This is a genomic window from Rhizobium sp. N621 (genome assembly GCF_001664325.1).
In the GTDB taxonomy this organism is placed as follows: Bacteria; Pseudomonadota; Alphaproteobacteria; order Rhizobiales; family Rhizobiaceae; genus Rhizobium; species Rhizobium esperanzae.
This window is the reverse complement of sequence record NZ_CP013495.1, coordinates 571,601-627,549: the sequence shown is the minus strand read 5'-3', so window position 1 is coordinate 627,549 and position 55,949 is coordinate 571,601. Positions and strand designations below refer to the sequence as shown.

The 55,949-nt window shown below is 62.9% G+C and carries 54 protein-coding genes and 1 tRNA gene (2 of these 55 running past the window's edge); 25 read left to right on the top strand and 30 right to left on the bottom strand.

Going from position 1 to position 55,949, the window contains the following annotated elements; all coding sequences use genetic code 11:
* A tRNA-Thr gene (locus tag AMK00_RS03065) sits at positions 1–41 on the top strand (it extends 34 nt beyond the left edge of the window).
* Between the two features lie 152 nt (positions 42–193).
* On the opposite strand, the gene AMK00_RS03060 is transcribed toward AMK00_RS03065, so the two are convergent.
* Positions 194–634: a hypothetical protein gene (locus AMK00_RS03060; RefSeq protein WP_064809565.1), complete on the bottom strand. Its 441-nt coding sequence runs from the start codon at positions 632–634 to the stop codon at positions 194–196.
* 262 nt (positions 635–896) lie between these two features.
* Between AMK00_RS03060 and AMK00_RS03055 the strand changes: the two genes are divergently transcribed.
* Positions 897–1,142 carry a DUF982 domain-containing protein gene (locus tag AMK00_RS03055; RefSeq protein ID WP_004673498.1) on the top strand — a complete coding sequence of 82 codons (246 nt, stop codon included), beginning with the start codon at positions 897–899 and terminating at the stop codon, positions 1,140–1,142.
* Between the two features lie 227 nt (positions 1,143–1,369).
* On the opposite strand, the gene AMK00_RS03050 is transcribed toward AMK00_RS03055, so the two are convergent.
* Together AMK00_RS03050 and AMK00_RS03045 are read right to left on the bottom strand one after the other, a co-directional pair.
* Positions 1,370–1,633, bottom strand: a complete 264-nt coding sequence (locus AMK00_RS03050; protein WP_010023976.1) for a hypothetical protein — start codon at positions 1,631–1,633, stop codon at positions 1,370–1,372.
* 58 nt (positions 1,634–1,691) lie between these two features.
* Positions 1,692–1,952, bottom strand: a complete 261-nt coding sequence (locus AMK00_RS03045) for a BON domain-containing protein (protein ID WP_064809564.1) — start codon at positions 1,950–1,952, stop codon at positions 1,692–1,694.
* A 177-nt stretch (positions 1,953–2,129) separates the two neighbouring features.
* Here AMK00_RS03045 and AMK00_RS03040 point away from each other — a divergent pair, with 177 nt between their 5' ends.
* Complete coding sequence (locus AMK00_RS03040) at positions 2,130–2,396, top strand: hypothetical protein (protein WP_012482607.1); 267 nt, start codon at positions 2,130–2,132, stop codon at positions 2,394–2,396.
* Positions 2,397–2,498: 102 nt separating this feature from the next.
* Positions 2,499–4,559, top strand: coding sequence for an ATP-dependent helicase (locus AMK00_RS03035; protein WP_064809563.1), 2,061 nt, complete (start codon positions 2,499–2,501; stop codon positions 4,557–4,559).
* A gap of 125 nt (positions 4,560–4,684) precedes the next feature.
* On the opposite strand, the gene AMK00_RS03030 is transcribed toward AMK00_RS03035, so the two are convergent.
* The 6 genes from AMK00_RS03030 to mscL form a co-directional block, all read right to left on the bottom strand.
* Positions 4,685–5,623: an MBL fold metallo-hydrolase gene (locus AMK00_RS03030; protein ID WP_064809562.1), complete on the bottom strand. Its 939-nt coding sequence runs from the start codon at positions 5,621–5,623 to the stop codon at positions 4,685–4,687.
* 245 nt (positions 5,624–5,868) lie between these two features.
* Positions 5,869–6,921, bottom strand: coding sequence for an enoyl-CoA hydratase/isomerase family protein (locus AMK00_RS03025; RefSeq protein ID WP_064809561.1), 1,053 nt, complete (start codon positions 6,919–6,921; stop codon positions 5,869–5,871).
* Between the two features lie 82 nt (positions 6,922–7,003).
* Entirely contained in the window at positions 7,004–8,965 is a 1,962-nt protein-coding gene (locus AMK00_RS03020; protein ID WP_064809559.1) for a putative bifunctional diguanylate cyclase/phosphodiesterase, read from the bottom strand.
* Positions 8,966–9,081: 116 nt separating this feature from the next.
* Complete coding sequence (galE, locus tag AMK00_RS03015; RefSeq protein ID WP_064809557.1) at positions 9,082–10,116, bottom strand: UDP-glucose 4-epimerase GalE; 1,035 nt, start codon at positions 10,114–10,116, stop codon at positions 9,082–9,084.
* Positions 10,117–10,319: 203 nt separating this feature from the next.
* Positions 10,320–11,486, bottom strand: coding sequence for a pyridoxal phosphate-dependent aminotransferase (locus tag AMK00_RS03010; RefSeq protein ID WP_064809555.1), 1,167 nt, complete (start codon positions 11,484–11,486; stop codon positions 10,320–10,322).
* Positions 11,487–11,606: 120 nt separating this feature from the next.
* Positions 11,607–12,044 carry a large conductance mechanosensitive channel protein MscL gene (gene mscL / locus AMK00_RS03005; RefSeq protein ID WP_011423936.1) on the bottom strand — a complete coding sequence of 146 codons (438 nt, stop codon included), beginning with the start codon at positions 12,042–12,044 and terminating at the stop codon, positions 11,607–11,609.
* A gap of 219 nt (positions 12,045–12,263) precedes the next feature.
* On the opposite strand from mscL, the gene AMK00_RS03000 reads away from it, so the two are divergent.
* Complete coding sequence (locus tag AMK00_RS03000; protein WP_064809554.1) at positions 12,264–15,767, top strand: PAS domain-containing hybrid sensor histidine kinase/response regulator; 3,504 nt, start codon at positions 12,264–12,266, stop codon at positions 15,765–15,767.
* 7 nt (positions 15,768–15,774) lie between these two features.
* On the opposite strand, the gene AMK00_RS02995 is transcribed toward AMK00_RS03000, so the two are convergent.
* On the bottom strand, positions 15,775–16,332 hold the full coding sequence (locus tag AMK00_RS02995; protein ID WP_064805890.1) for a TetR/AcrR family transcriptional regulator: 558 nt from the start codon (positions 16,330–16,332) through the stop codon (positions 15,775–15,777).
* 136 nt (positions 16,333–16,468) lie between these two features.
* Here AMK00_RS02995 and AMK00_RS02990 point away from each other — a divergent pair, with 136 nt between their 5' ends.
* Positions 16,469–17,671: an MFS transporter gene (locus tag AMK00_RS02990; protein WP_064809552.1), complete on the top strand. Its 1,203-nt coding sequence runs from the start codon at positions 16,469–16,471 to the stop codon at positions 17,669–17,671.
* A gap of 15 nt (positions 17,672–17,686) precedes the next feature.
* Here AMK00_RS02990 and AMK00_RS02985 read toward each other — a convergent pair whose 3' ends face one another.
* Complete coding sequence (locus AMK00_RS02985; protein ID WP_064809550.1) at positions 17,687–18,127, bottom strand: YybH family protein; 441 nt, start codon at positions 18,125–18,127, stop codon at positions 17,687–17,689.
* A gap of 102 nt (positions 18,128–18,229) precedes the next feature.
* On the bottom strand, positions 18,230–18,634 hold the full coding sequence (locus tag AMK00_RS02980; RefSeq protein WP_064809549.1) for a GFA family protein: 405 nt from the start codon (positions 18,632–18,634) through the stop codon (positions 18,230–18,232).
* Positions 18,635–18,692: 58 nt separating this feature from the next.
* On the opposite strand from AMK00_RS02980, the gene AMK00_RS02975 reads away from it, so the two are divergent.
* Positions 18,693–19,193, top strand: a complete 501-nt coding sequence (locus tag AMK00_RS02975) for a MarR family winged helix-turn-helix transcriptional regulator (protein WP_064809548.1) — start codon at positions 18,693–18,695, stop codon at positions 19,191–19,193.
* Positions 19,194–19,337: 144 nt separating this feature from the next.
* On the opposite strand, the gene AMK00_RS02970 is transcribed toward AMK00_RS02975, so the two are convergent.
* The 4 genes from AMK00_RS02970 to AMK00_RS02955 form a co-directional block, all read right to left on the bottom strand.
* Entirely contained in the window at positions 19,338–19,547 is a 210-nt protein-coding gene (locus AMK00_RS02970) for a cold-shock protein (RefSeq protein ID WP_011423929.1), read from the bottom strand.
* Positions 19,548–20,014: 467 nt separating this feature from the next.
* Entirely contained in the window at positions 20,015–22,231 is a 2,217-nt protein-coding gene (locus AMK00_RS02965) for a 3-hydroxyacyl-CoA dehydrogenase NAD-binding domain-containing protein (RefSeq protein WP_064809546.1), read from the bottom strand.
* Positions 22,232–22,296: 65 nt separating this feature from the next.
* Positions 22,297–23,505, bottom strand: a complete 1,209-nt coding sequence (locus tag AMK00_RS02960; RefSeq protein WP_064809545.1) for an acetyl-CoA C-acetyltransferase — start codon at positions 23,503–23,505, stop codon at positions 22,297–22,299.
* An 81-nt stretch (positions 23,506–23,586) separates the two neighbouring features.
* Complete coding sequence (locus tag AMK00_RS02955) at positions 23,587–25,383, bottom strand: acyl-CoA dehydrogenase C-terminal domain-containing protein (RefSeq protein WP_064809544.1); 1,797 nt, start codon at positions 25,381–25,383, stop codon at positions 23,587–23,589.
* Positions 25,384–25,612: 229 nt separating this feature from the next.
* Between AMK00_RS02955 and AMK00_RS02950 the strand changes: the two genes are divergently transcribed.
* The 4 genes from AMK00_RS02950 to AMK00_RS02935 all read left to right on the top strand — a co-directional run bounded on the left by AMK00_RS02950 (position 25,613) and on the right by AMK00_RS02935 (position 32,417).
* Entirely contained in the window at positions 25,613–26,296 is a 684-nt protein-coding gene (locus tag AMK00_RS02950; RefSeq protein WP_064811627.1) for a DNA-3-methyladenine glycosylase I, read from the top strand.
* A gap of 339 nt (positions 26,297–26,635) precedes the next feature.
* Positions 26,636–30,400, top strand: coding sequence for a peptidoglycan-binding protein (locus AMK00_RS02945; RefSeq protein ID WP_064811626.1), 3,765 nt, complete (start codon positions 26,636–26,638; stop codon positions 30,398–30,400).
* A gap of 293 nt (positions 30,401–30,693) precedes the next feature.
* Positions 30,694–31,617 (top strand): sulfite exporter TauE/SafE family protein, encoded by a 924-nt coding sequence (locus tag AMK00_RS02940; RefSeq protein ID WP_064800591.1) that lies wholly within the window; start codon positions 30,694–30,696, stop codon positions 31,615–31,617.
* Complete coding sequence (locus tag AMK00_RS02935; protein ID WP_064800590.1) at positions 31,617–32,417, top strand: TIGR02186 family protein; 801 nt, start codon at positions 31,617–31,619, stop codon at positions 32,415–32,417. Before AMK00_RS02940 ends, AMK00_RS02935 begins: the two co-directional genes overlap by 1 nt.
* A 35-nt stretch (positions 32,418–32,452) precedes the next feature.
* Here the strand turns inward: AMK00_RS02935 and AMK00_RS02930 are convergent, their stop codons facing one another.
* Both AMK00_RS02930 and AMK00_RS02925 read right to left on the bottom strand, forming a co-directional pair.
* A complete protein-coding gene (locus AMK00_RS02930; protein WP_064800589.1) occupies positions 32,453–32,740 on the bottom strand; it encodes a YciI family protein in 288 nt (95 codons plus the stop codon).
* 12 nt (positions 32,741–32,752) lie between these two features.
* Positions 32,753–33,361: a TetR/AcrR family transcriptional regulator gene (locus AMK00_RS02925; RefSeq protein WP_064800588.1), complete on the bottom strand. Its 609-nt coding sequence runs from the start codon at positions 33,359–33,361 to the stop codon at positions 32,753–32,755.
* Positions 33,362–33,562: 201 nt separating this feature from the next.
* Here AMK00_RS02925 and AMK00_RS02920 point away from each other — a divergent pair, with 201 nt between their 5' ends.
* The gene (locus AMK00_RS02920; RefSeq protein ID WP_064809542.1) at positions 33,563–34,120 is read left to right on the top strand and encodes a dihydrofolate reductase family protein; all 558 of its coding nucleotides are present in this window, start codon (positions 33,563–33,565) and stop codon (positions 34,118–34,120) included.
* A gap of 266 nt (positions 34,121–34,386) precedes the next feature.
* Positions 34,387–34,968, top strand: coding sequence for a transglycosylase SLT domain-containing protein (locus AMK00_RS02915; RefSeq protein WP_064800586.1), 582 nt, complete (start codon positions 34,387–34,389; stop codon positions 34,966–34,968).
* Positions 34,969–35,010: 42 nt separating this feature from the next.
* Here AMK00_RS02915 and pdeM read toward each other — a convergent pair whose 3' ends face one another.
* Genes pdeM through AMK00_RS02900 form a run of 3 tightly spaced genes read right to left on the bottom strand, consistent with a single transcriptional unit; the run spans position 35,011 to position 38,954 of the window.
* On the bottom strand, positions 35,011–35,736 hold the full coding sequence (pdeM, locus tag AMK00_RS02910) for a ligase-associated DNA damage response endonuclease PdeM (RefSeq protein ID WP_064809541.1): 726 nt from the start codon (positions 35,734–35,736) through the stop codon (positions 35,011–35,013).
* Positions 35,737–35,762: 26 nt separating this feature from the next.
* Positions 35,763–38,273, bottom strand: coding sequence for a ligase-associated DNA damage response DEXH box helicase (locus tag AMK00_RS02905; protein ID WP_064809540.1), 2,511 nt, complete (start codon positions 38,271–38,273; stop codon positions 35,763–35,765).
* 48 nt (positions 38,274–38,321) lie between these two features.
* Positions 38,322–38,954, bottom strand: a complete 633-nt coding sequence (locus AMK00_RS02900; RefSeq protein WP_064809539.1) for a YitT family protein — start codon at positions 38,952–38,954, stop codon at positions 38,322–38,324.
* A gap of 128 nt (positions 38,955–39,082) precedes the next feature.
* On the opposite strand from AMK00_RS02900, the gene AMK00_RS02895 reads away from it, so the two are divergent.
* A complete protein-coding gene (locus tag AMK00_RS02895) occupies positions 39,083–39,583 on the top strand; it encodes an RrF2 family transcriptional regulator (protein ID WP_064809538.1) in 501 nt (166 codons plus the stop codon).
* Between the two features lie 21 nt (positions 39,584–39,604).
* Complete coding sequence (locus AMK00_RS02890) at positions 39,605–40,066, top strand: carboxymuconolactone decarboxylase family protein (protein ID WP_064800581.1); 462 nt, start codon at positions 39,605–39,607, stop codon at positions 40,064–40,066.
* Positions 40,067–40,115: 49 nt separating this feature from the next.
* Here AMK00_RS02890 and AMK00_RS32375 read toward each other — a convergent pair whose 3' ends face one another.
* The 3 genes from AMK00_RS32375 to AMK00_RS02880 all read right to left on the bottom strand — a co-directional run bounded on the left by AMK00_RS32375 (position 40,116) and on the right by AMK00_RS02880 (position 42,370).
* Positions 40,116–40,283, bottom strand: a complete 168-nt coding sequence (locus tag AMK00_RS32375; RefSeq protein ID WP_164517741.1) for a hypothetical protein — start codon at positions 40,281–40,283, stop codon at positions 40,116–40,118.
* 309 nt (positions 40,284–40,592) lie between these two features.
* Entirely contained in the window at positions 40,593–41,228 is a 636-nt protein-coding gene (locus tag AMK00_RS02885; protein ID WP_064809537.1) for a YitT family protein, read from the bottom strand.
* A gap of 209 nt (positions 41,229–41,437) precedes the next feature.
* Complete coding sequence (locus tag AMK00_RS02880) at positions 41,438–42,370, bottom strand: class I SAM-dependent DNA methyltransferase (protein WP_064809536.1); 933 nt, start codon at positions 42,368–42,370, stop codon at positions 41,438–41,440.
* Between the two features lie 142 nt (positions 42,371–42,512).
* Here AMK00_RS02880 and AMK00_RS02875 point away from each other — a divergent pair, with 142 nt between their 5' ends.
* From AMK00_RS02875 to AMK00_RS02865, 3 genes are read left to right on the top strand one after another with little or no spacing between them, the layout of a single operon-like run.
* Positions 42,513–42,779 (top strand): DUF6460 domain-containing protein, encoded by a 267-nt coding sequence (locus AMK00_RS02875; protein WP_064800579.1) that lies wholly within the window; start codon positions 42,513–42,515, stop codon positions 42,777–42,779.
* Position 42,780: 1 nt separating this feature from the next.
* Entirely contained in the window at positions 42,781–43,299 is a 519-nt protein-coding gene (locus AMK00_RS02870; protein ID WP_064800578.1) for a CAP domain-containing protein, read from the top strand.
* A gap of 8 nt (positions 43,300–43,307) precedes the next feature.
* The gene (locus tag AMK00_RS02865; RefSeq protein WP_064805881.1) at positions 43,308–44,651 is read left to right on the top strand and encodes an MATE family efflux transporter; all 1,344 of its coding nucleotides are present in this window, start codon (positions 43,308–43,310) and stop codon (positions 44,649–44,651) included.
* Here the strand turns inward: AMK00_RS02865 and AMK00_RS02860 are convergent.
* Both AMK00_RS02860 and AMK00_RS02855 read right to left on the bottom strand, forming a co-directional pair.
* Positions 44,627–45,715 (bottom strand): quinone-dependent dihydroorotate dehydrogenase, encoded by a 1,089-nt coding sequence (locus AMK00_RS02860; protein WP_064809535.1) that lies wholly within the window; start codon positions 45,713–45,715, stop codon positions 44,627–44,629. The genes AMK00_RS02865 and AMK00_RS02860 overlap by 25 nt on opposite strands.
* Entirely contained in the window at positions 45,712–46,065 is a 354-nt protein-coding gene (locus AMK00_RS02855; RefSeq protein ID WP_064811625.1) for a DUF952 domain-containing protein, read from the bottom strand. The genes AMK00_RS02860 and AMK00_RS02855 overlap by 4 nt, the downstream gene beginning before the upstream one ends.
* A 119-nt stretch (positions 46,066–46,184) precedes the next feature.
* Here AMK00_RS02855 and AMK00_RS02850 point away from each other — a divergent pair, with 119 nt between their 5' ends.
* The 5 genes from AMK00_RS02850 (at position 46,185) to AMK00_RS02830 (ending at position 49,542) form a co-directional block, all read left to right on the top strand.
* Positions 46,185–46,583, top strand: coding sequence for a hypothetical protein (locus AMK00_RS02850; protein WP_064800576.1), 399 nt, complete (start codon positions 46,185–46,187; stop codon positions 46,581–46,583).
* A gap of 89 nt (positions 46,584–46,672) precedes the next feature.
* Positions 46,673–47,320 carry a response regulator gene (locus AMK00_RS02845; RefSeq protein WP_064800575.1) on the top strand — a complete coding sequence of 216 codons (648 nt, stop codon included), beginning with the start codon at positions 46,673–46,675 and terminating at the stop codon, positions 47,318–47,320.
* Between the two features lie 326 nt (positions 47,321–47,646).
* Entirely contained in the window at positions 47,647–48,318 is a 672-nt protein-coding gene (locus tag AMK00_RS02840) for a S24 family peptidase (protein ID WP_064809534.1), read from the top strand.
* Positions 48,319–48,329: 11 nt separating this feature from the next.
* Positions 48,330–49,040 (top strand): thermonuclease family protein, encoded by a 711-nt coding sequence (locus AMK00_RS02835; protein WP_064809533.1) that lies wholly within the window; start codon positions 48,330–48,332, stop codon positions 49,038–49,040.
* Positions 49,041–49,128: 88 nt separating this feature from the next.
* Positions 49,129–49,542 (top strand): tellurite resistance TerB family protein, encoded by a 414-nt coding sequence (locus tag AMK00_RS02830; RefSeq protein WP_064800572.1) that lies wholly within the window; start codon positions 49,129–49,131, stop codon positions 49,540–49,542.
* 60 nt (positions 49,543–49,602) lie between these two features.
* Here the strand turns inward: AMK00_RS02830 and AMK00_RS02825 are convergent, their stop codons facing one another.
* Together AMK00_RS02825 and AMK00_RS02820 are read right to left on the bottom strand one after the other, a co-directional pair.
* On the bottom strand, positions 49,603–50,478 hold the full coding sequence (locus AMK00_RS02825) for a transporter substrate-binding domain-containing protein (protein ID WP_064809532.1): 876 nt from the start codon (positions 50,476–50,478) through the stop codon (positions 49,603–49,605).
* A gap of 271 nt (positions 50,479–50,749) precedes the next feature.
* A complete protein-coding gene (locus tag AMK00_RS02820) occupies positions 50,750–51,697 on the bottom strand; it encodes an IS110 family transposase (protein ID WP_064809531.1) in 948 nt (315 codons plus the stop codon).
* Between the two features lie 411 nt (positions 51,698–52,108).
* Here AMK00_RS02820 and AMK00_RS02815 point away from each other — a divergent pair, with 411 nt between their 5' ends.
* The gene (locus AMK00_RS02815; protein WP_064809530.1) at positions 52,109–54,118 is read left to right on the top strand and encodes a methyl-accepting chemotaxis protein; all 2,010 of its coding nucleotides are present in this window, start codon (positions 52,109–52,111) and stop codon (positions 54,116–54,118) included.
* Positions 54,119–54,274: 156 nt separating this feature from the next.
* On the opposite strand, the gene AMK00_RS02810 is transcribed toward AMK00_RS02815, so the two are convergent.
* Positions 54,275–54,655: a VOC family protein gene (locus tag AMK00_RS02810; protein ID WP_064800569.1), complete on the bottom strand. Its 381-nt coding sequence runs from the start codon at positions 54,653–54,655 to the stop codon at positions 54,275–54,277.
* 353 nt (positions 54,656–55,008) lie between these two features.
* Here AMK00_RS02810 and AMK00_RS02805 point away from each other — a divergent pair, with 353 nt between their 5' ends.
* Positions 55,009–55,290, top strand: a complete 282-nt coding sequence (locus tag AMK00_RS02805) for a hypothetical protein (RefSeq protein WP_064805879.1) — start codon at positions 55,009–55,011, stop codon at positions 55,288–55,290.
* An 84-nt stretch (positions 55,291–55,374) separates the two neighbouring features.
* Here the strand turns inward: AMK00_RS02805 and AMK00_RS02800 are convergent, their stop codons facing one another.
* Positions 55,375–55,949, bottom strand: partial view of an oxidoreductase gene (locus AMK00_RS02800; protein WP_064809529.1) — the 3' portion only. It continues 247 nt past the right edge of the window; only the last 575 of its 822 coding nucleotides appear in the window; the start codon falls outside the window, past its right edge — the gene reads right to left on this strand; its stop codon occupies positions 55,375–55,377.

Genomic DNA, 55,949 nt, shown 5'->3' with positions numbered 1-55,949 from the left:
TAAGGGTGAGGTCGGTGGTTCAATCCCACTCGGCAGCACCAGTTTTCTTTTCCGACATCATTTCTCGCGTATCCGCCTGGCCAGCCCCTCATCCGCCTGCCGGCACCTTCTCCCCGCGCGCGGGGCGAAGGGACCATGCCGCAACCTCTCCGTCCCCCGCAAGCCTCGTGTAGGGCACGTCCCCTCGCCCCGTTTACGGGGAGAGGGTTAAGGTGAGGGGCAGCCATCCGCACGAAGCGGACTGCATGTCAGTACAATCGGGAATGTCGGATGCTTCGAGATAATAAGGCAGGAACGGGGATAACTGCCACCGTTCGATCAGTTCACCGGTTACCACCACCTCTTCACCGGGAACTGGCGCATGGGGCAGCGCATTAACCCCATCAAAAATGCCCTCGACATACCATCGATCACGGCTCTCTGATATGACATAGGAGGCGATATCTATCACCCCGCCTTCACCGTAGCCACGCAGGGCAGCCCGCAGATATTCCCGCTGTATTTTTGGGACGAGCTCAGCGGAAATACGCGCCAGCAAAGCGTCTTCAGCGGATATCTCTGCACTGTGAGCAAGGGCCGGTATTGCCGCCACACAAAGAAAAGCAGCCTGGATCAATTTTCGATCGAAATCCATGTCGAGCCCTCAGCTTTCCCGGCATGGTAGCGGTAGCAGCGCGCAAGCGCCATACAACTTATCTGCGACTACCCAAAATATCTCTGAGGCTGCGCGCGACGCGACCCATCTTACGCAGGCTGGCATTTCGCCTTATCGGCAACAAACGATTCACCATTGTTGACCGCAAAAATCTCGCTAGAATGGCTATCAGGGCGGCGTCTCGCCTGAGGATAGGTGGGCGCAGCACACTTGGTTCTGTCGAAACCCTGGAGGAGCATCGATGGCAACTGAAAAATGGCACGACCCGGTCAAGGTCGGTTTCGAAGGCGCTGACCTCAAAACCGTCAACGGGCCGTTCGATGCGCTCAAATGTCTGGCGGATCTCTGGCCGAGCGCACGCGGACTGCATTATATCAAGGCGCGCAGTACCTGTCGGGCAGCACTCGACGGGCGCAAGAGCGTGGAAGAGGCAAGGGCCGAGTTCCTGGCGGCGGCCGAAGAGGCGAAGCTGAAGCTGCTGCATTAACACGGCAGGGAACGTCCGGCTGTTTTTCGATTTGTTCGGCAAAGCGTGCCGGAACGAGACATTGTGTAATTTTCACTTAACCCTGGATCGAGCAGATGCCGGATTTTGGCGCAAAGGGCGTTGCGCCCGGGACAGCTGTTTCGATAGAAAACACGCAGCCATCATGATGATGGTCAGAGGCTCGTCACCGGAAACGCCGGCGAGCCTCGTTCGGACAACCCCGTTTGTCAGCAGCCCGCGTCGCCGGCATTCTCCACCTCGACATAACCGACACCGATGATCGTGCCGTCAGCCGCGCGGATGAAGGACGGCAGATAATGCGGCTCGGCCGGCTGGCAGGCGACGGTGGCGGTGGCGGTATAGTCGTTGAGCGCGATCTGATCCTTCGGAAGCGCGGAATAGTTCGCGCCGGTTTCGAGCGAGGCATAGGCCGAGCCGGCAAAAATGCCGATGATCAGGGTGGACGCCCAGAGGCGAAGAAGCGTTTGCATGAGGCTCTCCAGCGTTTCAGATCCGGCATTTCAACACCCGGCAGCGCACTTGGTTCCCTCAGCGCCGCAACAGGCGGTTATGCACATGGCCGCGGCCGACGATGCTTTCGGCGATCTCGGCCGACCGCTCGACATCGCCATGCCGACGCACGAAACCTTCGAGGACGATATCGGCGCCGAGCGTGCTGACGATGATTTCGCGCGCGTCGAGATCGCCGGCGGCATGAAGGGCGCTCTCGACCGAAGCGCGTGTGGCCGCCTCGCCATGGCCCTGCCGGCCGGGTTCGTCATGGTCGGGGAATACAGGAAACCCGATCACTTAAGCGTCTCCTGAGGTGGGTATATAAGGGTTAACGCCGCAACAGGGCTTTCGTTGCGGTCCGCCGATCTCGACGGGATGGTCGCGCAGGATTTCTGCGGGCCAGGCTTGGCCGACCCTTGGCGGAAGCTGCTGCGGCTTCCATATCTGGCTGCAGTCGAAAGAGGGATGACGACGATGAAAGTGCTTCTGCCCGTTTTGTTTGCCGGAATATTGCTCGCCGGCTGCTCCTCGGCCGATAGCCCCGCGCTGGATCCCATTCCGGGCAGCATCACCTATGGCGGCCAGCCGCGCACGAAGCTCACCAAATCGCCGGTCGGCAGCGCCGTCCACCACCAGTTCTACAACGGGACGGGCCAGCGCGTGGAAGAGACCTATATTCTTCAGCCGGATCGCAGCCTGAAGCTGGTGCGGCGCGTGGTGGGGCCGGATTTCCCCGATTGAGACTTGCGCCGTTCCAGGCTTGACAGCGGCTGAAATCGCGAACATTCAAGGAACATCTAATCTTTCCGCAGTGATTCTGCGGGAGCCCGACCGGACGGCTGGATGTATCTCGAAAAGCTCAATCCCCAGCAGCGCATGGCCGTCGAGCACGGCACGCTCACCGACGGCAGCCACATTGCCGGGCCGCTGCTGGTCATTGCCGGCGCCGGCTCGGGCAAGACGAATACGCTGGCGCATCGGGTCGCCCATCTGATCGTCAAGGGCGCCGATCCGCGCCGCATCCTGCTGATGACCTTTTCACGCCGGGCCGCCGCCGAAATGGCGCGCCGCGTCGAGCGCATCTGCCGCAACGTGCTCGGTTCGAATGCCGGCGTAATGGCCGATGCGCTTGCCTGGTCCGGCACCTTCCACGGCATCGGCGCGCGGCTCTTACGCGACTATGCCCAGCAGATCGGCCTCGATGCCGATTTCACCATCCATGACCGCGAAGACAGCGCCGATCTGATCAACCTGATCCGCCACGATCTCGGCTTCTCCAAGACGGAAAGCCGGTTTCCGGCCAAGGGCACCTGCCTTGCCATCTATTCGAGGGCGGTGAATTCGGAAACCGCCCTCGACCAAGTGCTGCGCGACGCCTTTCCCTGGTGCGCGGCGTGGGAAAAACAGCTGCGCGAGCTTTTCGCCTGCTATGTCGAGGCCAAACAGAGCCAGAATGTGCTCGATTACGACGACCTTCTGCTCTACTGGGCGCAGATGGTCGGCGAGAGCGTGATTGCAGAGGATATCGGCAGCCGCTTCGACCATGTGCTGGTCGACGAATATCAGGACACCAACCGGCTGCAGGCCTCGATCCTGATGGCGCTGAAGCCCCAAGGCCAGGGCCTGACCGTCGTCGGCGACGATGCGCAGTCGATCTATTCCTTCCGCGCAGCGACAGTGCGCAACATCCTCGATTTTCCCGCAGCCTTCAGCCCGCCCGCCAATATAGTCACGCTCGACCGCAACTATCGCTCGACGCAGCCGATTCTGACAGCCGCCAATGCCGTCATCGATCTCGCCTCGGAGCGCTTCACCAAAAATCTCTGGACCGAGCGGCAATCCTCCGAGCGGCCGCGCCTCGTGACGGTGCGCGACGAGGCCGAGCAGGCGCGTTACGTCGCCGACAAGGTGCTCGACAATCGCGAGGAGGGCCTCAAGCTCAAGCAGCAGGCGGTGCTGTTCCGCGCATCGCATCACAGCGGTCCGCTGGAGGTCGAGCTGACCCGGCGCAATATTCCCTTCGTCAAGTTCGGCGGGCTGAAGTTTCTCGACAGCGCCCATGTCAAGGACATGCTGGCGGCGCTTCGCTTTGCGCAAAATCCGCGCGACCGAGTGGCGGGCTTCCGGCTGATGCAGATCCTGCCGGGCGTCGGCCCCTCGACGGCCCAGAAGGCGCTCGACCTGATGTCCGAGGATGCGAGCCCGCTGTCGGCGCTGGCCGCCATGCCGGCGCCGCCGCGCTCCGGCGAAGACTGGACTGATTTCGTTTCGATGCTGCAGGAGATGAAATCCGGCAAGGCCGGCTGGCCGGCGGAAATCGAGCTGGCGCGGCAATGGTACGCGCCGCATCTGGAACGGCTGCATGAGGATGCGGCGACGCGGCAGGCCGATTTGTTGCAGCTCGAGCAGATTGCCGGCGGTTATGCCTCGCGCGAGCGTTTCCTCACCGAACTCACCCTCGATCCGCCGGATGCGACGAGCGATCAGGCCGGCGTGCCGCTGCTCGACGAGGATTATCTCATCCTCTCGACCATCCACTCGGCCAAGGGCCAGGAATGGACGCGGGTCTTCATGCTGAATGTCGTCGACGGCTGCATTCCGAGCGATCTTGCCGTCGGCGCCACCGCCGAAATCGAGGAAGAGCGCCGGCTGCTCTATGTGGCGATGACGCGCGCCCGCGACGGTCTCGACCTCGTCGTGCCGCAGCGCTTCTTCACCTACGGGCAGAATGCGCAGGGCGACCGGCACGTCTATGCCTCGCGCAGCCGCTTCATTCCGGCGACCCTGCTGCAATTCTTCGAGGCCTGCAGCTGGCCGCAGGTGAAATCGGATGCCGCCGCGCAAGCCCAGGCGCGGCAGGTGCGCATCGATGTCGGCGCCCGTATGCGCGGCATGTGGCGGTAATGCATGTCGCCCGGAAGTGTGCAGCGGTTCCGGGACAACGACATGCATAAAACCAAAGACTAAAGCGCGCCGCAGGCAATCCGATCCTGCAGCGCGCTTTGGTTCGTCCCTGACCTGGCAGGTGCTCAGTAGTCCCAGAACACCGGCACCCAACGGAAGACGTCGCCGTCGAGCGCCACCCGGCCGACCGACGGGAACGGCAGGTGGGTGGCCACCAGCTGTTCGCCGTTCGCCGCCAGCTCCCTGAGAAGATCGATGCGCACGCGAGCGGCCTCCTCGGGATCGTGTTCGAAACCATTGTACCAATCGGGGTGCTCGAACCCGACCGCAAACACGGCATCGCCGGCGAATGTCAGGCGGTCGCCGCCGGATGCCAGGCGGACCACGCTATGTCCGGGGGTATGGCCGCCGGTGCGCTGGACGACGACACCCGGCGCCACCTCGGACCGATCGTCGAACAGCTTGAGATGGCTGCCGTACTCGCTGAGGAACCGCTTTGCCGTTGCCCGAAGCGCATCCGGAAAGCCGGGCGGCATGGACACGTGGCTGAAATCGGGCGCCTCCCAGAACTTGGTCTCGGCGGCCGCCACATGGATCCTCAGGTCGGAACGCAGCTGGTCCTTCACGCCATCGACGAGCAGCCCGCCGATGTGATCCATGTGCAGGTGGGTGAGCACCACGTCGGTCACCGATGCCAGATCGATGCCGGCACCCTCCAGTCGCTTGATCAACTGCCCGGCGCGCGGCAAGTTCAAGTCCGGATCCAGGCCCAGTCCGGCGTCGATGAGGATGGTCTGCCCGCCGCTGCGCACGAGGACCACGTTCAACGCCCAGTCGAAAGCGTCTCGCGGCAGGAACATATCGTCCAGCCAGACTGCCCGGTCAGCCGCGTCGGCGTTGTGTCCCAGCATCGTCGTCGGGAGCGGCAGCACGCCATCGCTGATGATCAGCACTTCGATTTCGCCGATCCGCACCGCATAGCGCGACGGAACCAATTCTTCGGGCTTCGGCCTGCCAGGCTCCTGCCGACCAGTCGTACGGGGTTTTGCTTCTGCCTGCGACATGATGCGCTCCTGTTTGTTCGTGATCGAGAGATGTCGAGTAGGGTCACGTCGCGGACCCTATGCCGAAGCGTGGTTGGCGGTCGATCAGTTCAAAGGAGAGGGAAAGCTAGGCTTTAGCACAGGCCGGCCTACGGTTTCGGCGCGTCACGCCGAAGACTTGGTGTTGAAGAGGCTGGCATCAGGACGCAGAGGCTTTCGCCCGTCGCACGGTGCCGCGCGCATCCAGCATTCCGAGGATGAGAGCGTCAGAGAAAAAGCGGCGGCTCGGCCGGTTTCAGGAATTTCGCGATCGTTTCCGCCTTCACGGCCTCGACAGAGGCCGGCGACCATTTCGGATTGCGGTCCTTATCGATGACGGCGGCGCGGATGCCCTCGAAGAAGTCGGGATTATCCAGCATCTCCAGGCAGGCGCCGAGTTCGCGGCCGAGGCATTCGGCGAGCGAGCCGCTGCTCCGGCCGGCCCTCAAGAGCTGCAAAGCAAGCTTCAGGCTGGTCGGCGAGCGCGCCAGCAGCACACGGCGCGTCTCAGCGGCAAATTCGCCGTCCTCCACGTCGAGCGCCGCCAGAATCTCCTCGACGCTGTCGAAACGGAAAGCGCGATCGATCATTGTCGCGTTCTGTCGCAGCCGGCTCTCGCCCGGAGGTTCTGCGTACACCTGCAAGACGCTGTCGACATCGCCCGACGAACTGCCGCGCGGCAGGCCCGATAACCTCTCGATCACTTCGCCGAGCCGCGACGAGGCGATCTGAAGATCGGCAAGGCGGGCATAGATCGCATCCGCGGCGCCGATATCGAGCCCGGTCAGGCCGAGCCATGTTCCGGCCTCGCCGGGTGCCTTCGGCAGCAACCAGGTGGCGCCGACATCGGGGACGTAGCCGATGCCGGTTTCCGGCATGGCAAGACGCGTGCGCTCGGTGACGATGCGGTGGCGGCCGTGTGAGGACAGGCCGACACCGCCGCCCATGGTGATGCCGTCCATCAGCGCGACATAGGGTTTGGGGTAGACGGCGATCATATGGTTGAGACGGAATTCTTCCCGCCAGAAGGTTCCGGCGAGGCCGTCGCCGGCTCGGGCGCTCTCATGCAGGGCGCGGATATCGCCGCCGGCGCAGAAACCGCGTTCGCCCTCCCCTGTTGCCACGACAGTCGTCACCTCGGCGTCGCGGGCAAAGCCATCCAACGCCTCGGTGATCGTCCGGATCATCGCCAGCGTCAGGCTGTTCAGCGCCCGCGGCCGGTTGAGCCGGATGATGCCGGCAGTGCCTCGCCGCTCGATGATGACTTCGCTGTCCTGCATGGTTCACCTCCGCTGTCGAACCATGCATAGACGACGATGCAAGATCGCTCCAGAGCATTTCAGGCCAGCCGGCATCGATGGGTCAAGCCGACCGCGAATCCCGGGCGGCCGCTTTTGCCTCGCAGCGGGCGGCATAGTCCATGGCGAGTTCCAGCGGCAGCGGCCGCGAGAAATAATAGCCCTGCGCCAGGCGAACCCCGATCGCCTTCAGCCCCTCGGCGATCGCCTCGCTTTCGACGCCTTCAGCGACGGAGGCGATGCCGAGGTTCTGGCAGAGGTTGGCGACCGAACGGGTGATGTTCATGCACCGGGCGTCACGGTCGAAATTCATCACGAACCCCTTGTCGATCTTCAGCTTGTCGAAGGCGAGGCGATGAATGTGGCTGAGGCTCGAAAATCCGGTGCCGAAATCGTCGAGTGCGATCGAGATGCCGGCGGCGCGCAGCATCGTGATCACCCGGTCGGCGGTGTCGAAATCGGAGAGCAGCGCGGTCTCGGTGATTTCGAATTCGATGCGCCGGGGATCGAGGCCGGAGCGGGTGATCATGGCCAGCAGCGCCATCGAGGTCTCGTGGTCGCAGATATCGCGGGCCGAGAGATTGAAGGACAGCCGCAGATGGCGCGGCATGATCGCCAGCGCTTCGAGCGCTTGGGCAAAGAGAATGCGTGTCACGCGGCCGATCACGGCGGTGCGCTCGGCGGCAGGGATGAAGGCAGAGGGACTGATGCGGCCGAAGCGGGCGCTGTCCCAGCGGGCGAGCGCCTCATAGGCGACGACGCGGCCGCTCTGCAATTCGACGATCGGCTGATAATCGAGCTTCATTTCGCTGGCGAAGTCATTTGCCTGCAGCTCGAGTTCGATCAGGTGGCGCTGGGTCAGGATCTTCTCATGATCGGCCGAGAAGAACTCGACGCCGCTGCTGCGCTTGCTCTTGACCTGATAGAGGGCAAAATCCGCCTTCTCGTAAAGATCTTCGGCCGTGTAACTGCCGGCTTCGGGATAGACGATGCCGCAGGAGCCGAAAACGCGGACCGAGCCGTCGGGGATTTCGTACGGGTTGCGGACGGTGGCGCAAAGCGCCTGACCGAGATCGGCGATTGCCTGGCGCGTCATCGAACAGGGAAAGATGATGCCGAATTCATCGCCGCCGAGACGCGAGACGATGCCCTCCTCGCCGACCAGCACCATGAAGCGCCGCGCCGTCTCCTTGAGCACGAGATCGCCGGCGGCATGACCGAAGACGTCGTTGACCGGCTTGAAGCCGTCGAGATCGATGATGCCGATGACGGGCGGGGTCGACGGATTTTTCTGCAGCCGTTCTTCCAGTGAGAGGAAGAAGCTGCGGCGATTGGCAAGGCCGGTCAGCTGGTCTTGCAGCGCGTTGCGGCTGTTGACGAGGTTCAGCTCCTCGGCTTCCTCCTGCTTGTGCTTCAGTTCCTCGGTCAGTTGCACCAGGCCGACGAAATTCTGGAAATAGCTGTTGATCACCCTGAGGAAGGGCAGGATCAGGAAAAGGCCGCTGACGGCGGTGGCGACGAATACCGGGTTGCCGGAGAACATGAAGGTCGCGATCATGGCCGAGAAGGTGATGACCGTGGTCATCGCCGCCGCCATCGGCAGGTGCATCAGGCAGAAGATGCAGGAAATGCCTGTGACAACGAGGAAATAGGCGATCTGGCCCTGCTGCGAAGCATCGCCATATTGGTAAAGCGCGATCGACCAGCTGCCGAAAGCGACAGTCAGGATGCCGGCGCCCGAGATGGTCACCTTCATCAGCCTATAGGCCCGCTCGGCGGTGATGTTTTCCTTGCCTCTGATCTCCCACCAGCAGAGACGGAAGACACAGACGGCGCTCAAGGCCACCGGAATATAGAGCGACAGCCACAGCGGTGCGGATTTCAGATGGGTAATCGCCACCGCAAGCGCATTGATGACCAGCAGGATATAGAGAATGGGGATCTGCGACGACAGGGCCCGAAACTGCGCCATCAGAAGCGTCGGATTGTCTTTTCGCAGCTGCAATGAGGCCAGAAAGTTCTTCATCTTCTCTTATCCGTCGGCCGGAGCCAGCCAGCGAAAGCTTGATGTTTCCTTATTCACGTCATGTCATTCGAAGCCCGCGGGCGCGGAGTTAAACGGCAGTCGCCGCCGGACACCGCTCAGAAGGATGCGGCGGCAAGTGCCCGGTGGATGCTGTGCAGATCATCGACGTTTCTGTTCGACAGGAAGAGTTCCCAATCCAGCGAGCTCTGGACGATGGTCTCAAGCGAATCGTAGCGGGGCTTCCAGTCCAGCACCTGCCGGGCGAGCGAAGGATCGGCGACGACGCTGGCCGAATCGCCGGCGCGCCGCGGCGCCATGTGAATCTTGAAGGAATGCCCGTGCAGGCGGGCGACCATGTTCAAGACGTCAAGCACGGAATAGCCGCTGCCATAACCGCAATTGGCGACGAGCGGGCCCTTGTCCCTGCGCAGGTGCTGCAGCCCTTTCAGATGCGCATCAGCGAGGTCGGTGACATGGATGTAGTCGCGCACGCCGGTGCCGTCATGGGTGGGATAGTCGATGCCGTAGACATGGACGCTGTCGCGCTTGCCAAGCGCTGCCTCGCAGGCGACCTTGATGAGGTGCGTGGCGCCCGAAGTCGACTGGCCGGTGCGGTGGTGCGGGTCCGCGCCGGCGACGTTGAAGTAGCGAAGCGCGACATAGTTGAAATCATAGGCCGCGGCAGCATCGCGCAGCATGAATTCGGTCATCAGCTTCGACTGACCATAAGGGTTTTCCGGATTGAGGGGAGCCGTCTCCTTTACCGGCAGGTCCGTCTGCTGCTGGCCGTAAACGGCGGCCGTCGAGGAGAAGACGAAATTGCGGATGCCGGCCTTGATCGCGGCGGAGAGAAGCGCCCGGGTCTTGCCGGAATTGTTGTCGTAATAGGAAAGCGGATCGGCGACCGAGACCGGGACGACGGCGGAGCCGGCGAAATGGATGATCGCCTCGATGTCGTTTTCGATGAAGATCTTCTTCAAGATGTCGGGATCGGCAATGTCGCCAAGGTAGAAACGCGCCGCCGGCGCCACGGCCCAGCGGAAGCCGGTGGAGAGGCGGTCGAGCACGACCACATCCTCGCCCGCATCGATGAGCGCCCAAACCATGTGACTGCCGATATAACCGGCCCCGCCCGTCACCAAAACCGCCATGTCCCACACCCCGCTTCAATTCATGAGCAGGGGCATCAGGCGCCGGTTTTCTTTCCGATTTTCTTATCACGGCGCCGTTGGAAGGCTTTTGAACGGGTATGTTTGGAGTCGTGGTTAGAGGCCGATTTCGGTCTTTGCTACAGTTTTATCGATCTGGCGATTCCGGCACGAAATCGTCCCGGCAGGGCGCGCGCCGCGCCCTCTCAGCGCTTGAGGATATAGTCGCAGAGCCGCTCGGCCGCGATCGCCACCTGGGCGGGATCACGCAGGAAACAGGCGCGCAGGAAGCGCTCGCCGCCGGCGCCGAAGGCAGCCCCGGGAGCAAGACCGACGCCTGTCTTGTCGACGATGTCGATCGCGGCGCTGCGGCTATCGGCAACGCCGTCGATCTTGAGGAACGCATAGATCGCGCCGTCCGGCTTCAGCGTCTCGACCCGATTGGTGGCAATCAGCGCGTCGCAGAGGATATCGCGCGACCGGGCCGCCTTGGCGATATTGGCGGCGACGAAATCATCGCCTTGATCAAGGGCTGCGACGGCGCCCTTCTGCATGAACTGCGCCACGCCCGATGTCGAATACTGGATGAGATTTTCGAGCACCTGGCCCATCTCGGGAGGTGCCACGATCCAGCCGACGCGCCAGCCCGTCATCGACCAGTTTTTCGAGAAGGAATTGACAAAGACGATCTTGTCGTCCGGCTCCATCACGTCGAGGAACGAGGCCGCGCGGCCGCCGGCGAAGTGATAGCGCGCGTAGATCTCGTCGGCCATGATCCAGAGATCATGTTTGCGGGCGAGCGCCAGGATATCGCCGAGGTCCTTTCTGGTTGCGGTCCAGCCGGTCGGGTTCGAGGGCGTATTGATGAACAGCCCCCGGGTCTTTGGCGTGATCGCGGCTTCGACGCGCTCGAGATCGACCGTCCATTTGCCGCCTTCGAACTGCAGTGTGACGCCGACAGAGCGCGCACCTGCTATTTCGAGGGCTGCGGCAATATTCGGCCAGGCGGGGGTGAGGTAAACGAATTCGTCGCCAGGCGAGGTCAGCGCCTGCACGCAGATCTGGATCGCCTGCATGCCGGAGCCGGTGACGTAGAAATGCTCGGCCGGAAGGCGGAGGGAAAAATGCCTGACATAATAATCCGACAGCGCCCGGCGAAGTTCCGGAATGCCGCGCTGCCAGGTATAGAAGGTCTCACCTGATGCAAGCGCATCCATCGCCGCCCTGCTGATGAAGTCGGGCGTCGGCAGGTCACCTTCACCGACCCAGAGCGGCAACAGGCCTTCACGGCCGCGGGCATAATTGACGACTTGGACGATTCCGCTTTCGGGCGCCGCTATGGCGCGCGGGCTGAGGCTTTCCACGATCGACATGCATATCTCCGGTTTCCGCCTTCATAGCGGATTTGCGCCGGCAAATCCCATGATAACAAGTGATGGCATATCGATTTTCGTGATGAATGGCGGCCCGCCCGACAGCGGGCCGACGACCGATCAGACGGCGGGGCGTTTGGCCAGCAGATCGCGGATCTCGGTCAGCAGCTGGACGTCGGCCGGCGGCGGCGGCAATTGTTCCGGCTCCTGCTTTTCCTGACGCTCGACCTGCTGGCGCAGATAGTTCACCGCCTTGACCATCAGGAAGATAATCCAGGCAAGGATCAAGAAATTGATGAGGACGGTGAGGAAGCTGCCATAGGCGAAGACCGCCCCTTGGGCGCGGGCGGCGGCGAGTGTCGGCGCATTGACGGCCGACGAGAGCGGCAGGAAATAATTGGAAAAATCGAAGCCGCCGAAAATGGCGCCGACGATCGGCATGATAAGGTCGTCGACCAGCGATTTGACGATGCCACCGAAGGCACCGCCGATGATGACGCCGACTGCAAGATCCATGACATTGCCGCGGGCGATAAAGGCCTTGAACTCATTGAGCATCGGATCCGTCTCCCTTCGATCCCATTTCAGAGATATGCCGTTGTTTCGATTAGCTACATTTTCGTTGCAATTAATCAATCGGCAATCGCAATTATCTGGCGAAGTCGCCACCGGCCTTTGACTTAAGGTGTAGATGGACGGGAATTTTCAAGGCAGCTGAAATGCCTTAAGCTGACCTCGTTGGGAGGTGCCGGCGACCTTTTCGCCGGCGGAGGATCAATGCTTCCAGGCTGGGTCATATTCGCGTCTGCCTTCGGCTATCTGCTCCTGCTTTTCGCCGTGGCAAGCTACGGCGACCGCAAGAACCGCGGCCCGGGAGCGCTCGAAGGCGGATGGCCCGTCGTCTATGCGCTGAGCCTTGCGATCTATTGCACCTCCTGGACCTATTTCGGCAGTGTCGGGCTTGCCGCGCAACGCGGCCTGGAATTTGCCGGCATCTATATCGGCCCCGTCCTGGTCTTCACGCTCGGCATGCCGCTGCTTCGCCGCATCATCGAGCTCGCCAAGGCGGAGAAGCTCACCTCGGTCGCTGATTTCGTCGCCGCGCGCTACGGCAAGAACCCGACGGTCGCAACGATCGTGGCGCTGATCTCGCTGATCGGCACCGTTCCCTATATCGCGCTGCAACTGAAGGCGATCTCGAGCACCGTCGGCGCCATGGTCAACCCGTCCGATTACGGCATCGGCAGCGGCAATCTCTATTTCCTCGACCTGCCGCTCGTCGCCACCCTGGTGCTCGCCTGTTTCGCTATCATGTTCGGCACGCGGCATACGGATGCGACGGAACACCAGGACGGCCTTATCCTCGCCGTCTCGATGGAATCGGTGGTCAAGCTCGTCGCCTTCCTCACGGCCGGCATCTGCGTCATCTGGTTTCTCTTCGATGGCCCCACCGATCTCTGGCAGAAGACCGTCGAAAACGACCTGGTCATGTCGGCGCTCGCTTACCATACGCCAATCAGCCGCTGGATCACGCTGATCATTCTGTCGGCCTTCGCGATCATCATGCTGCCGCGGCAATTCCATGTGACGGTGGTCGAAAACCGGACGGCGAAGCAGCTGAAACTCGCAGGCTTTCTGTTTCCCGCTTATCTCATATCAATCAATCTCTTCGTGCTGCCGGTGGCGATCGGCGGGCTCCTGACCTTCGGCGGCGCCGGCAATGCCGACTTCTACATGCTGTCGCTGCCGCTTGCCGGCGAGATGCCGGTGGTTTCGCTGATCACCTTCATCGGCGGCTTCTCCGCCGCAACGGCGATGGTCATCGTCGATTCCGTGGCGCTGTCAATCATGGTATCGAACGACATCATCATGCCGATCTTCCTCCGGCGCAAACTCGCCGGCCGCGCCGGCCAGCGCGACGATTTCGCCAAGACGCTGCTCAACATTCGCCGCAGCGCCATCTTCGCCGTGCTGCTCTTCGGCTATGCCTATTACCGCTCGACCGACAGCACCGCCGGGCTTGCCTCGATCGGCCTGCTCTCCTTTGCGGCGATCGCGCAGATCGCGCCTGCGCTGTTCGGCGGGCTGATCTGGCGACGGGCGAATGCGCGCGGCGCCATTCTCGGACTGACCTCCGGCTTCGTCATCTGGATCTATCTCTTGTTCCTGCCCTCGCTCGGCGGGCCTGATTATTCCTATGTGGCGAGCGCCGTGCTCGGCTTCATCTTTCCCGGCTCGACGCTGTTTACCGCGCCCGGGGCGGATCCGCTGGTCAATGCGACCGTCATGAGCCTACTCGTCAACACCGCCTTCTTCATCATCGGCTCGCTCACCCGCAATGCCCGGCCGCTGGAGCGCATCCAGGCCGGCATCTTCGTCAAACGGCATTCGCGCTCGCAGTTCGCCACGCGCGGCTGGAAGACCCGCATCAGCGTCGGCGATCTCAAGGCGGCGATCTCGCGTTATCTCGGCGAAGAGCGCATGCAGCGCTCGTTCACCACCTACGAACAGAGCTCCGGCCGCAAGCTGGAGGACGAACAGCAGGCCGACATGGCGCTGATCCATTTCAGCGAACAGCTGCTCGGCAGCGCCATCGGCTCGTCCTCTGCCCGCCTCGTATTGTCGCTGATCCTGCAGAAGATCGAGGACGCCTCGTCCGACACCGCCTGGCTGCTCGATCAGGCAAGCGAGGCGCTGCAGTATAACCAGGACATGCTGCAGACGGCGCTGTCGCAGATGGATCAGGGCATTGCCGTCTTCGACAGTTCCAACCGGCTGACGATCTGGAACCGGCGCTTCCGGCAATTGCTTGAGCTGCCCGAGAATGCCGGCCAGGTCGGCTTTCCCCTCTCCGAGATCGTCACCATCCTCAGCCAGCGCGGCGACATCGCGCCCGGCGATCTGCAGCAGACGGTGCGGCATTTCCTGACGCTCGACAAACCCTTCGCACTGGTGCTCGGTGGCGGCGAGCGGATCATCGAGGTGCGCTCCAACGCCATGCCCGACAAAGGCATCGTCGCCACCTTCACCGATATCACCCAGCGCGTCAGCGCCGATCGGGCGCTGAAACAGGCGAACGAGACGCTGGAGCAGCGCGTCGCCGAACGCACGGCCGAGTTGACCCGCGTCAACCGCGAACTCGCCGAAGCGCGGGCCGCCGCCGACGAGGCGAATATCGGCAAGACCCGCTTCTTCGCCGCCGCCGGCCACGACATCCTGCAGCCGCTCAACGCCGCCAGGCTCTATTCCTCGGCACTGGTCGAGCGCATGGCGCAATCCGACAACAGCCCGATCGTGCGCAACATCGATTCAGCACTGGAATCGGTCGAAACCATCCTGGGCGCGGTGCTCGATATCTCCAGGCTCGATACCGGCGCCATGCGGCCGCGGCTTGCCTCGGTCGCGCTTTCCGACCTCTTGGAGCGGATCGAGACCGATTTTGCGCCGATCGCCCGCGAGAAACAGCTGAAGCTGGTGGTCATGCCGACATCGCTGCGCGTGCGCTCAGACCCGAACCTTCTGCGCCGGCTGGTGCAGAACCTCGTTTCCAACGCCATCAAATACACGATTACCGGCAAGGTGCTGGTCGGCGCGCGGCGGCGCGGCAACCAGGTGATCATCCAGGTGATCGATTCCGGCATCGGGATTCCGCCATCGAAATTCCGCACCGTGTTCAAGGAATTCGCGCGGCTGGACGAAGGCGCCAAGACTGCTTCCGGCCTCGGGCTCGGCCTTTCGATCGTCGACCGCATCGCCCGCGTGCTCAACCATCCGGTCGAGCTGCTCTCGACGCATGGCAGGGGCACTGAATTTCGAATCTCCATGCCGCTCGACGTCTCACGCCCGGCCGAGGCTGCTGCGGCCGTCATCCCCGCCGATCGCCCGGGGCAGCCGCTCAAGGGGCTGAAAATCCTCTGCATCGACAACGAGCCGAAGATCCTGGAAGGCATGCGGTTGCTGCTCAGCGGCTGGGGCTGTGAGGTGACGGCGGTGGATTGCCTTGCCGAGGTGATCGCCATGGACGGCCGGGATGGGCCGCCGGATCTCGCCATCGCCGATTATCATCTCGACGACGGCACCGGGCTTGCCGCAATCCTGCATCTGCGCCGGCAGTTCGGCATCGACATCCCCGCCTTGCTTGTTACCGCCGACCGCACGCCTGAAGTGCGCAGCGAGGCCGAGCGCTACGGCATCGCCGTTCAACACAAGCCGGTGCGGCCGGCGGCGCTACGCGCCTATATCACCCAGATATCGGGCCTCAAGCGCGCCGCCGCGGAGTAAGGCAAGTTCAGCCAGGCGTGCTCATGATGCGCGAAACGAGATCGCGCACACGCGCCGCATCCGGCACGTCGTCGAACAGGATGCGGTACATGATCGGCGCCACCACCTGATCCATGACGATATCGATGTCCGGAAAGGCCTCGCCGCGCGCCTTCGCCCTCTCGGCAATGACGACGATCTGCTGACGCGTATATTCGCAGCACTTGCAGGCATTGGCTCCGGCCTGCGCCGCCAACACGTCGCGGATCATCTCGCGGCCCGGCCCGGAGGACATTTCCTCGGCATATTGTTCGGCCCAGGCCTGAAGATCGGCCCTGCCGCTGCCGGCGTCGACCGGCTGCATATCCGGCCGCAGCCGCTCGACGGCGACATCGGCGAGGAGCTCCTGCAGGTCGCCCCAGCGGCGATAGATGGTCGACGGCGTCACGCCCGCCCTGGCGGCGATCAGCGGGATCGTCACTTCGGCACGACTCATCTCGGCCAACAGATCGCGCGTCGCCTTGTGCACCGACGCCTGCACGCGAGCGCTTCGTCCGCCCGGACGGAGATTTTCTTTCACTGCCATGCCTGCAACCCGACCTTCGTCCTGCCATCGATGGTTCAAAATCTTTGACAGGAGCATAAACGCAAATAATTTGCCTTTGCGGCTTATTCGCCCTACATGGAGCTAACGCAATGGGTTAGCTTTAAGGGGCTTATATATGTTCGCTGCCGTCAAATCCACAGAGAATGCGCCGCGCCCCTCGATCGGTTTTCATGCGCTGACACTCGCCACCTTCTTCGGCGCCTCCTCGGTGCCGACGCCGCTCTACCGGATCTATCAGGAGAACTTTTCCATCTCGCCGGTGCTGATCACCGTGATCTTCGCCGTCTACGCCTTTGCGCTTCTGGCGGCGCTGCTGACCGCCGGCTCGATCTCCGATCATCTCGGCCGTCGGCCAGTGATCTTTTCAGCGCTACTGCTCGAAATCGTCGCCATGGTTCTCTTCGTCGCCGCCAGCGGTCCCGTCTGGCTGATCGCGGCGCGGATCGTCCAGGGCATTGCCACCGGCATCGCCGGCGCCTCGCTCGGAGCAGCCCTCGTCGATGTCGACCGGGCGAAGGGCCAGATCGTCAATTCGATTGCGCCGCTTTGCGGCATGGCGGTGGGTGCGGTCGGCACCAGCGCCCTGATCCAGTATGGCCCCTTCCCGATGCATCTGGTCTATGCGCTGCTCTTCGTCGCCTTCGCGCTGCAGGCCGCCGCCATCTGGCTGATCCCCGAAACCGGCGGCACGCGGTCGGGTGCGCTCGGTTCGCTGGTACCGCGGGTTTCCATTCCGCCGCAGGCGAAGCGGCCGCTCTCGCTGGTGACGCCGATCAATATCGCCAACTGGACGCTCGGCGGCTTCTACCTTTCGCTGGTCCCGTCCCTGGTCGCCAGCACGACCGGCAGCACCGCGCCGCTGACGGGAGGAGCGGTCGTCGCCGCACTGACGGCGAGCGGAGCGATCGCCGTCTATCTTAGGCGCGGCAAGACGGCCCAGGCCAATCTCGGCTTCGGCGTATCGGCAAAGACTCTTGGTATCCTGACGGTCGTTGCCGGCGTGCATCTCGCAAACGTGCCGCTGCTGCTGATCGGCACGATTTTTACCGGCGCGGGTTTCGGCACCAATTTCCTCGGCTCGCTCGGCACCATCATGCCGCTTGCCAAAGCGGACGAGCGGGCCGGACTGCTGTCGGCCTTTTACATCCAGAGCTATCTCGCCTTCAGTCTGCCGGCGATCCTTGCCGGCTTCTTGGCGAAATCCGCCGGTTACCAGGTGACGACGGATATTTATGCGAGCGCCATCCTGCTGTTGCTGGCCGTCGGGATCACGGCTGTTCGCGCCGGCCGGGGAAAGGCGGCGGAGAATGCGGCTTGATTCCGGGGGGAGTGTTCACGGCTGGAGATCCAGCAGTGCCCGGCCGCTGCCATCCATGGCGAAAGGCACCGAGGCGTGCTGGTGGGCGACCAGCCAGCGGCCATCCTGCTTGACGAGGCCGAGGGTCTGACGGAACCAGAGATCGACTTCGGTGCCATCGGTCTTGGTCCCGGTCATCCGCGTGAGGCCACTCCAGAAAGCGACACCCTCGCCGACCGTCAGTTTGGCATCACGCACTTCGCCGCCGATCGGACCTTCCCAGGTGTCGAACCAGGCCTGCAGGCCCGCCTCGTCCTTGCCGTTGATGACCAGCGGCGGCGCCAGGGAAAATTCCACGGAATCTTCGGCCTCGTAGGAAAGCGCCTCCTCGGCGTTCTTTTCCCCCAGCGCCCTGGCCCGCATCATCAGCATGGCGATGACCGCTTCTTCCTCCCTGACATTTGCTTCGTCTTTCACGGCCGTTCTCCTTCTCCGTTATGGACAGAGGACGCGCGGCAGGAGGACGATCCGACAATGATGCATTTCAATCTTGGCATTCCGCGTTTTGCTGGAATTGCTTCAGAGATACCTGGTCACTTCAGGCTCGTTCCACCAGGCATCGTGCCTGCCATCGGCGTAACGGACAGGCAGCGCCGCCAGTTCCTCGGGCGTGAAATTATCCAGGCAGGCGATGTTGATCGAGACGTAAGCGCCGCCGATCGCCTCGACGTAACCGTCGCCATAGGCGGGCACGCCGCAGGTGCGGCAGAAGCGGTGATGGCCGCTCATCGTGTTGAACTGGTAATCCGACGTCTCCGCCGGATCGCACATCAGCCGAAAATCCTCTGGCTTGACGTTGGCGCCCCAATAGCGCCGCTTGGCGCAGATCGAACAATTGCAGCGGCCGGTGCCGGCTTCGAGGTCCATGTCCACCTCGTAACGCACTTTGCCGCAATGGCAGCTTCCCCGATAGGTCCTCTTCATGGCGCGCTCCTCCTTCGACGTTGCATCAGGCTCTTCGATATGACAATATGTTGTCACTATGGATGAGATACAAAATAGACAACATGTTGTCAAACAAAATCGACCCGAGCGAACGGTCGAAGGAGACGCCTTCTCCGCTTTCGCGATCACAGCTCTGCGTCTCGCCGGTCACCTGACCGCCGCCGGCGACCGGTTGGCGAAGCCTGCAGGACAAACCAGCGCGCGCTGGCAGGTGCTGGCCGCGGCAAGGCGCGGCGACCTCTCGGTGGCGCAGATCGCCCGCGCGCTCAGCCTCGCCCGACAGGGCGTGCAGCGGCTGGCCGATGTGCTGGAGGATGAAGGGCTGATCGCCTATGCCGACAACCCGCAGCATCAGCGCGCCAAGCTGGTGCGGTTGACGGCGGAAGGGGCGGCGCGGCTCGGGGCGATCGAGGTGGCGCAGGCGGGGTGGGCGAACAAGCTCGGCGCCGCGTTTACCTCGGCCGAGCTCGATGCGGCGCGGACTGTCATGGCGCGGGTGATGGAGATGATGGAGGTCGACGAGGTACCCGGCAATTGAGCAATTCGCCCCCGTGATGATGCGCCCGCCGTTGACCGGAAACAAAAAAAGGCCGGGCTAACCCGACCTTCCCTGCCATCTCAACGAACCGTGCCAGTACATCCGTGGTCACGATCCGGAGATGATATTCAAGCCTTTGAAGGCTCAGGCCGCCTGGAGGCGGTCTGCCGACATCTTGCCGGACTTGTTGTCGCGGACGAGATCGTAGGACAGCTTCTGGCCATCCTTGAGGTCACGCATACCGGCGCGCTCAACGGCCGAAATGTGGACGAAAACGTCGGCGGCGCCGTCATCCGGCTGAATGAATCCGAAGCCCTTGGTTGCGTTGAACCACTTAACAGTACCTGTGTTCATGACGATATCCTTTTCGAATCGCTCATAGAAGATTGCAGCCCGGGCAAAGCCCAAGCGGCGATGAAAACCGATTTTGGAGGAAGGTCGTCAGGAACGACGCAAGCGCCGTTTCAAAGTTCATCTAGCAAGATCGATGTGCGAGGATGTAATTGCAAATTGTGTCCGCGGCAAGGCGTCGGCAAGGGAAAGTCGAAATCGTGCTCTTGGGGCGAAAGGGTCTTTGCCGTCGTGCCGCGGCGCCCCCCTCTGCCCTGCCGGGCATCTCCCCCACAGGTGGGGAGATTGGCTGGGCGCACCGGCCTCCCCAAACAACTGGCGTCACAGCCGGGCGAAACGGTAGAGAGGCGGGAAGGTTTGTCCACTTGCCGATCTCCCCACCTGTGGGGGAGATGCCCGGCAGGGCAGAGGGGGGCGGCCACGGCACAATGGCAAAGACGGTCCCGTAAAACCCACACCGCGAAAACGACTTACGCCGCCGCCCCCATCTTCGCATAGGGATCGAACCGCCCGTAAAACGTCTCACCCCTGGCAGCCATGTCCTTCAGCAGCGGTGTCGGCTTAAAGTGATCTCCGTAAGCTCCCGCTAACTTTTCCGCCAGCTCCACAAAAGCCTTTGCGCCCATCCCGTCGATATAGCTCAGCGCCCCGCCGGTATAGGGCGCGAAGCCGAAGCCGAGGATCGAGCCGACGTCGGCTTCGCGCGGATCGGTGACGATGCCTTCTTCGACCGTGCGGGCGGCTTCGAGCGCGATGGTGACGAGGAAGCGCTGCTTCAGCACCGCGACATCGACCTCATCCGCCTTCTTCTGCGGATAGAAGTCCTTGAGCTCGGGCCAGAGCGACTTCTTCGCCGGTTTCGGCGGATAGTCGTAGAAGCCCTTGGAGTTCTTGCGGCCGAAGCGGCCCTCCTTTTCCACCATGCGGGAGATCAACTCCATGTGCCTGGGGTCGATAGCCTTCTCGCCGAGATCGGCAACGGTCGCCTTGAGGATCTTCAGCGACAGGTCGATGGCGACCTCGTCGTTGAGCGCCAGCGGACCGACCGGCATGCCGGCCATCTTGGCAGCATTCTCGATCATGGCAGGCGGCACGCCTTCGATCAGCATGTCGTAGCTTTCCGACATGTAGCGCAGCACGCAGCGATTGACGAAGAAGCCGCGGGTGTCGTTGACGACGATCGGCGTCTTCTTGATCGCGGCGACATAATCAAGAGCGACGGCCAGCGCCTTGTCACCGGTCTCGGTTCCGAGGATGACCTCGGTCAGCATCATCTTCTCCACGGGCGAGAAGAAGTGAATGCCGAGAAAATCGGCTGGGCGTCTGGAATTCTTCGCAAGCCCCGTGATCGGCAGCGTCGAGGTGTTGGAGGCGAAGATCGCCCCTTCGGGCAGCACGGCTTCAACCGCCCCGATGACCGCTTTCTTCACCCCGCGATCTTCGAACACCGCCTCGATGACGAGACCGGCATTGGCGAGATCGGCATAATCGGCCGAGGGCTTGATGCGGGAGAGGAGGGCTGCCGCCTCGTCCTGCGTAAGCCGTCCCTTACCGATAGAATCCTTGACGAGCCCTTCGGAGACGGCCTTACCCTTGGTCGCCGCTTCCATATCGCGGTCGATCAGCGTCACCGGAATGCCGGCAGCAGCCGTGACATAGGCAATCGAGGCGCCCATGAAGCCGGCGCCGACGACGCCGACATGCTTGAGCTCGGTCTTGGCAATGCCGGCAGGGCGACGGGCGCCCTTGCCAAGCTCCTGCATGGAGATGAACAGCGAGCGGATCATCGAGAAGGCTTCGCGGGTCTGCAGCACCTCGGTGAAATAACGCTGCTCGATCTTCAGCCCGGTATCGAATGGCACCTGCAGGCCTTCATAGACGCATTTCAGGATAGCGAGTGCTGCCGGATAATTGCCCGATGTTTCCCGGCGCAGGATCGCCGGCGCGGCCGGCCAGAGCTGGGCGGAGGCCGGCGTCCAGATGCCGCCGCCCGGCAGCTTGAAGCCCTTCTCGTCCCAGGGGGCAACCGGCTTCAGGCCATCCTTGATCATCTGCTTGGCGGCGGGGATCAGTTGATCCGGCTCGACCACCTGATGCACGAGGTTCATCGCCTTGGCGCGCGAGCCGCTCAGCGACTGACCCGTCGTCATCATCTGCAGCGCGTCCTGGGCGTTCGCCAGCCGCGGCACGCGCTGGGTGCCGCCGGCGCCGGGGAAGATACCGACCTTGACCTCGGGCAGCGCGATCTTGACGCTCTTGGCATTCGAAGCGACGCGGCCATGGCAGGCAAGCGACAGTTCAAAGGCGCCGCCCATGCAGGTGCCGTTGATCGCCGACACCCAGGGCTTGCCCGAGGTTTCGAGCTTACGGAACAGGCCGCTCATCCGGCCGACGAGACCGAAGAGCGTCTGCACCGCCTTCTCCGGGCTCCTGGCCTTCTCCTCTTGATAGGAGCTGAACATCGACTTGATCATCGACAGATCGGCGCCGCCGGAGAAGGAGGATTTGCCTGATGTGAAGACGACACCCTTGACGGCGCCGTCGGCAGTGGTCGCGTCGATGATGGCGTTGAGCTCTTCCATCACCTCGGCGGTGAAGACGTTCATCGATTTGCCGGGCATGTCCCAGGTGACGAGCGCGATGCCGTCGGCGTCGGTTTCGATCGTGAAATTGGTGTAGCTGCTCATTGGGAATTCCTCTCCCTGAAGTCTCTTGCGGTGAAGCCCTCCCTTATGGAGAGGGTTCCGATCCATCAAACGCGTTCGATAACGGTTGCCGTGCCCATGCCGGCGCCGATGCAGAGCGTTACCAGCGCGGTGTTGAGGTCACGACGTTCCAGCTCGTCGAGCACGGTGCCGAGGATCATGGCGCCGGTGGCGCCGAGCGGATGGCCCATGGCGATGGCGCCGCCATTAACGTTGATCCTGTCGTGGTCGATGTCGAAGGCCTGCATGTAGCGCAGCACGACGGCGGCGAAGGCTTCGTTCAGCTCGAAGAGGTCGATATCCGACAGGCGCATGCCGGTCCGTTTCAACAGCTTCTCGGTGACGTCGACCGGCCCGGTCAGCATCAAAGCCGGATCGGAGCCGATATTGGCGAAAGCCTTGATGCGGGCGCGCGGCTTCAACCCCATGCTTTCACCGCCGGCTTTGGAGCCGAGCAGCACGGCGCCGGCGCCATCGACGATGCCGGAGGAATTGCCGGCGTGGTGGACATAGTTGATCCGTTCGATCTCGGGATGAGCCTGGATGCCGACGGCCTCGAAGCCGCCCATCTCGCCGGGCATCTGGAAGGACGGGTTGAGGGAGGCGAGCGCCTGCATATCGGTGCCGGGACGCATGTGCTCGTCCTTATCGAGGATCGTCAGGCCGTTCTGATCCTTGACCGGAACGACCGACTTGTCGAACCAGCCCTGCTCCCAGGCATGGGCGGCGCGCTTCTGGCTCTCGACGGCGTAAGCGTCGACATCGGTCCGGCTGAAACCGTATTTGGTGGCGATGAGATCGGCCGAGACGCCCTGCGGCATGAAATAGGCCGGGAAATTCACCGACGGATCCATGAACCAGGCGCCTCCCGACATGCCCAAGCCGACACGCGACATGCTTTCCACACCACCAGCTATGACGATGTCGTCGGCGCCTTGGGCGATCTTGCCGGAGGCGAAATTGACGGCATCGAGGCCGGAGGCGCAGAAGCGAGAGATCTGCATGCCGGGCGCACGGGTGGAATAACCGGCTTCGAAGGCGGCGGCCTTCGGGATGACGGCGCCGGCATCCATGACCGGGTCGACGCAGCCCATGATGATGTCGTCAACGGTTTTGGTGTCGAGCCCGTTGCGGTCGCGGATCGCTTCCAGCGTCTTCGCCGCCAGACGGACGGAGGGCACCTCATGCAGGGCGCCGTCCTTCTTGCCGCGGCCGCGCGGCGTGCGGACGTGGTCGTAAATGAAAACCTCGGTCATTTCCTCATCTCCCTGACGGCGCGGCGGCGCCGGTGAATTTCGTGTTTTCCCTTCTCCCCAGCGGGGGAGAGGGGGACACATTCAAAACGCTTCCGCGGCCAGCGCCATCATCGTGTCGGCGCCGGCTTCGATGCGGGCCTTGCGCAGCGCGGTTTCCGGCATGATACGTTCCATGAAGAAGCGGGCGGTCACCAGCTTGTTCCTCAGGAAATCCTCGCGGCTCGCGTCACCCGACGCAAGGCCGTCCTCGGCGGCCTTCGCCATTTTCACCCACATATAGCCGAGCACGACGAGGCCGAAGAGATGCATGTAGTCAGTCGAGCCGGCGCCGGCATTGTCGGGCTTGGCCATGGCGTTCTGCATGAACCACATGGTCGCGCCCTGGACGTCGTTCAAGCCCTTTTTCAGGTGCTTGGTGAAGAAGGAGAGTTTTTCGTCGCTGCGGTTTTCCTCGCAGAAATCGCCGATCTCCTTGAAGAGGGCCATGGCGGCGCGGCCGCCGTTCAGGGCGAGTTTGCGGCCGACGAGATCGAGCGCCTGGATGCCGTTGGCGCCTTCATAGATCATGGCGATGCGGGCATCGCGCACATACTGGCTCATGCCGTGTTCCTCGATATAGCCATGGCCGCCGAACACCTGCTGGGCCATGACGGCGTGATCGAAGCCGCGGTCGGTCATCACGCCCTTGAGGATCGGGGTGACGAGGCCGAGAATGTCGTCGGCGGTCTGGCGCTCCTTCTCGTCGGTGGCGCGGTGAGCGATATCGGATTTCAGCGCGGTCCAGAGCAGGAAGGCGCGGCCGGCCTCGTTAAAGGCGCGGATGGTCATCAGCGACCGGCGGATGTCGGGATGGACGATGATCGGATCGGCCTTCTTATCCGGGGCCTTGACGCCGGAAAGCGAGCGGCCCTGGATGCGGTCGCGGGCATAGTTGGCGGCATTCTGATAGGCGATTTCGGAAATGGCGATGCCCTGCAGGCCGACCATCAGGCGGGCCTCGTTCATCATTACGAACATGGCGTTGAGGCCGCGGTTTTCGGCGCCGATCAGGAAGCCGGTCGCCTCGTCGTAATTCATGACGCAGGTGGCGTTGCCGTGAATGCCCATCTTGTGCTCGATCGCGCCGCAGGTGACGGCGTTGCGCTCGCCAAGGGCGCCGTCGTTGCCGATCAGGTATTTCGGCACGATGAAGAGCGAGATGCCCTTGGTGCCCTCCGGCGCGCCCTCGATGCGGGCCAGAACCAGATGAACGATGTTGTCGGTCAGATCATGCTCGCCGGCAGAGATGAAGATCTTCTGGCCGGATATTTTATAGCTGCCGTCCGCCTGCGGCACCGCACGGGTGCGCAACATGCCGAGATCGGTGCCGCAATGCGGCTCGGTCAGGTTCATTGTGCCGGACCAGGAGCCGTCGACCATCTTCGGCAGATAGGTTTCCTTCTGTTCCTGCGTGCCATGGACGAGGATCGCGGCGATTGCGCCCTGGGTCAGGCCGGGATACATCATCAGCGACATGTTGGCGGCGGAGGTATATTCGCCGACGGCGGCATGCAGCGTATAGGGAAGCCCCTGCCCGCCGAATTCTTCCGGCACCGCAAGGCCGATCCAGCCGCCTTCACGATAGGCGTTATAGGCTTCCCTGAAGCCCTTCGGCGTCGAGACACTGGCGTCATCCTGCCGTCTGCAGCCTTCCTGGTCGCCGGAATAATTGACCGGAAAAAGAACTTCTTCAGCCACCTTGGCCGCCTCGCCGAGGATGGCCTCGATCATATCGGGCGTCGCATCGGCAAAACCGGGAAGATTGTTGTAGCGTTCGAGGCCCAGCACGTCGTTCAGAACGAAAAGTGTATCGTTCACCGGGGCCTTGTAGACTGGCATCTCTCAAATTCCTCCCATTCAAATAACCGGATCGCGCCGGCCCTGGTCATCGTCTTACAAAATATTGACGTTTGCGTAAACGTCAAATTCTGCACCTTTACCTTCTTTTCATGAAAAAATTCCACGGCTGAGGAGACGTCATCTCCCCTTCCTTGTCCATCCTGGAATGGCCTATAAGCGGAACCGTCGTTCAATCCGCAATTCGGGAATGCCAGAGGGGGTCGGCGGGATGATCAGTTTCGAGGCGATCAGGCAGCGTGCGGAGCAGCGAAAAGGCGGTGCGGCAGCGCTGCAGGCATTGCTGGAGAAACACCGGCCGGATCACGACCGGCTGCGCAGCATGCCCGACCACCGCATCCTGGCCGACATGACCCGCCGCATTTTCTATAGCGGCTTCGTGCAGAAGGTGATCGATGCGAAATGGCCGGGCTTCGAGGCGGCGTTTTCCGGCTTCGATCCGGCGGCGCTGAATATCGCGCCCGACGATTACTGGCATGAGCTGACATCGGACGAGCGGATCATCCGCAACGGCGCGAAGATCATGTCGGTTCGCGCCAATGCCGCCTTCGTCAGAGAGCTGGTGAGGGAACATGGCAGCGCCGGCGCCTTCTTCGCCGACTGGCCGCGGGAGGACCAGATCGGCCTTCTCGAGCTGTTGAACAAACGCGGCAGCCGGCTCGGCGGCATGACCGGCCAGTATTTCCTGCGCGGCATCGGCCGCGACAGCTTCGTCGCCACGCTCGACGTGCTCGCCTGCCTGAGATCGGCCGGCGTGCCGCTCTCCTCCTCCGGTACGACCAAGAAGGATCAGCAGCTGATCCAACAGGCCTTCAATGAATGGGCCGGGGAGACCAGTCTTTCCTTCATTCATCTGTCGCGCATCAGCGCCTATTCGATCGACGCGCCGCGCTGAAATTCCAGTCGGACGATGGCTATCCGATCCGGCGAATTTCACAGCAATTGCCGCCTAAAATGGCCCTTTGGACGCAAACGTTAAAAAATTCCCATCGATCTTAACGGCTTGTTTACCACGTTTCGTGAAAGGTGCGGATTGAGCCGTAGTGATCCGCATTCCTTTTCCCCGTCCCGCGTTTTCCAAGGATGCCGCTACATCGTTCAGCGCGAGGAAAGTCTAATTGACTATCTTCTCATGGACGAGGGCGCGCCGGTCCCGGGACAGGCGCGGGCCACAGACGGAAAAGCCACGGATCGAGCTCTGACGAGAGGTCGAGCAGTCGAAGCGAGCAAGAAGATGAACGGATCGCGATCAAATCCTTCCCGACAGTCCGACAGGACCTCGCTCGATGCGCTGAACCGCACGATCGAAGGGCTGGAGGCGCGCATCGAAGGGCTGATGGGCAGCGGACGCGATCAGCGGACGCGCACGCCAACGGCCGAGCGCGATCCTTATGCGGGCTCCAATGCACCCCGCCCCACACGAGCGCCGCTCGAGCCGCGGCCGGATCCGCTGGCAGAAATTCGCCAGCGCCAGCGCGCTTTGGAAGCGGGCCGCGAACGCTCCTATGGGCGCGAGCAGGCCACCCAGCTGCGCGACCCCGCACCGCGCGCCACCGCGCCACTCTCCGCCCCTGCCTTGCGCGCCGGCGACGACACGATGACCGAGATCGCTCAGGCGCTCGTCAACCTCAGGCAGGACCTGAAGCGCGACATTTCCGAGGGCGTGACTCGCGAGATGAGCGCGCTGCGCGCCGAACTGCGCGAGATCAAGGCGACTGCCGGAGACAGCCGCTTCGCCGACGACATCCGCGCCGACATGAACCGCCTAGCTCAGAGCATCAGCCAGTTGACCGGCCGCTCGAGCGGGCCGGAGGCTGCCGGCCTGCGTGAGGATTTCGAGGAGCTGCGCTCGCTGATGGACGGGCTGGCGCGGGAGGAATCGCTGCGCCATATGGAAAATCGCTGGGACGGCGTCGAGAGCCGGCTTGCGGCACTCGATACCGAGGGGCTGCAGGAAGAACTCGTTTCGCTCGCTTACCGGCTCGACGACATCAAGCGCCATCTCGGCGGCATGGACGAAAGCCCGGCGGTGCGGGCACTGGAAGACAAGCTGATCGCCATCGCCACGGCGATGGAGCAATTCGGCAACATGATCCAGCCGCATGACCGGATCATGTCCGAGCAGTTCGCCGCCATGGACACGCGGCTCGACGAGATCAGCCGGGCGATCGCGGCCAGCGGACGCGCGGCCGCCGGCAACGATCCGACGTTGTTGCAGCGGCTGGAAAGCCGGCTCTCGTCGCTCGCCGACCAGATCGACATGATGAGCCATGACGCGGCCAGCCGCGCAAATCCGGCCGACGAGCTGGCGATGCGGCTGGAAGCCCTGACGGAGCGTGTCGAGGAGTTGACCAAGGCGGAAGCGACGTCCCGGCTCGACGAGCGCCTGGAACATCTTTCCTATCTGTTGGAGCGCACCCAGAAGGCGGCCGCGCAACCCGACCTCACCGGCCCGCTTTCCGACATCTCCCGCAAGATCGATGCGCTGGAGAATGGCGCGGTCAATGACGTGCTGGCGCAGCGGCTCGATTATCTCGCTCGGCGCATCGACGAGATGGCTTATCAGCAGCCCGCCCCTGCCGCAGCGATCGACGACAGGGCCTTCCAGCGTCTCGAAGGCCGGCTGAGCGACATCGCCGCCCGGCTGGAAGAAACAACAGCGGCGGCGCCGACCGATCCGCGGGCGCTGAAAAACCTTGAAGACCAGATCGCCAACCTTTCGGCGCTGATGAGCGAGCCGCGCGAAAGTGCCGCGATCCCGGCCGACTTCGACCGGCGCATGGGCGCGATCGAAGACTATATGGCGACGAGCGACGAATATATCATCGAGGCGGCACGGCAGGCGGCGGAAGCCGTCGTCGAGGCCTATTCGCGCAATGGCGGCCTTCAGGGCGGCGTGCCCGCCGCCGACATGTCGGCGCTGGCGGCGCTGGCCGAGGATCTGCGCCATCTCGAGGATATCAGCCGCGACAGCGAGGAGCGCACGCACAAGACCTTCAAGGCGCTGCACGAGACGCTGGTCCATATCGCTGACCGGCTCGACGGCATGGAAGAGCGCGGACGGCCGGTCGCCCAGATGCCGATGGCCGACGTCGATTTCGATGTGGACCCCTATGCGCTGATGGTGGCCGAAGCCGCCCGGGCACCGGACGCAGCGCCGGCGACGAAAGCCTCTCCGGTCATCCGCACGGCAGAGGTCGCGGCGGAACCTGCCGCCCCAGTCCAGGCTGCGGCCATGAGCGCGACGAGCGCAATCGCCATCGAAGCCGCAACGAGGACGCCGGAGACCCCGACACCGGCGCCTGTAAAAACCAGCCTGCTCGCCAGCCTTGGCAAGCGGCTGCGGCCCGCCAAGAAAGCCGAGGCGCAGGCGAACGAACGACCGATGATCGACCCCGCCCCGTCAATCGATCCCGCCGACGTAGTGCAGACGGATGCCGCGAACGAACTGCTCGAGCCGGGTTCGGGCGCGCCCGACGTCAAGAAGATTCTCGAGCGGGTGCGCGCCAGCCAGAGTGCTCAACGCGGCAAACCTACCGTCGAGGCCGATCGGGCCGATTACATCGCCGCTGCGCGCCGGGCGGCGCAGGCAGCCGCAATGGAAGTCGACGCCAATCCGAAGCAGGCGGCCAAGGCCGAGAAAAAGGCCGCGAATGCCGCCAAGGCCGGCAAGATCGGTAAAACAGGCAAGACCAGCGCCTTTTCGCGCTACCGCCGGCCGATCCTTCTCGCCGTCGGCGCCGTGCTGCTCGCCATCATGGCCTTTCCGCTGGCTCGGACGCTGACGAGTGGCGAGCCGGCGCCGCAGTCGCCGGCGGAGGTCTCGGTACTGACGGGGGCGATGGACAACCCGCAGCCGGTCCCGCCTGAGGCGACACCCGCCCAGCCGGACACCGGCGCTGCCGATATGAACGCCGCTGCAACGACGAGCGCGCCGGCCACCGATCAGGCGCAGCCGGAAACAACCCCGCCTGCCGCCGGCGATCATCTGACCGATGCGATGCCGCTCGACGGCGAAGGGGCTGCAACCTTTGCCCCCGCCGGTTCGTCCGTCGCAACGCAGGAAACGTCGAGCTTCACTGCGAACAGCCCGATCGCAGCGGCGCCCGGGCCGCAGGCAGCGATCACCATTCCCGAGAGCGTGCAGCCGAAATCACTTGCCGATGCGGCGCAGAGCGGCGACGCCCTGGCGCTGTTCGAGATCGGCGCACGCTATTCGGACGGCCGCAACGGCATGACCGTCGATCAGAAACAGGCCGCCGGCTGGTACCAGCTTGCGGCCGACAAGGGTTTTGCGCCGGCACAATATCGGCTCGGCAGCATGTATGAGAAGGGCAACGGCGTCGAACGCGACATCGCCAAGGCGAAGGGCTTCTACGAGCAGGCGGCGAACCAGGGCAATGCCAGCGCCATGCACAATCTCGCCGTCCTGTACGCCTCCGGCGCACTCGGCCAGCAGGATTATGCGACGGCGGCCTCGTGGTTTACCAAGGCCGCCAATCTCGGCATCACCGACAGCCAGTTCAACCTGGCGATCCTCTGCGCGAGGGGCAACGGCGTTCCGGCCGATCTCGAAGAATCCTATAAGTGGTTTGCGATCGCCGCCAAGGCCGGCGACAAGGATGCAGCACAGAAGCGCGACGAGGTAGCCAAGGCGATGAAGCCCGACCAGCTCGAACGGGCGCGCGCCAAGGCCGATCTCTGGAAGCCGGAACCGCTCGACCATCGCGCCAACGGCATCGACATCCCCGACGAATGGGCCGGCACGGGCATGAAGACGGCAACCGTCGACATGAAGAAAGCGATCCGCAACATCCAGGCGATCCTCAACAATAACGGCTTCGACGCCGGCGTGCCGGACGGCGAAATGGGCGCCAAGACCGTTACCGCGATCAAGAACTTCCAGAAGTCGATCGGCCAGGAGCCGGACGGCAAGGTGAGCGACGCGACCGTGAAGGCGCTGCTCGAACGCAACAAGCAAGTCGCCAAGGCGATCTGAGGCGCGTCGACGGAGGTCGAGCCGCCGTTGAAGACCCCTCCCCACAAGGGTCTTCACCGGCTTCGCGGCGCTTTGCCGCAAGCTTTCCGAATTTTTGCAACCGTCGTCACAAAACCTGAAAAAAGCCCGATTATGCCGGACATATCGATCCGCGCATCGCCGAATCTCCTGCCATCGATCTCCATCCATCAGGGCCGATCGAAAGCCTCTGGCAACGATTTCACAGTATGGTGTGCATTCGAACGGGGACACAGGAACCGCCCGGCAGGAGCGGTCATCATTCGGGGTCGGTTGTGACAATCTATCTGCCAATCGCAGAATTGTCGGTGAACATCTTCATCATTCTCGGCATGGGGGCGGCCGTCGGATTCCTGTCCGGAATGTTCGGCGTCGGCGGCGGTTTTCTCATCACCCCGCTATTGATCTTCTACAACATCCCGCCCGTCGTCGCCGTCGCCACCGGTGCCAACCAGGTTGTGGCGTCGTCGATTTCAGGTGCGATCACCCATTTCCGGCGCGGCACGCTCGACGTCAAGCTCGGCACGGTGCTTCTGTTCGGCGGTCTTTCAGGGGCGACCGTCGGCATCTGGATCTTCTCGCTGCTGCGGGCCATCGGCCAGCTCGATCTGATCATCTCGCTGATGTATGTCGTCTTCCTCGGCACGGTTGGCGGGCTGATGCTGCTCGAAAGCATCAATGCCATGCGGCGGGCGGCACGCAATGAGCCGCCCGTACCGCGCAGGCCGGGCCACCAGCACTGGGTGCACAAGCTGCCGCTCAAGGTGCGCTTCAAGAAATCGAAGATTTTCCTCAGCGTCATTCCGATCATCGCGCTCGGCTTTGCGATCGGCATCCTGACCTCGATCATGGGTGTCGGCGGCGGCTTCATCATGGTGCCGGCAATGATCTACCTCCTGCGCATCCCGACCAATGTCGTGGTCGGCACCTCGCTCTATCAGATCATCTTCGTGACCGCCTATACGACGATCGTGCAGGCGGCGACGAACTTCTCAGTCGACATCGTGCTTGCCTTCATCCTGATGGTGGCGGGTGTCGTCGGGGCGCAATACGGCGTGCGCGTCGGCCAGAAGCTGCGCGGCGAACAGCTGCGCGCGCTGCTCGGCCTGCTGGTGCTGGCTGTCGGCCTGCGTCTGGCGATCGCACTGGTGGTCACCCCGGCGGACGTCTATTCGGTGGTGATGGGGACCGGCAACTGATGCGCCTGATTGCCTCGATCCTCCTGTTCCTGTGTCTGCTGCCGGCGGTTGCCGGGGCGCAGTGGCTGCCGGGGCAGGCAACGGAAGCGGTGCGCGAAGGCCTTGAGATCGGCACGTCGACCAGCGAAATCGCCATCACTTCGGATTTCCATGGCGCGGATCTGACGATCTTCGGGGCGCTCTCGAACACCGACCAGCTGCTGCTCGCCATTGGCCAGTATGACGTGGTGGTGGTGCTGGAAGGCCCGCGCGAGGACGCAACGGTGCGCAAGAAGGAACGCGTCTTCGGCATCTGGGTCAACAGGCGCTCGATGACTTTCGAGGCCGTGCCGCATTCCTATTCGATGTCGAGCTCGCGCATGATCGACGACCTGACGACGCCGCTCGAACTGACCGATCAGGGGATCGGCATCGACCACATTCCGCTGACGCCGGTCGGCTTCGTCGGCGACGGCAGCAATCTCGGCGAGTTCCGTCAGGCTTTCCTGCGGCTGCAGCAGGGCGGCGCGCTTTATGACCGCAACCCGAGCGGCGTGCGGTTCGTTTCATCGAACCTCTTCAAGGCGAGCCTGCGCCTGCCGGCAAATATTCCGAACGGGGTGCACACGGTGCGCGCCTATCTCTTCAAGAGCGGCAATCTCATTACCGATAAATCGCTGCCGCTGCGCGTCATCAAGACGGGCATCGAACAGACGATCACCGATGCGGCCCATGATCAGCCAATCCTCTACGGCTTTGCGGCCGTGGCGCTCGCCGTCGTCACCGGCTGGGGGGCCAGCCTGATCTTCCGCAAGGAATGATCAGGCGCCGACGGCAAAATCATCGCGCCCGTATCTTATGTCTTCAGGAAGGCGAGCCGCTCATCGACGCGGGCGGGGGCAATTTCCAGAATATCGGCGCTGACGACGCCTTCCGCTACAAAAGGATCCTGCCGGATCCGGGTTTCGAGTTCGGCGCGCGAGGTGTTGTGAGCGACGACCGCTCCACCTGCGCTCGGCTGAAGGCCGCCGGCGAGAAGAAAAATCCCATCGTCGAAGCCGCGTTTGAGCCAGGCATTGTGCGCCTCCATCAGAACGGGCGCTTTGGCCTTGCCATCAGAAAACTTCAGCGTAACGAAAAACATCCAAGGGCTCCTTTAGGAATGCTGTCGGGAATCGGTTTCGGGAAAGACGGGTGTTCCTGGACGCTGCGCCGCCAGCCACGCGCGCATGTTTTCCACCTCGTTTCGAACAAAGATTTCGTCGCGATAGGCGGCCGCAAGCGTCGCTACCCCTTGGCTCCGCATCAGAATGTGCATGGCAAGCGCATCGGCTTCAGCCTCGCGGCCAAACGCACTGAATTGACGTGAGAGCCAATGGCGAAACAGATCGAAAAGTTCGGCAGCACGGCTCTTTGCAATATGATCGAGCTTGGCGAGTTCGCCGCAAAGCGTGCCGACCGGGCAACCGTGCGCCATGATCTTCGTCTGATTCACGATGAGGAGATTGATGAAGCTGAGAATGCGCTCGTCAGGTGCCTCGGCTTTCGCTTCCCACCCATCGAGCATTGACCTGGTTTCGAGGAGGCGATGGGTGATCACCGCATCGAGAAGCTCGTCCTTCGTCTTGAAGTGATAATAAAAATTGCCTCGCGAGAGTCCGACTGTTCCCGCAATGTCGGCAAAGGATGTCGCTTCGAAGCCCCTCTCGTAGAAAAGCCTGTCGGCTGCTTCGACAATCTGCTGTCGGGTGGCCGCAGCAACCATTTTCATTCTTCCTTTTGTCCGCGAAGCCACGACTCGTAGGTCGATTGACCTAGGAATTAGGACGATTGACCTAGAAGAGTCAAGCGCCGGAACTTCTTGTCGGCAGCCCGTCTCGCCCCTCGAACCACTTGCGTATCGCAATCAGTTGAACTATCGTAAACCAGTTGCTTGTTGAAAGCAGTTTTACCCGAGGAGGATGAAATGCGGAAGCTTGTCGTCTGGAACCTGATGACGCTTGATGGCTATTTCGAGGGAACGAAACCGTGGGAGATCGACTTCCACAATCTCGCCTGGGGGCCAGAGCTCAAGCGCTATGCAGAGCGGTTCGGCGAGGAAGGCGATCTCCTGGTCTTCGGCCGCAAGACCTATGAGGGCATGGCCGCCTACTGGCCGACAGCCGAGGACGAAGACAAGATCAAATCCTATATGAACGGCATCGCCAAGATCGCCGTCTCTCGAACGATGACCGATCCTGGCTGGAACAATGCCCGTATCGTCAGCGATCCGATCCCCGAATTGACCAGGCTGAAGCAGGAGGACGGCGAGACGATCTTCATCTTCGGCAGCGCCGCGCTGGCCGACAGCCTGCTGAGGGCCAACCTCATCGATGAGATCAGAGTCTGCGTGGTGCCGGTCATTCTCGGCGGCGGCAAACCGCTTTTCAAAGCAAATCAGGCCCAAGTGCCCTTGAAGCTCATTGAATCCGCGACCACGCAAAGCGGCGCAGTGATCCTGCGCTACGAGCCCGTCAGGTCGTAACGGGCTGTGGCTCATGACTGTCTAATTCCTGGGTGTGAAAACCCCTCCCCACAAGGGGGAGGGGCTTATATGCCGCCGCCGCTGCTTTTCATTTCACCCTTGCATCCGCGGAAAGGCTGACGTCTGCCCAGTTGGCGCAGCGCATTAGCCCCTCCCCTTGTGGGGAGGGGTTTTCATGATGGCCCTTCGGAAAAGCTCGTATTCGACTAAAAACCGGTTTTTAACATTTACGAGTTAGTAATCTCTCGGAAACGAGAGGTTCTGTTATGCGTACTCGTATCGTTCTGACCGCCGTGGGTCTCGCGCTGCTTGCCGGCTGCGCAACGGCGCCGAAGCAGACGAGGAACATCTGCGCCGTCTTCGATCAGCGCGAAGGGCTTTTCTCCAGCTGGCAGAGGGCGGCCGAGCGGACGGAGAAGAAATACGGCGTGCCCGTACCGATCCTGATGGCGACGATGTACACCGAATCCGGCTTCCAGCCCTATGCGCGGCCGCCGCGCACCAAGCTCTTCGGCTTCATTCCCTGGACCCGGCCGTCGACGGCCTACGGCTATTCGCAAGCGCTCGACGGGACATGGGATCACTATCAGTCGCAGACGGGAAACTGGGCGGCGCGGCGGACGAATTTTACCGACGCCATCGATTTCATCGGCTGGTATCATTACCAGAACAGCGTGGACACCGGCATTCCGCTGAACGATGCCTATAACCTCTATCTTGCCTATTATTCCGGGCCGACGGGATACAAGCGCGGCGACTGGCGCTCGAACGGGCAATTGCAGCAGACGGCGCAGAAGTTCGCGCGAATGGCGGGAACATATCAGCAGCAATTGCAGGGGTGTGATTGAGTTCAAGGGGTGCCGTGTGGCATGCCCCATCGAGGACAGACTCTACCCACGCAAATTCCCGTACCGGACCGAATAGATCCGATCGCGTCCCAACAGATGCGCGATCAGCGATTCCTTGTCGAAAAGGCCTGTCATCGCTTGATGGCCGAGGTCGAGACCGCCGCTCATGACGCCGAAAGCCGGCATCAGGAGGCGGGCGCCGTCGGTGGCGAAGCAGGGACGGCGGATGGATCGTTCCCGGCGGCGCACGGTCGCCGAAGGATGAAGATGGCCAGCGATCTCGCCGCTCTGCAAGCCGTTTCTCGGCTCGTGGCGGAAGGTCAGGCCGGCATAACGCACCTCGTCGACGGAAGCGCCGGGCAGATCGACGACGCCATCGGGATCGTGATTGCCATTGACCCAGATCCATTCGCGGCCGCGCGCCATGCCGACGATCAGCGCGCGGAAGTTTTCCGGCAGATGCGCGGAACCGATGCGATCGTGGAAATTGTCGCCGAGAGAGACGACAAGCTTCGGATCGTAGCGGGAGATGACGGCGGCCAGCACGGTCAGGGTCGCCAGCGTGTCATAGGGCGGCAGCATCATGCCGCGGCGGGCGAAGGCCGCGCCTTTCTCCAAATGCAGGTCGGAGACGACGAGCAGACCGGCATCCGGCAGATAGAGGGCGCCGAGCGGATCGCAGAGGGCGGCAATACCGTTCACCGATGTCTCAATGCCGGGGATCGCAGCCAATCCGGATATGTTGCGCGCCAGCGCCAGGCGGTTCATCACAATCGTGTTCTTCCCAGTCTTCATCATGCCAAAGCTTCGGCGATCAGATCGTCCGCCGCCTCGGCCAATAGCGCATCGTGGGCCTCGCCGGGCACCGCCTCCCGTCCGATCTCCAGCATCACCGGCACGGCGAGCGGGGAAATATGGTCGAGCGGGCGATGGGTGATGTGGCCCCTGATTCGCATCAGCATATCGCCAAGACGGCTGATATCCAAAAGCCCCGTCGCCGCATCCTGGCGCGTTGCCTGCAGCAGGATGTGGTCCGGCTCATGGCTGCGCAGCACGTCATAGATCAGGTCGGCCGAGACGGTGATCTGGCGGCCGCTCTTTTCCTTGCCCGGATGGCGGCGCTCGATCAAGCCTGCAATCACGGCGCAATTGCGGAAGGTACGCTTCAAAAGGAAAGATTCGGCGAGCCAGGCCTCGAGATCGTCGCCCAGCATATCTGCGTCGAAGAGATCGGAGAGGCTGAGGCGGCCATTGGCGATCATCAGCCCCATATCTTCGAGGCCCCACACGGCCAGCGAATAATCGGTGGCGACGAAGCCGAGCGGCTTGGCGCCGGCCCGCTCCAGCCGGCGGGTAAGCAGCATGCCGAGCGTCTGGTGGGCGAGACGGCCTTCGAAGGGATAGGCGACCATGTAGCCGCGGCTGCCGCGCGGGAAGGTTTCGATCAGGAACTCGTCGCGCTTCGGCAGCATCGACTTGTCGGTCTGCAGCGACAGCCAGTCGCGCACCTGATCCGGCAGGTGGCGCCAGCGGTCGGGATCGGCGATCATCCCCCGCACCTGCTCGGCGAGATAAGTCGACAGCGGAAACTTGCCACCATTATAAGCCGGGATCTTCGGATCGAGCGAAAAGGCCTGAGAAGCAAGGCATTCATTTTCGCGGATGCCTTCGAAACGCAGCACCTTGCCCGAAAAGATGAAGGTGTCGCCCGGCGACAATTGCTCGAGGAAATATTCCTCGACCTTCCCCAGCGTCGCGCCGCCGCGGCCGATCCTGCCGCCCTCGCCGCGCTTGACCATGCGGATGTTCAGCATCGGGCTTTCGACGATCGTGCCGAGGTTGAGGCGGTATTGCTGGGCGACGGCCTGATTTGACACGCGCCAGCGCCCCTCCTTGGTTTTGCGGATGCGGGCGTAGCGCTCGTAAGTCCTCAGCGCATAACCGCCGGTCGCGACGAAATCGACGACGCGCTCGAAGGTCTCCCAGCTGAGATCGGCATAGGGTGAGGCGCTGGTGACTTCGTCGTAGAGTTCCAGCATGTCGAAAGGCTCGGCGCAGGCCATGCCGAGCACGTGCTGGGCGAGCACATCGAGCGCGCCGCGGCCGACGGGCGGCGTGTCCTGGGCGCCGATATAATTGGCGTCGAGGGCGGCCTGGCACTCCATCACCTCGAACCGGTTGGCCGGCACGAGGATCGCCTTCGAGGGCTCGTCCATGCGGTGATTGGCGCGACCGATGCGCTGGGCAAGACGCGAGGCGCCCTTCGGCGCGCCGACATGGATGACGAGATCGACATCGCCCCAGTCGATGCCGAGATCGAGCGTCGAAGTGGCAACAACGGCGCGCAGCCGGTTTTCGGCCATCGCCGCCTCGACCTTGCGGCGCTGCGCGACATCGAGCGAGCCGTGGTGGAGCGCGATCGGCAGATTGTCGTCGTTGATCGTCCAGAGTTCCTGGAACAGCATCTCCGCCTGGCTGCGGGTATTGACGAAGAGCAGCGTCGTCTTGTGGTCGAGGAGCTGCCTATAGACATCCGGAATGGCATATTTGGCGGAATGGCCGGCCCAGGGAATGCGCTCGTCGGTCGACAGGATCGAGATATCGGGCTTGGCGCCGCCTTCGACGACGACGAGGCCGGCATGATGCTCTTTCCCCTCCTCCTGGGCGACCAGCCATTTTTGCAGATCCATCGGCTCGGCGACGGTTGCCGACAGGCCGATCGTCTTCAGATCGGGGGCAAGGCGGCGCAGACGGGCAAGGCCGAGCGACAGCATATGGCCGCGTTTGGAGGTGACGAGCGAGTGCAGCTCGTCGAGCACCACATATTTCAGGTCCTTGAAGAAACGTTCGGCCTCGCGGTTCGCCAGCAGCAGGGCGACCTGCTCCGGCGTCGTCAGCAGAATATCCGGCGGACTGAGCTTCTGGCGCTGGCGCTTGGCATTCGGCGTATCGCCGGTGCGGTTTTCGACGGTGACCGGCAGACCCATTTCCGCCACCGGCTTCATCAGGTTGCGCTCGATGTCGATCGCCAGCGCCTTCAGCGGCGAGACATAGAGCGTATGGATGCCGGTGAAGGCGGAGCCGGGCGGAATGCGGCCGCGGCGGGTGAGATCGGTGAGCGACGGCAGGAAACCAGCCAGCGTCTTGCCGGCGCCGGTCGGCGCAATCAGCAGCGTGCTTTCGCCGGCTTCGGCGCGGGCAAGCAGCTCCAGCTGATGGGCGCGCGGACGCCAGCCCTTTTCCGCAAACCAGCGGGTAAAGGCGGCAGGAAGCTGGGCGCTGGCTTCGGAATCGATCTGGTCCACGCCCTGAAGGTAGTGAAATAATAGGGAAAAAGAAGAGCGTCCGCGCGCTCACATCGCGATATAGCGGTCCTTGCGGTGATTGATGGCGAGCGTCAGGTTGAGCACGACGGCGCCGAGCACCGAACAGGCGATGATGAAGGGGCTGGCGACGAAGAAGGAAAGCGCCAGCACGATGCCGTCGAAGCCGAGCTGGACGAGGCCGGCGCGCCAGCCGAAGCGATCCTGAATATAGAGGGCGAGGATGCCGATGCCGCCGAGGCTGGCCCGGTGGCGGAAGAGCGCCAGCATGCCGGCCGCAATGACGAGGCCGCCGAAGAGCGCTCCGGCCACCGGATGGACATGCGTCACGCCGATGAAGCCGGGCACGAATTCGGACAGGACCGAGGTCAGCCCGATCGCGACGAAGGTCTTGATAGTGAAGGCAGGCCCCAGACGGCGGAAGGCGACATAATAGAAGGGCAGGTTTACCGCAAAGAAGCAGAGACCGAAACTTATCCCCGTGGCGTAATGAACGAGGAACGCAAGCCCCGCGGTGCCGCCGGCCAGCAGCCCCGCGCCGGAAAGCAGCGTGACGCCGAGCACGGCGAGCATGCTGCCGGCGACGATGCCCTGCGCATCGTCGAACAACGAGTGGCGATCGGCGCTGGAATTCAGAAGGCCTGCGAAGGCGTTGGATGCCATGATGTTCCCCTGTCGGCTTTGCCGTTTTCTATCCGGCGCAGGGATAAAGACAAGTGCCCAGCGAGACGCCGTTGACAGCACACATAATCGTGGATATATTCTATCCATGAATTGAGGAGACGGCGTCGATGAAAATGAGCGATGGAGTCGAGCAGGCCATTCACAGCGTCGCCATGCTCTCCGGCCTCTCCGAAGGCGGCGTGCTGTCGGCCGCCGCGCTGGCGGAATTCCACGGCGTTTCGACGAGCTACCTGCTCAAACATCTGCAGGCGCTGTCGGGCGCCGGCATCCTCGACACCGTGCCCGGGCCGAAGGGCGGCTATCGACTGGCGAAGGCGCCGGCGGAGATTTCGCTGCTCGATATTCTGCTCGCCGTCGAAGGGCCGGCGCCGGCCTTTCGCTGCGCCGAAATCCGCCAGCGCGGACCGAACCCGGTCTCCGACCGCTTCTTCGCTACGCCCTGCAACATCAGCGCGGCGATGCTGCGGGCCGAGCGGGTCTACCGGGCCGAACTCGCCAAGACCAGCATTGCCGATCTCGGCATCGAACTCGCCGCCCTCGACGACGGATCGATCGCAGCCCGAGGCTGCGCCTTCCTTGAAATCCATGAACGCAAAACGGCTCGTTGAGCCACAACACAGGAGAAAGACATGCAACCGCGTTTCAATTTCGCCAAAGCCGCTCCGGATGCCTACAAAGCCGTCGTCGCGCTCGAACAATATGTCCAGTCTTCCGGGCTGGAGCGCCGCTTCATCCATTTGATCAAGCTGCGCGCCTCGCAGATCAACGGTTGCGCCTACTGCGTCGATATGCATGTGAAGGAAGCCCGCCATGACGGACTCAGCGAACAATGGATCAACCTGATGTGCGTCTGGCGGGAATCGCCGGTCTATGACGCGCGCGAAAGGGCCCTGCTCGGCTGGGTCGACGCGGTGACTACGATCGCCAAGACAGGCGCGCCGGACGCAGATTACGAGGCGCTGAAGGCGCATTTCTCCGAGAAGGAGATGACCGAGATCACGGTGGCGATTGGTGCGATCAATATCTGGAACCGACTTGCGGTCGGCTTCCGCTCTCAGCATCCCGTCGATCAGGTGACGAAAGCCGCGTAATCGATATTGACGAAACCGACCCGAAGATCTCGGGTCGGTCGATATCAGGTCAATCGTGATCCGCAGCGGGCCGGGCGGCAACGGCTTCAGACCCATTGTCCGAGAGGTCGATGCTGTTGAATATGTCGCGGACGACCTTGGTAATTTCCTCTGCGGAAGCGCCCTTGGCGTATTCTTCCTGCATGCGGCGTCTTACGAGTTTTTCCAAATCTGACATGATTCACCTCATCAAATCCGGCGCGACAGGAGTGTCGCGCCGGGGCTGATCTGAGGCAAGTTACGATTTATTTAGAATGGGTTACCGATTTGTAAGGTTTGAATTTGGTCGTGGCGTGCCAAGAAAAAGACCCCTCCCCAACCCCTCCCCACAAGGGGGAGGGGCTAACGTGTTGCACCAACTGAGACAAACGTCAGCCTTCTGCGGATGCAAGAGTGAAATAGAAAGCAACGAGAGCGGCATATAAGCCCCTCCCTCTTGTGGGGCGGGGTTGGGGAGGGGATTTTTCTTGAGGATGAGGCAGCGCCCTTACAGCGCAATATAACGATCAGCGCGGTGATTGATGGCGACGAAGAGGTTGAGGACGATGGCGCCAAGGACCGAATAGAAGACGATGGGCGGCGTGGTGACGAAGAAGGCGGCGGCGAGGACGCATAGGTCGATGGCGAGCTGGACGAGGCCGGCGCGGATGCCGAAGCGCTCCTGCAGATAGATGCCGAGAATGCCGACGCCGCCGAGGCTGGCGCGGTGGCGATAGAGCGCCAGCAGGCCGAAGCCGAGCAGCAGACCGCCGAGGAGTGCGGCCCAGGCCGGGTGGATAATCGAAATCGAAAAGAAGCGTGACTGCACGTCTGATAGCACCGAGGTCAGGCCGATGGCGATAAAGGTCTTGAGGGTGAAGACCATGCCGAGGCGCTTCCAGGAGAGATAGAAGAACGGCAGGTTGAGCAGGAAGAAGGCGAGGCCGAAATTGACGCCGAAGGCATAGTGCAGCAGGAAGGCGACACCGGCGGTGCTGCCGGTGAGAAAGCCGGCACTGGCGAGCACATAGAGGCCGAGCGCGGCAATCAGGCTGCCGGAGAAGATACCCTGCACATCTTCGATCGGCGTATGGCGCGTCGCGCTGGTATTCCAGACGCCAAGGGCATTGATGCGCTGTGTCATATCTCAGTCTCCACGGCAGACGAGTTCGCGAACGCCTCGGAGGAACTCCTGACGGCGGTGACGCTTTTCCCATGTGAAATGAGCCGGCGGGTCCGGCCTGTATCGCCGCGCTGTTGGCGGATATCAATGCAATATCAGCCTTTTGCCATTGAGATCAAGCAAAATAGGTAAGCAATGCTGACCTACTAAAAATCGCAAGAAATGTTCGCTCATGCAGCCTTGCGCGTAAGGAACAGAATGCCGGAAACCGGTTTTCCGCCATCTTTGCGAATGACCGCCTTGACGATCCTGAGGATTTCGAAGCCGTGGCGGGAAAGCAGCTGCCTCACATAGGCTTCCGAATGGGCATAACGCAGCGACGGGGCGAGATGGAAGCCGTCGCCGTCTCCGGCATCCTCGACGGAAAAGGCAAAATCCGCACCGGCAGCGGCGAGTTCATCGACGATTGCAAAGACGCTCTCGAGGTTGCCGAGATACATCAGCACGTCGGCTGCGGTCACGAGGTCGGCGCGGCGGCGCCCGGCATCATCGAACAGGCCGGAGCGATGGGGCGCGAGCGACAGATCGGCCTGGGCGAGGTAATCGTAGACCCGTTTCTCCGCAGCCTTGGCCAGCATGTTCTGCGACAGGTCGAAGCCTTCGAGGCGGCAGGCGAGAGCGCGGATCTCCGGACCGAGCAGGCCGGTGCCGCAGCCGAGATCGACGGCGTATTCGTAACGCCTGTCGGTGGAAGCGACGAGGGCCGCAAGCTTTTGCGGAACGCTGTAATCGAGCCGGTCGACGAGGGCGGTGTCGAATCGATCGGCATAGTCGTCGAACAGGCGCTCGACATAGCGGCTCGGCGGCCGGTCGGGGATCGCAGTGTCGCCGAGAAGGGCAAGCTTGAGGGTGGCGCCGAATATGTCCTCGGGATCGAGGATGAGCGTCCGGCGATAGGCCTCGATGGCGGCTTCCCCCCTGCCCGCCTTTTCCAGATAGGCGGCGAGCCGATACCAGCCGGCGGCCCAGGCAGGCGCGAGTTCGAGCGCCTGTTCCATCAACTCGGCCGCTGCCTCCGCCTCGCCGCCTTCTTCGAGCATCCTGGCATAATCGGCGCGGCGGTCGGCGATGACATCGCCTGAGGAAAGCTGGTGGGATTGCATGACGGACCTATCGTTTCGCTGGCATTTGGCGGCGGCCACAAAAAAACTCAAGTCCTATTTCAGAGGCGAAGCGGCCAATTCCGGAAAGGGCTTGCGGGCGTTGCGCCGCGACCTTATTCCATGGGCAAACAGGAGATGGCGCATGTCCGATCAAGTGAACAGGTTCCTCGGCGATTCGCTCGGCCGCACATTGATTAAACTCGTCGTGGTGTCGCTGATCGTCGGGTTCGTCATGACCGTGTTCGGCCTGACGCCGTGGAACATCATCTATGGATTCCGCGACTTCATCCTGGAACTCTGGCACCGGGGCTTTGCAGCGCTCGGGCGTGTCGGCGACTATCTGCTTCTCGGGGCGACGATCGTCATCCCGCTCTTCGTCATCCTTCGCCTTTTCAGCTATCGCCGGTAACATGACATCAATCGATCTTTCCAGGCGCAGCCTGCTCACTCTTTCCGGACTTGCACTCGCCGCCGGCATCGCCGGCTGCACCACGACGCCGAAAATTGCCGGCACGCCCTCGAACGGCGAGGACGAGACGACGAGCGTGCTGCCGCTCGTCAACCAGTTGCGGGCGAAGAACGGCCTGCCGCCGCTTGAGGTCGATCCGGCGGCGCAGACGGCCGCCCTTTTCCAGGCCAAGCGCATGGCGAGCGCCGGCAAGATGGCGCATCTGATGGGCATGACCGACAGTTTCGGCGCCCGCGTCAAGGCGAGCGGCGTCCGGTTGCCGGCGGCCGAGAACATTGCTTCCGGCCAGCAAAGCGTCGACGCCGTGGTGACGGCCTGGATCAATTCGCCGCATCACCTGGAAAACATGCTCGGTCGTTATGACGGCCTCGGCGTCGCAGTCGCCCATAATACGTCTTCCAGAAACCTGCCCTATTGGGCCATGGTGCTTTCCAGCCGAGGCGATTCCGCCTCGATATGAGGCAGGTCATGGATACGCGCAGCAACAACATCCTCGCTTTCGACGTGACGCACCGGCTGGTGCTGTCGATCGCCGTTCCGATGACGCTCGGCTTCATGACAACGCCGCTGCTCGGGCTGACGAGCACCGCCGTCGTTGGCCATATGGGCGATGCGGAAGCACTGGCGGGGCTGGCGATCGGCGCGATGCTCTTCGATCTGATCCTCGGCAGTTTCAACTTTCTGCGCGCCTCGACGACCGGCCTGACGGCGCAGGCCTATGGCCGGCGCGATCGGCACGAGCAGCAGGCTGTCTTCTGGCGAGCGCTGATATCAGCACTTGGCTGCGGGCTGGCGCTGCTCTGTCTTTCGCCGCTGCTCGAGGCGGCGGGATTGCGGCTGATGGGCGCGGAAGGGGCGATTGCCGGGGCGACCGGCACCTATTTCTCGATCCGCATGCTGGCAGCGCCTGCAGCGCTGGCGAATTACGCCATTCTCGGCTTCGTGCTCGGGCGCGGACAGGCCACCGTCGGCCTGCTGCTGCAGGCACTGATCAACGGCATCAATATCCTGCTTTCCATCTATCTCGGCCTGTCGCTCGGCTGGGGCGTGGCCGGGGTCGCCTGGGCAACCATGGCCGGCGAAACGGTCGGGGCTATCGCCGGACTCTTCATCCTGCTCAGCGGCTTTGCCAAGGCGGAGCGGCCGGCGTGGGCCGAGATCTTTTCCCGGCATCGTCTGGCGGAGCTTTTCGCCCTCAACCGAGATATTCTGATCCGCACATTCGTGCTGATCGGCGCCTTCACGATCATGACGCGGATCGGCACCGGCTTCGGGGCGGTGACACTGGCCGCCAATGCCGTCCTGATGAATTTCTTCCTGCTGTCCGGCTACTATCTCGACGGGCTTGCCAATGCCGCCGAGCAGATCACAGGCCGGGCGATCGGCGCGGGCTATCGGCCGGCCTTCGACCGCGGGTTGAAGCTGACGACCTTCTGGTCGTTCGGATTGGCGGCGCTCGTTTCCGCCTTCTTCTTCCTCGCCGGCCCTTGGCTGATCTCGGTGCTGACCACTTCGCCGGAGGTGCGGCAGGCGGCCGAGACCTATCTGCCCTGGGCTGCCATTACCGGATTGACGGGGGCGCTCGCCTTCCTGATGGACGGCGTCTTCATCGGCGCGACATGGTCGGTCGACATGCGCAACCGCATGCTGATGTCCTTTGCCGGCTACCTGGCCATGCTCGCCGTCTTCGTGCCGCTCTTCGGCAATCACGGTTTGTGGCTTGGCATGAACGCCTTCCTGCTGTTCCGCGGCTTCTTCCTCGCCATGCTGGTCAGGCCGCGGGCCGATCAGACCTTCCGCGCCGCCCAGTAATCCAGCCTGCTGTCGCGCAGCGCGCGGATCGAGCCGGCCTTTTCGCGGTCCATCAACGCCGAAAGACCGCGGACGATATCGCCGGGCAGGCCAGGACCTTCATAAACCATGCAGGAATAGAGCTGGACGAGATCGGCGCCGGCCCTGATCTTTTCCAGCGCGGTTTCAGCCGAGGAGACGCCGCCGACGCCGATGATCGGCAGTTCAGGGCCGACGCGCTTGCGCATCCGGGCAAGCACCGCCGTCGATTTTTCAAACAGCGGCACGCCGGAAAGGCCGCCCGCCTCCTTCGCCTGTCGCTGGTCCTTGAGACCGTCGCGCGACAGCGTCGTGTTGGAGACGATCAGCCCGTCAAGCGCATGTGAGAGCGCTTCCGCGGCGATATCATCCATGCCTTCCTCGGTCAGGTCAGGGGCGATCTTCAGAAAGACCGGGATCTTGCGGCCGGATTTCTGCGCCATCTCGTCACGCGCCGCCAGCACCGCCGAAAGCAGCGCTGCAAGGCTTTCGCGCGCCTGCAGGTCGCGCAGGCCAGGCGTGTTCGGCGAAGAGATGTTGGCGGTGAAATAACGCGCGACGGAATGGAAGCGGCGGATGCCGGCGACATAGTCGGCGATGCGATCGTCGCTGTCCTTGTTGGCGCCGATATTGACGCCGACGATGCCGTTGCCCTTCAGCGCGACGAGGCGCCCGAAGGCGGCCTCATGGCCTTCATTGTTGAAACCGAGGCGGTTGATGACGCCCTCATCCTCGACCAGGCGGAAAATGCGCGGGCGCGGATTGCCGGATTGCGGCTTCGGCGTCACCGTGCCGATCTCGGTAAAACCGAAGCCGAGCTTCAGCAGCGCTTCGGGCACCTCGGCATTCTTGTCGTAACCGGCCGCCATGCCGAGCGGGTTTTCGAAGGTGAGGCCGGCGACGGTCTGGCGAAGGCGCGGATCGGGAGTGATCCGGCAGGCGGGTACGAGACCCGCCTTCAGCGCGGCGATCGACATGCCGTGCGCCGTTTCCGGATCGAACAGGAAGAGACCCCTGCGGGCGACGCGCTTGAAGGGATCGATCATGGCGTAAGCTCCGGGAATGTATGAACGCCGTTGTCATCGAGCGGCAGCGGCGCCTCCCAAAGCACGGCGGCCAGCGGCAGATCGGCATAAAGATGCGGGAAGAGATCGCCGCCGCGGGAGGGTTCGAAGATCAGCTTGTCACCGAAACCGCTGCCGTCGACGGCGACCAGCATCAGGCCGGGCTGGCCGGAAAAATGCAGAGCCGCGGTCTGCTTCACCTGGTCGGCCGTCGAGAAATGGATGAAGCCATCCTTGAGATCGATGCCGGCGCCATGAAAAACACCGCTTTGTCTGGCTTGCTGCCAGAGGGTCTCCGTCACGATCTTGTAAAGGGTCGGTGTCACGGTCATCATGGCCTCGCGATTGCTGGTCCTTGGGTCATGAGCGCTTTGCCGGAAAGAGGCGGCGATGTCCACGCCCCGGCACTTAAAAAGCACGGCCAGCCAGGCAAAATCCGGAGGATGAGACGATGAAGATTTTGGTTCTCGCACTTGGCGCTGTTCTCCTGCCGCTGGCGGCCGCGGCGGCCGAGGCCGATGCGGGCCGGTTCCAGCTGGAGAAGAGCGGCGACCATTTCGTCCGGCTCGACCGCCAGACCGGTGCCATGTCGATCTGCCAGGACAAAGACGGCGCCCTTGTCTGCCGTATGGCGGCCGATGAGCGGGCGGCCTATGAGGATGAGCTCGACCGGCTTTCAGAGCGGGTGACCAAGCTGGAACAGGCCGGCTTGATCCAGCGGGCGCTTCCAAGCGACGCCGAGATCGACCGCTCGATCAGCATCATGGAGCGGATGATGAAGAGTTTCATGGGGATGGTGAAGGAGTTCCAGGCTGACGAAAAAACCAATCCTCTTCCGCAGAAGACATGATCTGATATAGTCATTTCAGAAAACATGCATGCAACGCCGAGGGGACGGCCAGCATGCGGCGTGATCGGACTCTTGGGAGGGAGTTTTCGATGCAGGAACAGACCATCATCATTGCGGATGACCATCCGCTGTTTCGCGATGCGTTGCGCCAGGCCGTCATCGGCATGGAAGGCCGCCAGTCGATTATCGAAGCCGGCGATTTCGCCGCCGCGCGGACCGCAGCCGGCGCCCATCCGGACGCCGATCTGATGCTGCTCGACCTCGCCATGCCCGGCGTCAGCGGCTTTTCCGGCCTGATGGCGCTGCGCGCCGAATTCGCCAGCCTGCCGATCATCATCGTCTCGGCGAGCGACGACGCCACGACGATCCGCCGGGCGCTGGAACTCGGCGCTTCCGGCTTCATCTCGAAATCCTCGGGCATCGAAGACATCCGTCGCAGCATCCAGACGGTGCTTGCCGGCGATATCGCCACGCCGGAAAGCTATCGCGACGGCCAGGAGCAGGATCCCGACGTCGCCGATCTGATCCATCGTCTGCACACGCTGACGCCGCAGCAGAGCCGGGTGCTGACCATGCTGGCCGAAGGCCTGTTGAACAAGCAGATCGCCTATGAACTCGGCGTCTCCGAAGCGACGATCAAGGCGCATGTCTCGGCGATCCTGCTGAAGCTCGATGTCGACAGCCGCACGCAGGCGGTCATCCAACTCGGCAAGATCAACATGGCGATGGTGGCCTGAGGGCCGCCAAAACTGCCGATAGCAGGATTTTATTCCTCCTTTACCTTTACGGGCGCCGCACGGTCGGTTACTATTCCGTCCGGCTACAGCATCGGCCCGAAAATCGATTCCGATTTTCGGGCCGATGTGTAGATTTAAAGAGTTAGAGCGCCCTTTGTGCGTGCGAACGAACGCACGGCGCTCTGGAGTGGTTCAGCTTTTCATGGAAGCGCAGAGCCGCTCTAACCTTTTGGATTTACGCAATTCCGGACGGAAAACCGCTTCGCACTTTTCCTGGAATTGTTCTAAAGCGCGGCCTGAGACAGGCTGCACGGAATCGGGCGCGTATGCTGTCACACAAGCAGATCTGGGAGGCGATCGACAGGCTTGCCGAACGGCACGAGCTGACGCCATCCGGTCTTGCGCGCCGCGCCGGACTCGACCCCACCTCATTCAACAAGTCGAAACGGCTCTCCGCCGATGGGCGGCTACGCTGGCCGTCGACGGAATCGATCGCCAAGGTGCTCGATGCGACAGGGGCGAGCATGGAGCAGTTTCTCGCCTTAATGCAGCCGGCTGACGATTCTTCCGGAGAACGGCGCGGCGAGCGTACCAGCCCCCGGCCAGGCAGCGCCATTCCTCTGCTCGGCTTCGCCCAGGCCGGCGCCGGCGGCTTCTTCGACGATAGCGGCTTTCCGGCCGGTCATGGCTGGGACGTGGTGGAGTTTCCGACCAACCCGTCGCAACGATCCGGCGTCTATGCGCTGGAGGTGCAGGGCGAGAGCATGATGCCGCTTTATCGCGACGGCGATGTGCTGATCGTCGAGCCCGGGGCGCAGGTGCGCCGCAATGACCGCGTCGTCGTGCGCACATGCGCGGGCGAGGTGATGGCCAAGGTGCTGCTGCGCCGGAGCCCGCGGTCGATCGAGCTGATGTCGCTCAATCCCGAACATCCCAACCGCACGCTCGATCTTGCCGATGTCGATTGGATCGCCCGCATCATCTGGGCCAGCCAGTAGGAATATATTCCATGCGCCCTGCCGCCGTCTTTACAGGTATCACGGGGATGGCGGCGGTGGTCGGCCTTCTGATGGCAGGAGAAGCGAGACTTCGCGGCGGCACCGCAGGGGAAGAAACCGCAACCGCAGAGGAGACGGCGGCAGCTGCGCCGAATGTTGCCTCCGAGACCGCCGAACCGGCGGCGACGATATCCGACGAACGCGCCGAAATAATCGCCCGCTCGGTGGAACCGGCGGTCCCGCCCCCAGCGGCGGCGCCTGATGGCAGGGCGCCCAAACCCGCCACTATCCCCCAAGCGGCGCCGGCATCCAGCCAAACTGCAGGTCCTGCCGAGAAAAAGGCGATGGAGCTGTCGCGGCCACTGGTCGAGAACGCTGGCAGTCTTTCCTTCGGCGAGCGCAGGCTCCAGCTTGCCGGTATCGTCCCCACGCCGGCCGACAGGATATGCGGGCCGGCAGGCCGGCAATGGCCCTGCGGCATGCTGGCGAAGACGGCGCTGCGCCAGCTCTTGCGCAACCGCAGCATCACCTGCGATCTCGACACGGCTGAATGGCAGGGAACGGCGATCGCCTCCTGCCGGCTCGGCACACAGGATCTCGGCGCATGGCTTGCCGAGGACGGCTGGGCGGAAGCAGAGGCTGGTTCGCTGCTTGCAGCCGTCGCCGAGAAGGCGAAGCAGGCGCAGAAAGGCATTTACGGCGGCGATCCGCGCCGCAAATGACAGGCCGCCCGCAGGAGCGAGATGCTGCCGATCTCTTGTAAAGGCCGCCGCCAATTCCTAATCTGGGCTGATCAAAAAGGAATCAGAGATGAACAAGCCGCTTTCCGCCCATGATGCGCTGATCTACGTGATGGTGATGGCGTCGGCCGTCGACAGCACCATGAACGACAAGGAGATGGAGAGGATCGGTCAGCTGATCGGCTTCCTGCCGGTTTTCAGGGATTTCGATGACGACAAACTGATTCCGATCGCGCGCGACTGCGCCGCGCTGCTGGCTGGGCCAGAGGGCCTCGACGTCGTTCTCGAAACCGTACGCGATACCCTGCCGGCAAAACTCTACGACACGGCCTATGCGCTTGCGGTCGAAGTGGCCTCCGCCGATCTCTCGGTCAAGGCGGAGGAACTGCGGCTGCTCAGCCTGCTGCGCGACCGGCTCAGCCTCGACAAGCTCACCTGCGCGGCGATCGAGCGCAGCGCGATCGCCCGCTTCCGCAAGGGCTGATGTTTTGTTTATGCATGTCGTTACCCCAAAACCGCTGCACAGTTTTGGGCGACATGCATTTCAATAGAGCCCGTAGGGAAAATAGCGCAGATAGATTTCCTGAAGACGGCCGTTGCGCGAGAGCGTCGCAAGCGCATGGTCGATGGCCGAGGTCAGCACACTGTCCTTCTGCCGCAGCATGATCGTCATGCCCTCGCCGAGGAACTGTTCCGATAGGTAGGGGCCGTCGAGCAGCGCGCAGCATTTGTCGGAGGCCGGCGAAGAAACCCAGAAAGAAAGCTGCAGCGCATCGGCGAAGGCGGCATCGATCTTTCGCTCTTTCAGCGCCGCAAGCAGGGCGTCCTTCGTGTCGAAAGCCTGCGCTTTCAGTGCCGGGAAAAAGGCTGCCAGCATCGCCTCGTGCACCGTGCCTTTGACGACGCCGACCGGATGGTTCGAGAGCGCGGCGGCGGTCTTTCCATCGAGCGGGGCGCCAAGATTGCGCACGAAGCGCGCCGGCAGCATCAGATATGGTCGGGAGAAGAGAAATTGCCGGCGTAGCTCCGGGGTCACCGCAAGGCCGGCGATGACGGCATCGCCCTGCGAGGCGGCGAGCGCATCCTTGAGATCGGCGAAAGGGATCGCCTGGATCTGGCACTTGTCCGAAATCTCCAGCTCGCTGCAGATTTCGCGGGCGAGATCGACGTTGAAACCGGCAAGCTTGCCGTTCTGATCGGTGAAATTAAACGGCGGGAAATCAACCGACGTCAGAAAGCGCAGACGGACCAGCGAGGAGAGATCCGGTCTGGCGAGACGCTCGCGGGCATCGAAGAGCAACGGCAGCGAGGGGGCAGCTTGCTGGGCGAATGCCGCAAAGCTCGAAAACGGCGCTGCCAGAAACAGGCCGACCGCTAGAAAAACCCTGAGAGTCGGGGATGCCTGCCGGGATTCAATCATGGTGATCCAGTTTCGGGGTTGGGGTCGCCGAGATGTAACAGAGTCATGCCCGGCGGGGAATATCCATGGAGTGAAGTAGCGGATGAGGCGCACGAACTCATCGGCTGCGGCATCCTCCAAAGCTTCTCACTGGCCGCGGCATCCCCTCACGCCCTTGTCCTGAGGCGCGCAGGCCAAAGGCCGGAGCCTCGAAGGAGACGCTCCAGCAGCGCTCCTAAATCCCTGCACCGTCAGCGCACCCGCCTCGTCCTTCGAGGCCCTTACGGGCGCCTCAGCAACCGTGTTGTTGGGGTTCGCTCCATGGGGTTCGTCTTTTGATAATCGTGTTGATCATGACGATGAATTTCCGCATGGCGGCGACGAGGGCGACCTTGGGTGGTTTGCCGGCATCGCGCAGTCTTTTGTGGAAGGCCTTGATGGCCGGGCTGCAACGGATGGCCGAGAGCGTTGCCATGTAGAGAGCGCATCGGACGGTGGCGCGGCCGCCGGCGATGTGGCGCTGGCCACGCCAGGTGCCGCTGTCGTGGGCGACCGGGGCGACGCCGACGAGGGCTGCGAGCTTCTTGTCGTCGATGGCGCCGAGTTCGGGCAGCTCGGCGATGAGCACGGCGGCGCCGACCTCGCCGATGCCTGGCACGGTCAGCAGCAGGTCGCGGCGTGCGGCCATGTCGGGCTCGGCCTCGATGGCAAGCGCGATGGCGGCATCGACGCGGGCGAGCTGGCTCTTGAGGGCGGCGAGGGTCTCGCCAATCAGCGCGGCGACGGCTTGCGGGGCATGTTCGAGGCGGTTCTTCTCGGCGACCGCCATGTCGATGAGCTGCCGGCGGCGGGCGACGAGGGCAGCAAGCGCGATGCGGCCGTCGTCGATATGGGGGATCTGTGCCGGCCGCATCGCTCTGGCGAAGTGGAGAATGACGCGGGCGTCGACCTGATCGGTCTTGGCCAGCCGCCCGCTGGCCCTGGCGAAATCGCGCACCTGGCGGGGATTGACGACGGCGATGGGAATACCGGCGGCCATCAGCGCCCTGACGATCGCCATCTCGTAACCGCCGGTGGCCTCGACGACGACCAGCTCGGCGCCGGCTATCGCCGTCGCCAGCGCGGTCCGGCCCGGCGCGTCGTTGTCAAAGCGGCCAACGGCGCTTTTGCCCTCGACGGCCACGTCGAAATGGGCTTTCGAGACATCGATGCCGACCATGAAAGCTTGCGGGATACGCATGGGTGCTCCTCCTTGCAACGCGGGCTCAAGGCCCAATCAACCGTTCGAGCGAAGACATGGCGACGGAGATGCTCGCTGAGGCACGAGTTCAAAACCCAGGGATGACACGCATCCCCGTCGCGCAACCCCACTATACAGCAACGGCAACGTACAAGGATGAGGCTCTCTTGGGGGTTGGCGCAAACCTCCTGCTCCCCTCAAAATTAAGGTCAGGACGGCGCCTGCGCGTTAGCGCGGAATTAAAGAATATCGCCTCTATTTGTCGCGACGATACGGACCCCGCCAGCCGATTGCATGATGCATGCGTCAACTCCCTTTCCGGCGCCGCGACAATCAGGCAGCGCTCTTGTCAAATCCAATTTCCAAACACCGGACGCCCGGCGCGGCCGGCCAGATCGGGTGACATTTCCCATGTTGAAGCATCTGAAAATCCGCACCAAAATCATATCGGTCGTGGCGCTGCTCGGGCTGATCGCGATGGCGGGGCTGGTCTATGTCGTCTCCGAATTCCGCCGGGCGGACGCCGCCTATAGCGCCTTTATCGATCATGAGGCGCAGGCTTCGATGCTGAGCGCGCGCGCCAGCGCATCGGTGGTGGCCTCGGTGCTGCAGGTCACCCTGCTGGCCGACATGAAACCCGATACGCCGGCCTTCCAGACGGCGCTTGCCACCCCGAGCAAGCTGCCGCAGGCCCGCGACCGGATGAAACAGGCGCTCGCACTGGTTCCGAGCCGCAAGGCGGCAATCGACGAAATCCAGGCCGGCATCGATGAAATCGAAGCTCTGGCGAACAAGATCATCGAACAGAGCAAGACCAAGGACAGCGCCGGCGCGCTCGCGAACGTCGCGCTGATCAATGCCAAGCTCGATGCGCTGACGCCGAAGATGATCGCCAACAATGATGCGATGATGGCATTGCTCAACGACGGCGGCGACGGGCTTTCGACGTCCGTCAATGGCCGGATCACCTTCTGTCTCGTCCTGATCGGCATCGCTGTCCTCACCGCGATCGGCTTCGCCGTCACCGTGGCGCAGAAAGGCATTGCCGGCCCAATGACGAAGCTCAGCCTGCGCATGACGCGGCTTGCCGAGGGCGACACCGATAGCGATATCAGCGGTCTCGATCGCCGCGACGAAGTCGGCCAGATGGCAAAGGCGGTTTCGATCTTCCGCGACAACGCGATCGAGCGTCGCCAGATCGAGGCGCGCGCCGAGGCCGACCGCAGCGTCAGCGACGGCGAGCGCCGCGAACGCGAGGCGCAGAAAGCCCGCGAGGCAGCCGAGCTCGAACGCGCCGTCGCAGCGCTTGGCGACGGCCTGCGCCGCCTTGCTGCCGGCGATCTCGCCTCTCATATCGACGAGCCCTTCGTCGCCCATCTCGATGCGCTGCGCCAGGATTTCAACCACTCGGTCGAGAAGCTCAACGAAACCATGCAGGCGGTCGGGGCCAATGCGCGGGCGATCGGCACCGGCGCCAACGAGATTCGTTCCTCCGCCGACGAGCTTTCCCGGCGAACCGAACAGCAGTCGGCCTCGGTCGAAGAAACCGCCGCAGCGCTGGAAGAGATCACCACGACGGTGCGCGACGCCGCCAAGCGCGCCGAAGAGGCGAGCCAGCTCGTCACCCGCACGCGCCTCGGTGCCGAAAGATCCGGCGACATCGTCCGCAAGGCCGTCTCCGCCATGCAGGAGATCGAAAAGTCGTCGGGCGAAATTTCCAACATCATCGGCGTCATCGACGACATCGCCTTCCAGACCAACCTCTTGGCGCTGAATGCCGGCGTCGAGGCGGCACGCGCCGGCGAAGCCGGCAAAGGCTTTGCGGTCGTCGCCCAGGAAGTGCGCGAGCTGGCGCAGCGCTCAGCCAAGGCGGCAAAGGAAATCAAGGACCTGATCACCAATTCCGGCACGCATGTGCAAACCGGCGTCTCGCTGGTCGGCGAGACCGGCAAGGCGCTCGATGCGATCGTCACCGAAGTGCAGGAAATCAACCAGCACGTCCACGCGATTGCCGAAGCCTCGCGCGAACAGTCGATCGGGCTGCAGGAGATCAACACCGCCGTCAACACCATGGATCAGGGCACGCAGCAGAATGCGGCGATGGTCGAGCAGTCGACCGCCGCCAGCCATAGCCTCGCCACGGAGGCGACGGCACTCAACAATCTGCTCGGCCAGTTCCGGCTGACCGGTACCGGCAGCGTCGCCGCCGCCGCCCCGATCGCTTCCATCCGGCCGCCGGCAGCAGCCCCCCGTGCCGCCGCGCGCCCGCTGGCCAAGTCCCCCGCGATCCGCGTCGCCGGGGAAGGCACGGCCCGCCCGACCGCCTCACCGGCCCGCGCCCTCGGCCAGACGCTCGCCAACGCCTTCGGCGGCGGCATCACGCCCTCAAAGAGCCAGGAGGCGGACTGGACGGAGTTCTGAGCAACAGACCTCGGCACAAGGCACGAGAAGACGCGCCCTGCGAGGGGGCGAGGAACAGAGAGGTTGCCGCAAATTCTCTTCTCCCCTCAGGGAGAAGAGGGAATCGAGAGGTCGCGGCATGTCCCTCTTAGCCGCGTTTACCGGCTCCGTCCCACTCTAACCCGGCCGCCAACCCACCTCGACGAGGATATTCCCCGGCGCCGTGCAATAGAACAGCCAGCCGCCGCGCATGGCGGCCGGCGGACCGGAGAGCACGGCACCAGCGGCAACAAGTCCGGCATGGACAGTATCGACATCCGCCTTTTCGGACAGGATGAAGCCGATGTGATAGGTCTGGCGGCCTATCTCCACCTGGTCGGCGGTGCCGAACTTGGCGATGGCGTGGCTGAAGACGATTTCGAGGCCAGTGTCGTCATTGAGGATCGCCAGGCCGTTGTTGCCGCGCATATCTTTGAGCTTCAGGCCAAAATGACGGATGAAGAAATCCGCCGTCTCAGTAATATCGGCTACGTGAAAATCGAGATGGTTCAGGCGCATTGACAGTCTCCGTTCAAACAAATCCCGGGACTGCCATTTGCCGTCTCCGCACGCCGCCGGGATCCCGCATCTGCATGCGGATCACGTCGCGGGTTCTCGTGCCCTGGGGCACGGAGCAGAGCTTCGTCAGAGCGCTTTGACGCTCAGACGGAAGGGATCGGGCTTACCTCAACCGATCCTGCCTTTTTCGACGATACCGATCTAGCAGACTGCGCCGGTTTCGGCAATGGAAAGGCTGAAGCGATCACGGCGCTCCCGGCGATGCTTCGCGAAGGCGGAGATGGCGTTTGATCTGGCAAGCAAGATGCAATCAGGAGTAAGATCGTCGCTTCGGCGCATCGGAAGGGATGGACATGAAACCCGCACTCCTCGGCCTCATCGGCACCTTGGTTCTTGCCGGGTGCAACAGCATTTCCTACTATGGCGGACCGGGCCTCGAACCGATCCCGGGCAGCATCACCTATAACGGCCAGCCGCGCAGCAAGCTCACCAAATCACCACCCGGCTCCAGCTTCCCGCATGATTTCACCGACCAGTATGGCCGGCAGGTGGAGGAAACCTACATCATCCAGCCGGACCGAAGCCTGATCATCGCGCATCGGCAATACAAGCCGATCCGGTTCTTCGGGGATTAGGCTTCGCTTGATGGTATGACGTCGTCGGCTCACCAGTGCTCGATGCTGTTGAAACCGACGGCGTTGTAAAATTTAGAATGAAACTCAGGACGCGCTTCGCTTTCCGAAACCGAATGTCTTACGCAGGCTGCGATCGACAGCGCCGGCCGGCATAAACCTGCGCAACCGGCTTAAAAGCGTCGCCTGGCCACCGGCTGGTTGACGCATTCGATACGGACCATCGATCGCAGCTAAGATTTTATCTGCTACTGCCCGCGGCGACGGCGCGGTCCTGATCTGGGCCTGTACAGCTTTGATGGTCGCGTCAGCCTGCGTCGCGTAGACTCCCAGGGGAATCTCCGTTTGTGCTGCGTTCACATCGAGTTTCGTGTTCGTGAAGGTAGGTTCAAGAAGCACCACGCACACGTTGAACCCACGGATCTCATGGTCGAGAGACTCGGACAGTCCTTCCAGCGCATGCTTACTGCTCGCATAGACTCCCATAAATGGCGCAGGCAGGAAGCCAAGGACTGAGCTGACATTGATGATCAGCCCGCTCCGCGCGGCTCGCATGGAGGGCAAGACGGCGCGGATCATGCGCAAAGGGCCGAACACATTCGTATCGAACACCTTATGCGCTTCGGAAATCGACGTGTTCTCGACGGGGCCGACCAGTGAAA

Coding starts and splice junctions, on each gene's coding strand:
- AMK00_RS02945 (WP_064811626.1), top strand. CDS start 26,636: ATGAACGGATCGCGATCAAATCCTTCCCGACAGTCCGACAGGACCTCG.
- AMK00_RS02840 (WP_064809534.1), top strand. CDS start 47,647: ATGCTGTCACACAAGCAGATCTGGGAGGCGATCGACAGGCTTGCCGAA.
- AMK00_RS02895 (WP_064809538.1), top strand. CDS start 39,083: ATGAAAATGAGCGATGGAGTCGAGCAGGCCATTCACAGCGTCGCCATG.
- galE (WP_064809557.1), bottom strand. CDS start 10,116: ATGGCGGTTTTGGTGACGGGCGGGGCCGGTTATATCGGCAGTCACATG.
- mscL (WP_011423936.1), bottom strand. CDS start 12,044: ATGCTCAATGAGTTCAAGGCCTTTATCGCCCGCGGCAATGTCATGGAT.
- AMK00_RS02870 (WP_064800578.1), top strand. CDS start 42,781: ATGACATCAATCGATCTTTCCAGGCGCAGCCTGCTCACTCTTTCCGGA.
- AMK00_RS02890 (WP_064800581.1), top strand. CDS start 39,605: ATGCAACCGCGTTTCAATTTCGCCAAAGCCGCTCCGGATGCCTACAAA.
- AMK00_RS02835 (WP_064809533.1), top strand. CDS start 48,330: ATGCGCCCTGCCGCCGTCTTTACAGGTATCACGGGGATGGCGGCGGTG.
- AMK00_RS02860 (WP_064809535.1), bottom strand. CDS start 45,715: ATGATCGATCCCTTCAAGCGCGTCGCCCGCAGGGGTCTCTTCCTGTTC.
- AMK00_RS02995 (WP_064805890.1), bottom strand. CDS start 16,332: ATGGCAGTGAAAGAAAATCTCCGTCCGGGCGGACGAAGCGCTCGCGTG.
- AMK00_RS02830 (WP_064800572.1), top strand. CDS start 49,129: ATGAACAAGCCGCTTTCCGCCCATGATGCGCTGATCTACGTGATGGTG.
- AMK00_RS02865 (WP_064805881.1), top strand. CDS start 43,308: ATGGATACGCGCAGCAACAACATCCTCGCTTTCGACGTGACGCACCGG.
- AMK00_RS02815 (WP_064809530.1), top strand. CDS start 52,109: ATGTTGAAGCATCTGAAAATCCGCACCAAAATCATATCGGTCGTGGCG.
- AMK00_RS02935 (WP_064800590.1), top strand. CDS start 31,617: ATGCGCCTGATTGCCTCGATCCTCCTGTTCCTGTGTCTGCTGCCGGCG.
- AMK00_RS02925 (WP_064800588.1), bottom strand. CDS start 33,361: ATGGTTGCTGCGGCCACCCGACAGCAGATTGTCGAAGCAGCCGACAGG.
- AMK00_RS02810 (WP_064800569.1), bottom strand. CDS start 54,655: ATGCGCCTGAACCATCTCGATTTTCACGTAGCCGATATTACTGAGACG.
- AMK00_RS02980 (WP_064809549.1), bottom strand. CDS start 18,634: ATGAAGAGGACCTATCGGGGAAGCTGCCATTGCGGCAAAGTGCGTTAC.
- AMK00_RS02990 (WP_064809552.1), top strand. CDS start 16,469: ATGTTCGCTGCCGTCAAATCCACAGAGAATGCGCCGCGCCCCTCGATC.
- AMK00_RS02900 (WP_064809539.1), bottom strand. CDS start 38,954: ATGGCATCCAACGCCTTCGCAGGCCTTCTGAATTCCAGCGCCGATCGC.
- AMK00_RS02950 (WP_064811627.1), top strand. CDS start 25,613: ATGATCAGTTTCGAGGCGATCAGGCAGCGTGCGGAGCAGCGAAAAGGC.
- AMK00_RS03010 (WP_064809555.1), bottom strand. CDS start 11,486: ATGTCGATCGTGGAAAGCCTCAGCCCGCGCGCCATAGCGGCGCCCGAA.
- AMK00_RS02820 (WP_064809531.1), bottom strand. CDS start 51,697: ATGCGTATCCCGCAAGCTTTCATGGTCGGCATCGATGTCTCGAAAGCC.
- AMK00_RS02845 (WP_064800575.1), top strand. CDS start 46,673: ATGCAGGAACAGACCATCATCATTGCGGATGACCATCCGCTGTTTCGC.
- AMK00_RS02875 (WP_064800579.1), top strand. CDS start 42,513: ATGTCCGATCAAGTGAACAGGTTCCTCGGCGATTCGCTCGGCCGCACA.
- AMK00_RS02960 (WP_064809545.1), bottom strand. CDS start 23,505: ATGACCGAGGTTTTCATTTACGACCACGTCCGCACGCCGCGCGGCCGC.
- AMK00_RS32375 (WP_164517741.1), bottom strand. CDS start 40,283: ATGTCAGATTTGGAAAAACTCGTAAGACGCCGCATGCAGGAAGAATAC.
- AMK00_RS03035 (WP_064809563.1), top strand. CDS start 2,499: ATGTATCTCGAAAAGCTCAATCCCCAGCAGCGCATGGCCGTCGAGCAC.
- AMK00_RS03020 (WP_064809559.1), bottom strand. CDS start 8,965: ATGAAGAACTTTCTGGCCTCATTGCAGCTGCGAAAAGACAATCCGACG.
- AMK00_RS03025 (WP_064809561.1), bottom strand. CDS start 6,921: ATGCAGGACAGCGAAGTCATCATCGAGCGGCGAGGCACTGCCGGCATC.
- AMK00_RS03060 (WP_064809565.1), bottom strand. CDS start 634: ATGGATTTCGATCGAAAATTGATCCAGGCTGCTTTTCTTTGTGTGGCG.
- AMK00_RS02970 (WP_011423929.1), bottom strand. CDS start 19,547: ATGAACACAGGTACTGTTAAGTGGTTCAACGCAACCAAGGGCTTCGGA.
- AMK00_RS02880 (WP_064809536.1), bottom strand. CDS start 42,370: ATGCAATCCCACCAGCTTTCCTCAGGCGATGTCATCGCCGACCGCCGC.
- AMK00_RS02805 (WP_064805879.1), top strand. CDS start 55,009: ATGAAACCCGCACTCCTCGGCCTCATCGGCACCTTGGTTCTTGCCGGG.
- AMK00_RS02885 (WP_064809537.1), bottom strand. CDS start 41,228: ATGACACAGCGCATCAATGCCCTTGGCGTCTGGAATACCAGCGCGACG.
- AMK00_RS02855 (WP_064811625.1), bottom strand. CDS start 46,065: ATGACCGTGACACCGACCCTTTACAAGATCGTGACGGAGACCCTCTGG.
- AMK00_RS03040 (WP_012482607.1), top strand. CDS start 2,130: ATGAAAGTGCTTCTGCCCGTTTTGTTTGCCGGAATATTGCTCGCCGGC.
- AMK00_RS02955 (WP_064809544.1), bottom strand. CDS start 25,383: ATGCCAGTCTACAAGGCCCCGGTGAACGATACACTTTTCGTTCTGAAC.
- AMK00_RS02975 (WP_064809548.1), top strand. CDS start 18,693: ATGGATGAGATACAAAATAGACAACATGTTGTCAAACAAAATCGACCC.
- AMK00_RS02965 (WP_064809546.1), bottom strand. CDS start 22,231: ATGAGCAGCTACACCAATTTCACGATCGAAACCGACGCCGACGGCATC.
- AMK00_RS02825 (WP_064809532.1), bottom strand. CDS start 50,478: ATGATTGAATCCCGGCAGGCATCCCCGACTCTCAGGGTTTTTCTAGCG.
- AMK00_RS02930 (WP_064800589.1), bottom strand. CDS start 32,740: ATGTTTTTCGTTACGCTGAAGTTTTCTGATGGCAAGGCCAAAGCGCCC.
- AMK00_RS02915 (WP_064800586.1), top strand. CDS start 34,387: ATGCGTACTCGTATCGTTCTGACCGCCGTGGGTCTCGCGCTGCTTGCC.
- AMK00_RS03030 (WP_064809562.1), bottom strand. CDS start 5,623: ATGTCGCAGGCAGAAGCAAAACCCCGTACGACTGGTCGGCAGGAGCCT.
- AMK00_RS02850 (WP_064800576.1), top strand. CDS start 46,185: ATGAAGATTTTGGTTCTCGCACTTGGCGCTGTTCTCCTGCCGCTGGCG.
- pdeM (WP_064809541.1), bottom strand. CDS start 35,736: ATGAACCGCCTGGCGCTGGCGCGCAACATATCCGGATTGGCTGCGATC.
- AMK00_RS03050 (WP_010023976.1), bottom strand. CDS start 1,633: ATGCAAACGCTTCTTCGCCTCTGGGCGTCCACCCTGATCATCGGCATT.
- AMK00_RS03000 (WP_064809554.1), top strand. CDS start 12,264: ATGCTTCCAGGCTGGGTCATATTCGCGTCTGCCTTCGGCTATCTGCTC.
- AMK00_RS03055 (WP_004673498.1), top strand. CDS start 897: ATGGCAACTGAAAAATGGCACGACCCGGTCAAGGTCGGTTTCGAAGGC.
- AMK00_RS02920 (WP_064809542.1), top strand. CDS start 33,563: ATGCGGAAGCTTGTCGTCTGGAACCTGATGACGCTTGATGGCTATTTC.